The organism is Antrihabitans stalagmiti (genome assembly GCF_016482825.1).
GTDB classification, from domain to species: Bacteria; Actinomycetota; Actinomycetes; order Mycobacteriales; family Mycobacteriaceae; genus Antrihabitans; species Antrihabitans stalagmiti.
On record NZ_JAEMNV010000008.1, the window covers coordinates 230,686 to 288,356 of the forward strand.

Consider the following 57,671-nt stretch of genomic DNA (forward strand, 5'->3'; position numbering starts at 1 on the left):
GGCGTCGCCATCAAGGCGACCGCTGGTATCGCACTGCCGTTCCTGGTGTGGATCTGGATGGTGCACGAACGCGAGCGCCGCGCCGAACTCGCTGCACGCAACGGTACGACCGAGCCCGAACGGCACAGCGAGATCGGGTTGTTCCTGCGAACGGCCAGTGCGGGGGTCGGCGTCTTCGCAGCCGTCTTCGTGGCAGCGTCGGCGATCGCGGGCGTCGGGATCGGCTGGCTCACAGCGTTGTCCGGCTCCGCCAAGATCATCAACTGGTTGTCGCTGCCGACGATCATGGCGCACCTGGTGACGGTCGGAACGTCGTGGTTCGCCGATGTGCGGCTCGCACCCGTTCTCGAGGTGACGCGGTTGATGTGCGCGATCGCGCTGCTGGTGATTCTCGTGTGGACCTGGTGGCGCTTCCGGCGCAGCGAACGCGAAGCGGTCATGGGCATCTTGATCGCGTTCGTCGCGATCGTCATCCTCTCCCCCGCCGCGCTGCCGTGGTACTACTCGTGGCCACTTGCGCTCGCGGCCGGATTCGCGCTCTCGACAACGACATTGATGATCCTGGTCGGGCTCTCGACCTGGCTCATGCTGGTGTTCCAGCCGGACGGTTCGATCGGGCTCTACACGTTCCCGCACGTCGCCGCCGCAACCTTCGCAGCCATCGTCGCCGCGTTGTCGTTGCGTACGGTCGATCCCCTACGGCTGCGCGCAACACCCGACGAGGTTGTCGGTCCCGCGTCGAAACCGGTTGTCCGAACCGACGACGTGCCACAGCAGCCCGCACCTGCGGACCGAGTACAACCATCGACGGATCGAGCCGGCAGATGACCACCCCAACTCCGCAGCTCAGCGTCGAACTGGAAGCCGCCTACGACCTGTGCCGGGAAGTAGCGGTCGGCCACGGCCGCACGTACTACCTTGCGACGCGGCTGCTACCTGCCGACCGTCGGCCCGGATTTCATTCGCTCTACGCGTTTGCACGCACGATCGACGATCTGGTCGACGTCGAGGCGGGTTCGAGCCGTACCTGGGAGGAATGCGCCCGAGAGCTCGACCGGATCGAGGCACAGCTGCACGAGCTGATCACCGCGGACGATCAGCGCACGGTCGAGCTCGATCCCAACTGGCGACCGACTCTGCTCGCGTTTGCCGACACCATGGCTCGCTACGAGGTCGATCCCGACCACGTCTGGGCGTTTCTCGGCGCGATGCGAATGGATCTGCCTGGCACGGAACGCTTCCGAACGAGATACACGACGATGGCCGAGCTTCGCGAATACATGGAAGCGTCCGCCGCGACGATCGGTATGCAACTGCTCGCGGTGCTCGGCGCCGTCGTGCCGCTCGAGGTGGCGCGACCCTGTGCTGCTGCACTCGGCCAGGCATTCCAGCTCACCAACTTCATCCGCGATGTCGGTGAAGATCTGCAGCGCGGGCGACTGTACCTGCCCGCGGACGAACTCGCGGTGTTCGGCGTCGACCACGACCTGTTGCTGCACTGCCAGCGAACCGCGACCACCGATCGTCGTGTTCGCAATGCGCTTGCGCACTTCGCCGCCGTCAACCGATCGATCTACCGCACTGCCCGGCCCGGTATCGACATGCTGGACCCGCAGGTCAGGCCTGCGATGCGCGCCGCATACACCCTCTACGCCGACATCCTCGACGAGATCGAGAAGGCCGACTTCCGCGTGCTCGACCGCAGAGCCGTCGTTCCGAGATCTCGCCGGTTCGCTGTCGCCGCGCCGGAGTTCGCGCGTGCGCTTGCTGCGCGACGCCTCGGCTGAGCCATATCACAGCGCTCGAAACCCGTTGCGCTAGAACGCCATCGCTTGCGCTCGGCGGATGATTTCGCGCGCTTGGTGCCCACGAAGAGCCTGCGCGGGTGTCCCGGACAGGCTGTCGTCCTCGGTGAACAGCCAGCGCAGCGTCTCAGCCTCGGAGTAGCCGCCGTCGCGAAGTACGGCGAGCAGACCGGGCAGGAACTTGACGATGGTGCCGTCGTCGTTGAAGAACGCATCGGGCACGCCGATGTAGCCGTCGCGCTTCACCGCGAGCAGTTGCCTGTCCCGGAGTAGCTGGTGGACCCGCGTCACCACGACGCCGAGATGTTTTGCCACGTCAGGAAGTTGCAGCAGCGAAACCGAGGCTGGCAGCACGTCGTCGCTGTATGGAATTGCACTCACGACGCATACGTTATCTGTTCACCCACCGTTCGTGGGAGTCCGATCCGCGGCAGGTCTTCCTCAGCGCCCCCGCCACACCGGATTGCGCTTCTCTGCGAATGCGCGCACCCCTTCGGTAGCGTCGTCGGAAAACAGTGCGGTGGCGGCGATCTCGGTTTGTTTGTCGAAGCCCTCGTCGTGGGTCCAGTCGGCTGACTCGTCGACGATCCGCTTGCTCGCGGCGAGGCTCAGCGGCGCGTTGACAGCAATCTGTTCGGCGAGTTCGAGCGCGACGTCGAGTGCCTTGCCTGGTTCGGCGAGCCGGTTGACCAACCCGAGATCGGCGAGCCTGGTTGCCTGCATCGGATCGCCGGTCAGAGCCAGTTCCATCGCGATGTTGCGCGGCAGTCGTTCTCGCAGCCGCATGACGCCGCCGCCCGCGGCTACGAGGCCGCGTTTCGGCTCGGGGATGCCGAACTGCGAGTTGTTCGCAGCCACGATCAGGTCGGCGGACAGAGCGAGTTCGCAACCGCCGGCGAGAGCAGGTCCCTCGACGGCGGCGATGAGGGGTTTGCTCGGCGGCTTGGCCGAGATACCGAGCGGCCCACGCTTCTCGGTGAGTGGATATTCCCCGCGCGCAGCGGCTTTGAGGTCCATACCCGAGCAGAACGACCCTCCCGTGCCGGTGAGGATCGCGACACGCGCGTCGGAATCGGCCTCGAACGCATCGATCGCGCGTTCCAACGCCGTCGCTGTCGCGAGGTCGACGGCATTGCGAACATGCGGCCTGTTCAGCGTTATCACGGTGACGGCACCGCGACGTTCGACCAGCACGGGTGCGGGCGGTGGCTCAGGCAGATCGGTCGCGACCTTGGAATCGATCGTCAGTTCGTCCGAGGCAAGAACGGTCACGGGCAGACCGAGTGCATCACCGTCGACGAGTTCGGCAACGATCTCGGACTGCGTCGTGCGTACGAGCACACGTTCGCCGCCGGGGGTGAGCACGCTGAGGACGCCGGCTTCGGGTCCGCCGTCCCTGTCGAACGGGACCGTGTACGCCTCGACGACCGCCGGACCCCGATAATCGGACCGCGCGGGGCGAGACGGTGGGTTGTCCACGATCGGCTGCAGATACCGATAGTCCTCAGCAGGCGGAGTCGCGGAGTAGATGCCGATCGCGTGTTTGGTGACGTACCAGCCGAGCGAGGTCGACAACCCGAACGACGACGGATCGTCACGTAGGCGCCCGACGAGCGTTGCAACGGCATGCGAACCGTAGTTGTTTCCAGGACCGCCGCCGAAGGTGAGGCCGCCGGTCACCGTCAGCGGGCGCGTCGGATCGTCGGCGTCGAGGCCGAGTTCGCGTGCTGCGATCTGCACGGCCGACGGGAAGCACGCGTAGAGGTCGACGTGCTTGACGTCGTCGATGCCGATTCCGCTGTGCCGCAACGCCGAAGCACCGATCGCGTTGATGGCCGGTGACGCAGCGAGCTCCGCGCGTTCGGAGACGAACCACTCGTCGTACGCCGATGCTCCCGCGTGCAGGAAGACCCATTTGTCCTGCGGCACACCGGCTGCCTCCGCGGCCGCGACGCTGCACAGGATGATGCCGCTTGCCATGTCGACCTGGAGGTTCGCGCACAGCAGCTTGGTGTACGGGGCAGAGATCAACCGATTCGACTCGGCAGGGTTCGCGATGGCATCAGCATCGAATTCTTCCGGCTGCCAAGCATTTTCGTTTGCCGCAGCCACACTCGAGTACCGCGACCACAATTCGGAGATTGCCTCGGTGTGTTCCTTCGGCGCCCGGCCGAGTACCCGCCTGTTCGCAGATTCGAGCAGGGCGTACATGTAGATCGGGGCGCCGAGCCCGACCCGGGCCTCGGACTCGTTGTTGGCCGCCCTGTCCGTTCCGATGGTCGGCGCGGGAGTGACGTCGACTCCCTGTTCGGGCCAATGCAACTCGACGCCGGTCTTCGCTGCCGCAGCGAGCGTTGCGCCTGCTTCCGCTCCGGCGAGCAGAACGACGTCGAGTTGACCGTCCATCACTGCCTGCGCCGCACTGTTGATCATCACCTGTGCACCGTCACCGCCGAACGGACTCGACTGCACAGAGGTGGCGCGGCGCGCGTCGAGTGCATCGGCAACCAGCGCACCCATGTCGCGGTACTGCCACGACGCGCTCGCGACGGAGTAGACCGCATCGGCCGACCGTAGTAGTGACTCCCCCGCGCCACTGTCCTTTCCTGCTCGTCGGAGCGCTTGAACAGCAAGGGCGGCAGGATCTTTCGAGAATGCGGGAGCACGCTGGGTAACTTGGCCGACGCCGACGATCACCGGAGTGTTCGGCGGGAGCGTTCGACCCGATGCGTGATGGAACACCGGTGCGCGACGTGCCCCTGGCGCCGAGATCGGACCTGCGGCAGCGATCGCAGCAGGTAGTTTGCCGAGCGACTCGGCCATCGCCTCGCCGAGGCTACGAACGACCGACGCACCCATCGGCCCCTCGATCGGCTGCCCGGACAGTCCGGCGTCGAAGTAGACGGTCGTCGTGGCTCCTGCGGAACGAGTCGTGAGCCAGAACCCGACCGTCAGACCCATCGGCCCGACTCCCTGTAGTTCGACGACCGAGCCGTCGTTGCCTGCAACGGTCCACCGAATGTCGGCGGGCATGCCCATGAACTTGCCCTGCTGGACGAACGTCGCACCTGGGTCGAGGGCGGTCGGCGGGTCGCCACGCCACCCGACGTGAGTCGTGAGCCATTCGCCGAACCGGTTGGGGTCGGCGAGATAGGCAGCGACCGAGTCGGCCGCAGCTGGGACTTCGACGCTAGCGTGCGTCTGCCGGACGAAGTCGGCGACACCTGCGGGCGGCACGTAGTCACCGAGGTCGGCTGCGGGCGTCTCGCCCGTGCCGAACACACCGCCGACCAGGTCGGCGAGGATTCGTGGATCTTTTCGAACCGTCGCCGCAAGCTGCCCGACGGCACGCACGCTCGCCCGAAGCTGCCGAACCGACCTGTCGATCCCACTCATACGTCTCACCCATCTTTTGTCGTCGCCCCGTCATCGAACCAACGATTCTGCGACTATTAGACGGATATTAGTCTCACGTGTCAAAATCATCGAGTGACACGACCCGGCGCGCCGCTCCCCAGCCTGATGGGACGTGCCGTTGCGAGGGCACTCCTGACCGGCCCCCAGGCAACAGAGGCCGACGCGCGAATCTTCGAAGCCACCATCGCCGTCCTGGCACGACGCGGCACCCGCGAAGCGACGATGGACGATGTGGCGGCCGAATCGGGAGTGAGCCGGGCGACACTGTTCCGCCGCTTCTCCGGAAAGGACGAACTGTTCGAGCGTGCGTTGACGAGAGAGATCGGGTTGCTGCTCGCCGGGCTCGCGCAACGCTTCGAGGTGATCACCGACCCGACCGAGCAGGTGATCGAAGGTTTTCTCGACTGCATGCGCCTCAACGACCACATCCTGTTCAAGACAACCGATCCCGAGCGACGCACCGACCTCGTAGACGCCCTCTGCCAAGGCGATCCGTCCCCGATTGCCCTGGTGCACTACGCCGTTCGAAGCAATATCGCCAAGAATCAAGCCGCGGGAAAAATTCCGCCCGGACTTCCCGACCTCCAGGCCGATGCCTTGATCCACATCTGCATCGGCTACCTGGCCGCACCGTCGGTCGCGATCGATCTGACCGACCCGGACGCCGTTCGAACTCTCGCGAGAGTCGCCATCGCGCCGATCCTCACCGGGGCGACCGTCGCGCAGTGACCGCGGGCCGACCGACAGTGTGGCCGACATCCTCTCGACCTCACCTGCCACGATGGCGGAGTCGAAGTAGATTCTCGCTACCATCGAGTACTGAGCCTGCGCCGACGGAGTGCAGCGAAAGCCTCCAGTGCAGGCTTGTCGAGATCGGAGGTGGGGCATGAGGATCGACGGTCACTTGGTCGGCACGATGCTCGATCGCCGCTACCGCATCGATGCCCAGATCGCCCGCGGTGGCATGTCCACAGTGTTCCGTGGGCTCGATACTCGGCTCGATCGTCCGGTCGCGATCAAGGTGATGGATCCGAAGTTCGCCGCCGATCCCAAGTTTCTCAGCCGGTTCGAGTTCGAAGCCCGGGCTGTCGCGCGACTGAAGCACGTCGGCCTCGTCGCGGTGTACGACCAGGGCCTCGACGGCGAGCTCGCCTTCCTCGTCATGGAACTAGTCGAAGGCGGCACCCTGCGTGAACTGCTACGCGAACGCGGGCCGATGCCGCCGCATGCCGTCCGCGCGGTCGCCGAGCCGGTCCTCGACGCATTGGGCGTCGCACACGCGGCCGGACTCGTCCATCGCGACATCAAGCCGGAGAACGTACTCATCTCCGACACCGGCGAGGTCAAGCTCGCCGACTTCGGACTGGTCCGTGCCATCGCCGCCTCCAGCACGACGTCGAGCAGCGTGATTCTCGGCACCGCCGCCTACCTGTCCCCCGAGCAGGTCGCGACCGGTGTTGCCGATGCGCGCAGCGACGTCTACTCGATGGGTGTGCTCGTCTTCGAGATGCTCACGGGCGATACGCCGTTCACCGGCGACACCTCGCTGTCGATCGCCTATCAACGACTCCAGAACGACGTACCGAGCCCGAGCGATTTCATCGAAGGCGTCCCCGACGAGTTCGTCGACCTCGTTCTCGACGCGACGGCTCGCGAACCGGGCCATCGCTACGACAACGCCGCGGCGATGGCCTTCGCCCTGCGGGGCATCGCCAGGACCCTGCAACTTCCCGACTACCGCGTGCCTGCGCCGCGGCGCTCGGCCGAGCATGCGAGCGCAGGGTTCGCTTTGCCACGGTCGGTGCACGAGCCGACGAAGCATCACGGTGACGCGCGATCGGCTCCCCCTCAGGTTGCTCCGCCCGCGCCACCCCCGTCCGCGGCACCGCCGGTCCGCCAGCATGCGCCGACAACGGCGATGGTCGATCCACTACGCGGCGCCACGACGGACCACGCGTTCCATCAATCGCACGGCACAACCGCGCAACCACACGTTCACCACACGAAAGTGGTCACGGCGGCCACACAGCGGCCACTCGAATTCCGACCACCCGAAAGCGGCTCGGCCAGTGGGGTCCCCGCACCTGCGGGTGGTTCCGGGTACCGCTTCCCCGAGCACGTCGACAATCGGCGGCGATCGCGCCGCACGATGATCGTGTGGCTGCTGATCGTGCTGTTCCTTGCACTTGCGGTCGGGTTCGGCGGCTGGTGGATGGGATCGGGCAAGTACACGGCCGTTCCAACCATCGACGGCCTCGATCGCGATGCCGCAACGACGGCATTGTCGGAAGCCGGGCTCGATCCGGTGATCCGAAATCAACATTCGGACACCGTGCCTCCTGACGCGATCATCGGCACAGACCCAGCCGCAGGCTCGCGGATCGCGCGCAATTCGACTGTTGCTCTTGTCGTTTCGGCCGGAAAGCCGGTCGTGCCACCGTTGTCGGCCACCGGGGAATCCGTCGAGGCCGTGCAGACGAAGATCCGCGAGGCGTCACTGACACCGATCGACGGCGGCGAGGCGTTCAGCAAAACAGCACCGATCGGCACGGTCGCGGCGCTCGATCCCGCTCCGGGAACGGTCGTCGCCGTCGACTCGCGGGTGAAGATCGTTCGCAGCAAAGGCGCACCGCCGGTGGAACTGCCCGATGTGCGAGGCCAGACTGCCGACGAGGCGCGCCGAAGCCTCGAAGCAGAAGGCATCCTGGTACGCGATACCCAGACGAAATTCGACAACGGCACCGACGGTGGCGACGTGATCGCCACCGAGCCGAAAGCGGGTACCACCGTTCCGGTCGGTACCGAGGTCACCCTGATCGTCTCCGACGCGGTCAAGGTGCCGTCGCTGTCCGGCAAGTCGGTCAGCTCGGCGCGCGACGAACTGACCGGACTCGGACTGGAAATTCAAGTTCGCCAGGTAGCCCCGACCGACCGTTCCGTCGTCCTCACGCAGTTCCCCTCGGGCGGAACCCGAGTACAGCGCGGCAGCAGCGTCACAGTCGTTTCGTTGCCCTGAGGCCGCACGCGGGTCGTGAGTCCTTTCGGAGGGCGGGCCCGCCGAAAAGACGCACGAGCGGCGGAGCCGCCTACTTCTCCCGAAGCATCTCCGCGACGAGGAATGCCAGTTCCAGCGACTGCTGGGTGTTGAGGCGCGGATCGCATGCGGTCTCGTAGCGACCGGACAGGTCCAGATCGGAGATGTCCTGCGCGCCACCGAGGCATTCGGTCACGTTCTCGCCGGTCAACTCGATGTGGATGCCGCCGGGGTGCGTACCGAGTCCGTTGTGGACCTCGAAGAAGCCCTGCACCTCGTCGACGATGCGATCGAAGTGCCGCGTCTTGTATCCGGTCGACGCCTCGTGTGTGTTGCCGTGCATCGGATCGCACTGCCAGATGATCTGATGGCCTGTCGCCTGCACCTTCTCGATGATCGGCGGCAGCAGATCGCGAACCTTCGTGTTGCCCATCCGCGACACCAACGTCAACCGGCCCGGCTTGTTCGTCGGATCGAGGCGCTCGACATATTCGACCGCCATTTCGGGCGTCGTGTTCGGGCCGATCTTGAGGCCGATGGGGTTGGACAACAGTTCCGCGAACGCGATGTGCGCACCGTCGAGCTGCCGGGTGCGGTCGCCGATCCAGAGGAAATGTGCCGAGAGGTCGTAGAGCGTCGGGTTGCCGTCTTCGTCTTCGGACAGCCGCAGCATCGCACGCTCGTAATCGAGCACGAGTGCCTCGTGGCTCGCGAAGATCTGAGCGGACTGCAAGTTGGGGTCGGTCACTCGACAGGCGTTCATAAACGCCAGACCGCGATCGATTTCCGAGGCGAGCTGCTCGTATCGCGCGCCCGCGGGAGACTCGGCGACGAACGCCCTGTTCCAGTCGTGCACCTTGTGCAGATCGGCCATGCCCGCACCGGTCAGCGCGCGGACCAAGTTCATCGCAGCGCTCGCATTTGCGTACGCGCGCACCAGACGGGACGGATCATGATCGCGCACAGCAGCATCCGCCACCAACGAGTTGACCATGTCACCGCGGTAGGACTTGAGACCCAGCGAGTCGATGTCGGACGACCGCGGCTTCGCATACTGACCCGCGATGCGCGCGACCTTCACGACGGGAACGCTCGCACCGTAGGTCAGCACGACCGCCATCTGCAGCAGTGTCCGAATGTTGCCCTTGATATGGGGCTCGGTGTTGTCGGCGAACGTCTCGGCGCAGTCGCCGCCCTGCAGGAGGAACGCCTCACCGCGCGCGACCTCGGCCAACTTGCGTTGCAGCTCCTGCACTTCGGAGGGAACGCAGATCGGGGGCACGCTTTCGAGCACGGTCCGCATCGCCGCGGCCTGATCTTTCGGCCAGCTCGGCTGTTGCGCGGCCGGCTTCGCCAAAGCAGCGTCCAACCTGTCGCGCAGGTCGCTCGGAAGCGGTGGCAACTCGGGCAAGCGGTCGATCGGTACGTCGACAGTCCAGTTCACCAGTACAGGATATTCGCATTACGAGGCGCCGAAGGTGTTGGGTTGTCACACCTTGGGTTCAGCCCCTGGTTCGCTACCGCGACGAACGCACATTCACCGCAACGAACGAGCCCGCTCGATGGCCTCGAATTTCGCCATATTGTGCCGCGCATCGGCGAGCGCATCGTGCGCGTCTGCCGGTACGGGTGGAATCGTGGGGCTGCCGTTCTGCTCCCAGTACTGCTTCAACTCGCGGGTGTAGCGCGGTAGCGAGCGTGGCAACGCCGTCATCGGGCCCCACAGCTGACACAACGCGACGTGATCGTAGGCAGCCACCCATGCCCACAGTTCGGGTTCGATACCCGCGCGTGGCAGAAGAAACGACAGCAGGTCGTCACGGATGCGATCTCGACTGCGCCACGCGGGATGTGCAGGGGGCGGCAGCTTCGGAAGAACGTTCTGGCGGACCCACTTGCCTGCCCGCTTCGGATCGAAATCGGTGGACACTGCGTAGAACTCGCGTCCGTCCTCGCATACGACACCGATCGAGATCAGCTCGATGGTTCGGCCGTCTTCGATGAACTCACTGTCGTAGAAATAGCGCACGGTCGGCCACCCTATGCGACAGCCAGCGCTTACGCGTCGTGTGGGTCAGCCGGCCTGGGTGTCCGGGTACCGATCGGCACGCGGCGCAACCGCGTCCGCGGACTGCTTCTGCTTTTTCAGCGATGCACCGTAGATGTCGACGTACTCCTGGCCGGACAACTGCATCAGCTCGTACATCACTTCGTCGATCACGGCGCGCTCGATGAAGCGGTTGCCGCCCATACCTTCGAACCTCGAGAAGTCGATCGGTGGACCGATCTTGACGGTGACCCGAGCGGGCCGGAACTTGGTGGTCCCCGGTGGCGTCACGAGGTTGGTGCCGATCATCGCGCACGGAATCACCGGCACACCGGTTTCGAGCGCCAGTCTCGCCAACCCCGTCTTGCCCTTGTACAGCCGACCGTCGGGCGAGCGGGTGCCTTCCGGATACAGACCGACGAGCTTGCCCTTGTCGAGGTAGATTCGCGCGGTGTTCATCGCCGATTCGGCGGCGTCGCCACCACTGCGATCGATCGGCACCTGGCCGGTCGCCGTGAAGAAGATTTTCTGCAACCTGCCTTTGATACCGGGAGTCGTGAAGTACTCGCTCTTGGCAAGGAAGGTGATCCGACGAGTCGACATCAGCGGCAGGAACAGCCAGTCGGTGATCGAAAGATGGTTGCTTGCAAGGATCGCGGGACCGTCCGCCGGAATGTGCTCGAGTCCCTCGATGCGAGGGCGATTGACCAGTCGCAGTATCGGGCCCACCAACACGAACTTCAGCAGCCAATACAACATGGGACCCTTCCCGACGGACGTGACAAGACGCTCGACGCGTACTTTACCGAGGTTTCATTTACCGAGCTACCAGACGAGTGACCATGACGTGGCACGTCACGAGCAGCGTTCACGAGTTGCTGTCGGCGACAACCGCTCGCGCAAGTTCCGCAGCGCCGATCATGGCCGCAGCCTCACCGAGCTGGGTCGTCCGAATTCTGGCAAGCGGCCGATGCCCCGCCCCCGTCACCAGGGCCGCGTAGTGCTCGCGCGCCTCGTCGAGGAACAGCGGTGCCGAACTGCTCACCCCACCGGCGATCACGACGAGATCGGGATCGTAGATGTCGCTGACGAACGCGAACCCGATTCCGAGCCAGCGTGCAAAGTCGGCGACGGCCGCTATCGCAATCCGGTCGCCGTCCTGCGCGGCACCGGCGACGCGACGTCCCGTCAGCGAACCCGGATCGCGAGCGACCTCACGGGCCAGAATCGCCGAGTCGCCAGGATTGGCGGCGAGCAGTTCGATCGCCGTGTCCGCCAACGCCGTTCCGCTGCAATACCGTTCCCAGCAGCCACGCTTACCGCACGCACAGGCACGCCCGTCGGGGACGACCTGTACGTGGCCGAGTTCGGGTGCGACACCGTGACTGCCGCGATACAGCTCGCCGTCGATCAGCAGTGCCGCGCCGATGCCAGTGCCGATCGCGACCATGACGACATTGCGCCCACCCGCTGCCGACCCGAACTTGTGCTCCGCCCACACCGCGGCGTTCGCGTCGTGCTCCAGGATGACCGGCAAGCCGAGCCGCTCACCGAGTTGCTTGCCGACCGGTGCGTCGACCCACGGTAGATGCGGCGCGAACCGGACCGTTGTGCGATCACTGGTAATGAAGCCCGCGACCGCCAAACCGACGGCGGCGATCTTGTGCCTGCTCGCGAGTTCGCGGACCGCCCGGTCGAGCCCGTTCTCCAGCGCTTTACGCGACTGCGGAGTCGGTGCCTGGGTCGTGTCCAGTACCTGTCCCTCTGCGTCGACGACCGACGCCCGAATACTCGTACCGCCGACGTCGATTCCGACGGTCAGCGCCTTGCCGCGTTTGCGACTCACACCACCGGTGCCCATGAGGACGAATTGTGCCCACTCGAACGGTCTGCCGTTGCATTCGCGGGTTTTATGGTCACCGGAATGTTCACGAGCTTGTTCGGATCGGCCGTCGAAGCGGCTGCGGGGGCCCGCTGTTTACCGTCCGAGTCCGCTGCAGCACCGTTGGCGGCGTCCGCGAATTCCGGCGGCAGCTTCGGCTCGACCGGGATACCGGCCAAGGCCTCGCGCAGGACTATCACCACAGCCGTGCCGTGATCAGCGAGTGTGCCGAGCAGGTCGTGGTGCTCCCCGCGCACCAGCGCACTCACCGCGCACACGGGACACCAGTCGCAGCTCGACCACTCTTGCTGGTTCGCCCCGACCGCTGCACGACGAAGCGCAGGCTCGACTTTCTCGAGCAAGGCCTCGGCGAGCAGGCGCAGTTCGTCGCCGAAGTTCGCGTGGTCGTCCTTCGAGTGGTCACGGTTGGAGTGGTCGGCTTTCGCCTTCGAGGACTTTTCCGAACTCATTTCGGCCATACCTTCTGATCAGGGCGAAACCGCACGACAAGACTCGTGCCATCGAGTTCCGCCGACTCGACAGCACACCGGCGCAATACCGACGCAAGACGCATTCGACGCCGGATTCCGTCAGCTCCCACTATCAAATCGTCCTCCGCTCGCGCTAGTTGCAGGCTCTTCGGTTCGACGACAGGAAGGTGCATGCGCATCGCGTACACCGAGTCGACTCCCGAACCCGATTCCAACCAGACCGTCACAGTCTGCGCGTCCCCGCCTCGTGCGGGCGGCGCGTCGGCCAGTTCAGCGTTCACCGCGTAGGCGAGCGCACCGAGAGAGGACAATCCTACCGGCTCCGGTCCGGTGTGCTGTGCCGTAAGGATCCGCACATCGGTCATCGATTCTTCGAACGCTGCGACGACGTCGAGCTGCTCCCCGCGCCGGTTCCGGTACCACCGCACGGCCGGCGCAACGTCGTCGGAACCGATCTCGTCGGTGGCGCCAGGCTCGTCGAGCGAGGGCAACACCTTGTTCACGACGACCGCATCGAGGCGCAGCCCGAGCAACGCCAATGCCGATCGGGTGCGCGCTGCTTCGGCGAGGGCCAACCGCTCCGCGACGGTGATCAGCCGGACGCTGGTCCGATTCTGATCGGCGATCACGTCACGCACACCACCGAGTGCGACAGCGATCTTCTCGATGGTCGCCACGACAACGGCCATCCGCAAGTCGGTGCCGATCGCGGCCGCAATTCGCTTGTGCTTCGGCCAGATTCGTTCCAGATAGCCGAGAAACGCGTCCGGTGCCGCGAGCGTGCGCAAGGCGTCGGCAGTGGGTCCGCAGTCGACGACGACGGTGTCCCATTGATCGTCCGAGGCGAACTCGACGATCTCGATGAGACCCAGAATCTCTTGCGCGCCAGGCAAACCGGTCAGCTCGCCGGCGTCCAGCGCGGTCAGTTCGGCACCGTGATCGTGACCGGATCCGACGCTCAACATCTTCGACGTCTCGCGGTAGCGCTCCTCGAGCAGCGCGAGGGTATCGATCTCGATAGCCTCCAGCCCGTCCATCACGGAGTGAATCGCCGCCGTCGTGCCCGGATCGTGGGAGATAGATCTGCCCAGTGCGTCGCCGAGCGACTGCGCTTGATCGATCGACGCGAGCAGGACACGCTCGCCGGAACGGGCACGCGAGATAGCCGTCGCACACGCCAGCGTGGTCTTACCGACACCGCCCTTGCCGACGAAGAACTCGATTTTCGCCTGCTGCGCGGCGCGCCTACCGGTGCTCAGCCTTCGACTCGCTTCTTGAGTTCCTTCAGCGCAGTGTCGGTGATGACCTTTTCGGCCTTCCGCTTGAACATGCCGATCATCGGGATGTTCAGATCGACGGTGAGTTCGTAGGTCACCTCGGTGGTGCCGTCGGGTCGCGGTTCGAGCGAATAAGTCCCGTACTGCGCCTTCTGCAGCTCACCACGCACGAGTTCCCAGCTGACCGATCTACCGTCGGCAGACCAGTCGTAGACCAGGTCGTAGCTGTCGGTGACGATGCCGGCATCGAGTACGAACCGAACCTTGTGTGCGCGCTTGTCGGGACCCTGCTCGAGCACCTCGACCGTCTTCGCGGCCGCTACCCACGCCGGGTATCGATCGAAATCGGCGATGACGTCCATCACCTTGTCTGCGGGGGCCGCAATGAGGATCGACCTGTACGTCTTGTCGGCCATCGGGGCTACCGATTCCTTTCGCCTTGCAAACGTCATCGAGACCGGACTGCGCTGGCCGGAGAAGACGCCTGACTATCACACACGAAGCGCCGGTTACGGACAATCCCACCAGCGTCAGGCCGGCGGCTCCCCCGCGGCTCTACCCGCCTCCAGAAGCGCTTTGACCTCGAAAGACATTCGCTTACCCGCGACTCGGCGGGCACGATTGGAAGGACCGAGATCACTCGGATCGAGTGCACCGACCGGCTCGGCATGCAGGAAGTAGTGCAGGATCACCCCGTCGAGTGCGGGTTCGAGCCACACTTCCATCGTTCCGACGATGGCGCCCTTGACCGTCCAGCGAAAGCCCTGCGGGCCGCGATTCTCGCGAACTTCGACGGTGAGGTCCGGCCACCATTGCCGCCATTTGGACGGCGACGAGATCGCGTCCGCAACCCGCTCTGCGGGTGCCGCGACGAACGTCTGATCGGCGACCTGGATGCTACTCACGCGAGGAGCCTAATCGACCCGATCGGACGCTCCGGCAAGCAACCCGGCCAGCTTGGCCGCGATCACGTCCCAGCGCCAATCGGCGGCGACCCACTCGCGCCCTGCCGCTCCCATCGCCGCCGCGCGGTCACGATCGGAAAGCACGCCGATGACGGCCGCGCTGACCTGCGCAACCGATCGTCCGTCGACGACGTGACCCGTTTCGCCCTCGCGGACCGTTTCGGGCGCGCCGCCCGACCGGCCTGCGATGACGGGAACACCGGTTGCCGAGGCTTCGAGGAACACGATCCCGAGGCCCTCGACGTCCAAGCCCGCACCTCGGGTCCGGCAGGGCATCGCGAAGACGTCGGCGATCGTGTGGTGTGCCGCCAGTTCGGCGGACGGGACACCTCCGGTGAACACGATGTGATCGGCGACGCCGCTCTCGCGCGCCAGCTTGCGCAACGTGTCCTCGTAGGGTCCACCGCCGACGACGACAAGTGTTGCGCCGTCGATCTTTTCGCGAATCGACGGCAGTGCCTTGATCAGGATGTCCTGGCCTTTGCGTGGCACAAGACGCGACAGACACAGAATCGTCGGCTTGTCTCCGAGCGCATATCTTTTCCGCAGTTCGGCCCGCGCTGCGGGGTCCGGCCGGAATTTGTCGCTCTGCACCCCGGGTGGGAGGTGTTCCAGTGCTGCCCGCGCACCGAAGGCCGATGCGAATCTGCCGCGGGTGTAATCGCTGACGTAGGTGACGACGTCGGTGTGGTCGCCGATGACACGCAACGTCTGGCGCGCGGCGGGCAACATCGACCAGCCGACCTCGTGCCCATGGGTGCTCGCAACGATTCGCTGTGCGCCTGCCCGCCGCAGTACGGGAGACAACACCGCGAGAGGCGCCGCCGCACCGAACCACACGCTGTCGCAGCCCCTCGACGCGATCAGCTTCGCCGCGCGCCGGGCAACCAACGGCGTCGGCACCATCAGGGTCGTCGGGTGCCGGACGACCTCGAAAGGCTGGTCGGCGTCGAATCGGGTGTGCGAATCACCACGCCAGCGCGGGGCATAGACGACGAGGTCGTCGGCGGGAAGCCGCGTTGCAAGAGCATGCAGGTACGACTGGATGCCGCCGGGGCGGGGCGGGAAGTCGTTGGTGACCAGCAGGGTACGAGCCATGCGGGAGACCTTACGGTGACGCGCGATCGGCGGGCGGCGGTGCTGTGAGATCTGCGAGATCTCGAGCGGCACCGGCTGTCAGGTCTGCGGTCGCAGCCACTCCGCCCAGCCGCGTACGAGGTCTGCCGTTCCGATGCCGAGTACCTCTTGCAGGACCCGATCGACACCGGGCTCGTCGATCGGTCCACGTGCGAGCGCTCTGTACAGCGCAACGAGCGCGGGCTCACCGAATTCCGCTGCGATGTAGGCACATACGGCCCACCCCTGCTCGTAGGCAAGCCGAGCGGTAGCGCTCGCCGCGAAGTCCGCATCCGAAGGAAGCGCGACGGGGAGGCCGAACGCGTCCACCTCCGCGACGAGTGTCGGTGCGATCCGGCCGAGCGACAGACCGGTCCCCCGATAGCCGGAATAGTCGGCGAAACCTTCGAGCAGCCACATCGGTGAACCGTCGACTGTCACAGCTCTCGTCGCGATATGCGTGAGTTCGTGGCGCAGCACCGCCCTGCGGGTCACGTCGTCGAGACGTTGCGCCGCAGTGGGACTGAAGACGACACGCTGCCCTGTCACGGGCGGCGTCCGAACGACGTCGGACACGCTGACCGCCGCGATCTCACTCCCGCTGTAGCTGCTGCCGACGAGCTCGACGAACTCGTCGCGGCTCGACGTCGCGATCACGAGTGCGGACCTGGCCCAGTCGGTCCCCCAGAGTTCGGTGACGGCAGGAACGGCCGTGCTCACTTCGGCGGCAAGTGCATTCACGTTGTCGGCGTCGTCGAGGTGACCGAGCACCACCGACGTGCGACCGTTTCCGGAGGGGACGGACTTCGCCAGCAGAGGTCCGAAATCCCAAGGGCCACGCCAGGTTACGCGATCTCCAACAGGTGCGTCCGATAACAGCAACCAGGTCTCGCCGCGCCGTGCGAGGGTGAGGGCAACAGGCTTTCGCGTCGGCGCTGCGTCGGGTCCGGTGACGGCGTAGCGAAGGTAGACCGGAGGCATCCAGACATCCGAGGCCTGCAGCGCGTCGACGGTCTCGCGAGGAACCGGCGTTTCCGGTTCGGTGCCGATGTCGAAACCGAAGTCAGCGAGCGGAACGTTGCGCAGATTCTGCGCTCTGCGAACTTCTCGGTCGAGAAACCCCGGGGCGGCGTCACGGTCGAACAGGGCGGCCAGTGCTGCCGTGTCACCGCTGCGTAGCGCGCGGGCCCAACTGTCGAGCAGCGCCTGCACATCGGCTTGTCGAGCGGTCGCGTACGGATCGGGTGGTGCCTCCGCGACGGCGGACTGCTCGGCGGTGTTTTCTCGCGACTCGAAGGCGAACACTGCGCCGACGATCACCAGTGCCACCGCGAGACCGAGGAGCGCGAAAAGCTCCCAGCGTGGTGTCCGCCGACCTAGGTCGGCGTCGAGGGGTGAAATCCGCTGTCCTGCGAATCAGTACCGGCGGGCGCCGTAGTAGGGGTAGGAACCCATGGGCGAGATCGCGACCGGAACACCGAAGGTCGAAGCGTGCAGCACGTTGCCGTTGCCCGCATAGATGCCGACGTGCGAGGCGTCCGAGTAGAACCCGACGACATCGCCTGGCTGCAGGTCGTTCTTGTCGACAGGCGTTCCCGCCGACATCTGGGCCTGGCTGGACCGCGGCAGCGTTTTACCAACCTGCTTGTAGGCCCACACGACGAGTCCGGAGCAGTCGAACGAGTTCGGTCCAGCGGCTCCCCACACGTAGGGGCTACCGATCCGTGTGATCGCAGCCTGCAGTGCGCCCGTTCCCGATCCGGGAATCAGGCCTTGGAGCAGCACACTTGGATCGAAGCCAGGCGGAAACGCGCTCCCGACGAGCATTGCCTGCTCAGCGCCGGACAACGCACCCCACGCCTGGGTGACCCCCGCGATCGCGACCTGGAGTTCGCTCTGCTTCTTCTGCAGATCGGCGCTGACGGCCTTGGCCTGCTCAGATGCGGCCTTTGCCGCCTCGACCGAGAGCTTCGAAGCCTGCTCGGCGGCGGCCGCTGCTGTGATCGCCTTCTGGAATTCGGCGACATCGGATGCAGCTTCGGTCCCGAGGACGTCGAGCGCGGACATCTGGTCGAGCATTTGCTGAGGCGAATCGCTGGTCAGCACGGCGAACAGGCGATTGGGACGCGCGCCCTGATAGGTCGCGACAGCGATGCGGTCGATGACGGGCTGGTACTCGGCGATCTTCGCCTGCTCGACCTTGACGAGGTCCTGATCTGCCGCCAGCTTGGCATCGGCGGCCTTTTGCGCCTCGACCTTCTTGTCGAGGTCTATCTGCGCGTTGTGCAGCGACTCGTTGATCTGTTCGGATTCGCGAGCAAGGGTGGTGAGCTGCTGCATGGCATCGCTCGCGTTACCGGGCGGCAGCGCGACGGGATCGGCGACAGCCGGTCCTGTCGGTGCCGCAGCCAATGCGACGCTGAGCAGACCTACTGCGACTGCGCTGCCTATCGAGCGCTTCACGCGGTGTGACGCCACGGAACAGTTCTCCGTTCATCCGTCTTTCGCCGGACCGAGGTGGTCCGGCGCTTGCTCGGCTGCGACGGACAGCCTTGGAATCAGCCTTTGACCTCGCCGGTTGCACGAAAGTCTCGGTTAGGTTACGGAATGGCATACGGTGCTGTCCAGCCGAGTTCTGGTCTCGCCATCTCGAGGTGGTAATGCGCCGCGGCCGCGTCGTTGCGGTCCGAGCCAGGTGTCGAGCCTGAGGTCGGCCGAAGGATCCGTAACTCCCGACCGACTCTTGGACCGTACACGGCGAAGAGCGGGCTGGATTCCCAGCCCGCTCTTCTTGTCGCGAATGTCCGAATGCCTCGTCGGCGTCGGATCAGGGGTCGATCAGACGCGGCGTGCCGCGTAGACCGCCATCGAGTTCAGGGGCGCGTAGTGGACCGGCGTGCCCGACGTGGAGGCATGGATGATGTTTCCGTCGCCTGCGTAGATCGCTGCGTGACCGCCACCGTTGTAGATGATGACATCGCCGACCTGCAGGTCCGACAGCGAAACGGGGACGCCGACGCCAGCCTGTGCGCCACTGGTACGCGGGAGGCCGATACCGGCCTGCGCGAATGCCCACTGGACGAGACCGGAGCAGTCGAATGCGTTCGGGCCGGCTGCGCCGTAGACGTACGGTGCGCCGAGCTTGGACTGCGCTGCCTCGACTGCACGCTGGCCGGCACTGAAGACCGGTGCGGGCGGTGCGAAAGGCGCGCCGGGGGTACCTGGGAACTGCGGGATCGGAAGGTTCGGAACCGCAGGGACGTCGAAGGTTCCGACGCCCGGGATGTCGAACGGCTCGGCCATTGCCGGTGCGGCCGGAAGAATCATTGCGCCGAGTGCCATTGCCCCGGCGACGGCTGCCCGACGCGCGGGTCGATGAGAATTGGATGACGCCATGAAAAAGTGCTCCGTTTCTTCCACTCATCCACCGGCCGGGTTAGCTGACGGGTTCGGGCTAGGAAGTTCGCCCTACCCTCCGACCGCGACAACGTGCTTCGTTGCGATCGGCTGGGATTCACCCCAGTTGAAACTTGGGTTCCCGGCTCGGCTTCTTGTACAAGCTGCCGATTTGGTGGTGACCAGGCGATGCTGCGTTTGGTTGCAGCAAGACTCCGCTTGGTCTCGAAAAGATTACGAAGCGATATACGTCGTGTCGAATTGCCTCCGCTGAATAACGCTGTTCCGACCGAATGGTCCATTCCTTGGTGCGACCGGCGTCACATTCATTCGGACTATGCATGGTGACGTCCCAACCCGGCCTGCGACAAGCCTCTGACCAGGGCATTGTGCGCCGGCGAATCGCGCGGTCGCGGCCGGGTCGTTACCTCGTCGTTACTGGTCAGCGGCAATTCCGGGCCTGCCTCGACGGGGTTTCCCTTACCCACAGCCGACGATCTCGAAACACCTGGGAAAACGCTGAGAATTACGAGCATCTCGCTATCCGATTCCGCCGTATATTCATTCGATTCGGCAATCACTGTGATCCCCATCTCCAACTGCGAAAAGTCAGGGAATTCGGGGGTGAAAACGCTGTTTCGACGCGTGTGGATATCGCCTCTAGTCCGCAAACGAACACCACCGAATAGCTACGTGAACACCGCTGCGGTGAGTCTGGCGAGCCCTGTCGGTGGGCGGTCCTACTCTGACGCCCGTGAGCTTGCCGATCCCTTGGGACTCCCCCGCACCAGGCGGGCCGATCCCAGCTCCCGGATCGCCACGGCCCTTCGACCGGCACGGCTACCAACCGGTCGGGCGGCAACTCACCTTCGACGAGCTGGACACCCCACTGCACGACACGACCTTCGTCGTCGTCGACCTCGAAACCACAGGTGGCAGCGCCGCCAACGACGCCATCACCGAAATCGGAGCCGTCAAGATTCGCGGTGGTGAAGTGATCGGCGAACTGGCAACACTCGTCGATCCAGGCCGCTCGATACCGCAGATGATCGTCGAGATCACCGGGATCACCTCGGCAATGGTCATCGGCGCTCCCCCGATCGAGCGAGTACTACCCGCCTTCCTCGAATTCGCGGCAGGCGCCGTACTCGTCGCTCACAACGCGCAGTTCGACATCGGGTTCCTTCGCGCTGCCGCGACCCGGTGCGACACCGCGTGGCCCGCGTTCAAGGTCCTCTGCACGGTCAAGCTCGCACGACGTGTTCTCACCAGGGACGAAGCACCGTCGGTGAAGCTGTCAGCCCTGGCTTCGCTGTTCGCAGCATCGACCCAACCGACCCACCGAGCCCTCGACGACGCCCGAGCGACCGTCGATGTTCTGCACGCTCTGCTCGAGCGCATCGGCAATCAGGGCGTGCACAGCTACACCGAGCTCGTCGACTATCTCCCTGCCATATCGGCAGGCCAACGCGCCAAACGGTCCCTCGCCACCGGGTTGCCACGGAAACCTGGCGTGTACCTTTTCCGAGGTCCTTCCGACGAGGCCCTCTATATCGGCACGGCGGTCAACCTGCAGCGCCGCGTGCGCAACTACTTCACCGGATCCGAGACGCGCGGCCGGATGAAAGAGATGGTTGCGCTTGCGCAACGAGTCGACCATGTCGAATGCGCCCACGCACTCGAAGCCAGCGTTCGCGAGCTCAGGCTGCTCGTCGCACACACGCCGCCCTACAACCGCCGGTCGAAGTTTCCCAAACGGGCCTGGTGGGTCGCCCTCACCGACGAGGCCTTTCCTCGTTTCACCCTCACTCGCAAGCCCACTGCCGACGCACTCGGTCCGTTCTCCTCACGTACCGATGCCGCCGACGTCGCAGCAACCATCGGGGACTTCTGCGGAATCCGATCCTGCACGGCACGTATACCGGCCAGTCGGCTGCACGGTGAGAACTGCCCACCCGCCGTCGTCGGAGGTTGCCCGGCATCGTCGAACGCAACACTGGCCAGTGCGCAGGAGTACAGCATCGCCCCAGCTCTTGCGGTTGCGCTGTTCCGCGGCGCAGACGACGAGCCGTTGCGAAGAATGCGGCGGCGTATCGAAGAACTCTCCGATGCCGAGCACTACGAAGGCGCCGCTCGCCTGCGTGATCGCGCCGCCGCAGTGGTCGGCGCGGTCCGCCGTCTGCAGCGATTGACCGCCCTCGCGGCGATCACCGAGTTGATCGCTGCCCGGCCTGCCGTCGACGGCGGGTGGGAATTCGCGGTGATCAGGTCCGGCAGGCTCGCGGCCGCCGGAAATGCCGCGCGGGGCGTGGCACCAATGCCGGTTGTCGAAGCAATAATCGCGACCGCCGAAACCGTCCTCCCCGATCCGTCCCCACTGCGTGGCTCGATGGCCGAAGAGGTCGGCCTGATCGCCCGCTGGCTCGACGGTCCAGGCGTTCGTATCGTTCGGACCACCGAGGGCTATTGCGAACCAGCGCTCGGCGCAGGTAGCTGGATCGGTTGGTCCGAGTTGGCACGTGACGCCGTCAGAGCTGAGTCGGCGGGCGCGACCTACCTGCGCTTGGCGTGACATCAGACGCAACTAGAGTTGGGCGAACCGAGTAGTTTGTCGCACCGACCGAACCGGGGAACCACATGATCACTGCGATCGTCCTGATCGACGCCGACGCCGCCCGAATTCCCGAAACCGCGCAGGCCGTTGCCGACACCGACGGCGTCGCCGAGGTCTACTCCTGTGCCGGTGACGTCGACCTGATCGCGATCGTGAAGGTTCGCGACCACGCACAGATCGCCGAGGTCGTCACCGGTTCCATCAACAAGATTCCCGGCATCACGAAGACGGCAACGCACATCGCGTTCAAGTCCTACGCGAGCGCCGACGTCGACGCCGGCTTCTCCCTCGGCGACTGAACGCGCTTATTCCGGGCCGAGATCGGCGGTGACGGTCGCCCATTTGTCGAGCAGTGCAGCGGCAGAGCCGTTGTCCAACACCGCTTCTGCCCGCGTCATACCGGCCCGCAGTGCACCGATGAGGTCGTCGCCGACGCCGTCGAACGCAGCGATCGCGCCGGCAGCGTTCAGCACCACCGCATCTCGGACCGGACCCTTCGCACCTGCGAACAACTCCCGCGCAACGACGGCGTTCGCCTCCGCATCGCCGCCACGCAAGGCGTCGAGCGGCACGATCGGCAACCCCAGATCTGTCGGGTCCAGTGTGAACGGCGTGATCGAACCGTCGGCGACGACAAGAATCTCGGTCGTCGTCGACGTGGTGATCTCGTCGAGGCCGTCGTTGCCGCGCACGACGAGTGCGCTGGAGCCGCGCTCGGCAAGGACCTCGGCGACAACTCCCTGCAGGTCGGCGAATGCGCAGCCGATCAGTCCCGCGCGCGGCTGAGCCGGATTGGTCAGCGGTCCGAGCACGTTGAACACGGTCGGAATCCCGATCTGCTTACGGGTCGGGCCAGCGAACCGAAGCGCGGGATGAAACACAGCTGCGAAACAGAAGCCGATGCCGACTTCCTCGACGCAGCGAGCAACGCCAAGCGGACCGAGGTTGATCCGCACACCGAGGGCCTCGAGGACGTCGGCGCCGCCACTCTTCGACGACGCAGCACGGTTTCCGTGCTTCACAACTCGTACGCCCGCCGCTGCGACCACGATCGCGGCCATCGTCGAGATGTTCACCGTCCCCGAACGGTCGCCGCCGGTACCGACGACGTCGACGACGTCCGCATCGACGGGGACGATCCGCGAATGCGCCATCATCGACGCCGCGAGACCCGTCAATTCGTCACGGGTCGGTCCCTTCATCTTGATGGCGACACCGAAGGCCGCTATCTGCGCCGATGTCGCATTGTCGGACATGATCTCGTCCATCGCCCATGCGGTGTCGAGTGCGCTGAGGTCCGCACCGCCGGTCAACTTGCCGAGCACCTGCGGCCAGCTGCGCACGGTGCCGTCGCCTGACCCGATCGCCTGCTCTGCCGTCGTCATTTCCTCGAAATTCCTAAGCCCGCTCATGAGTGCCTTCCGAAATCGATGCGTGCAGCCTAGTCAGCCCGGCTGCATCGCGTCCCAGCCCGCAACATGACCGTCGTGGCGCTGCGCCAATCCGGCCATTCGAGAGCGTTCCTGCGAGCAGTGCAATGCGTCGAGGCGCTGCACTCGTTGCAAGACAACGGCTGTGAGCCCGTCTGGGTTCGACAGCACAGGTTCGGCGGGCAGATAACCGTCCTGCGCGGCGATCTCGCTCACCCGTGAGACGGCTCGTTCCGGTACGAAGAGATGGTGCCGAAGTAGTAGCTCGGCGTCCGGATCGAGTCGCGGCTCCGTTTCCACCGCCCGCTGCAGGGCCGCCGAACATGCTTCCGCGTCGTCGAAGCAGGAGGCTACGACAACAAGATCGGAACGCGTCGGGTCGAGCCGACTCCGGGCTCCGCCGCGGGCGAACAATCGCCGAAACCAAGACCCTGCGCGTCGCGACTCATCCATGCCCAAACTCTCGCATGCCGCCCGACCTGCGAAATTACGAACCGGCGAGGCTCGAGGAAAAAACACGACGGACCAATTTCGCACCCCGGCACATCTTTCGTACTACGACGGGTCATACTTCTCCTTGTGACGACCGCAGTAGGCACTCCCGGCTCGGCAATTACCCAGCGCGTGCATTCGCTGAACCGACCCAACATGGTCAGCGTCGGCACCATCGTGTGGCTGTCCAGCGAATTGATGTTCTTCGCTGGGCTGTTCGCCATGTATTTCGTGGCGAGAGCCCAGGCAAACGGCAACTGGCCACCGGAACCGACCGAGCTCAACATGACGCTCGCGATTCCGGTCACGACCGTCCTGATCCTGTCGTCCTTCACCTGCCAGATGGGTGTGTTCGCGGCGGAGAAGGGCGACGTGTTCGGACTACGCCGCTGGTACTTCGTGACTCTGGTGATGGGCGCGATCTTCGTCGCCGGTCAGGGCTACGAGTACTACCACCTGGTCCTCGAGGGCACCTCGATCTCGAGCAGCGTGTACGGATCGGTCTTCTACATCACGACCGGCTTCCACGGCTTGCACGTCATCGGCGGTCTCATCGCGTTCGTTTTCCTGATTGCCCGCACCAAGGTCAGTAAATTCACACCTGCGCAAGCAACCGCGGCGATCGTCGTGTCGTACTACTGGCACTTCGTCGACATCGTCTGGATCGGCTTGTTTGCGACGATCTACTTCGTCCGTTGAGCACGTCAGCCCACACGCTTACAGCCCCGTCGGTCCCCCTCTACCAAAAGGGATACAGATGAGTTCTTCTCCACCACCAGCAGTCGAGCCTGACGGCCCGGATCGCTCCGGCGCACGTACGGCTACCAAGTCGCGCCGCCAGCGCAAGCTCCGGCGACGCGTCGCGGGTGCACTGGTGCTACTGCTCGGTTTGGTCGGTGCCGGTTTTCTCGCTGCTGCGCTCACGCCGACCCCTCAGGTCGCGACAGCACAGGAGGACAAGGCTGCGCTCATTCGCGAGGGGCAGCAGTTGTACGACACGTCGTGCATCACGTGCCACGGTGCGAACCTCCAAGGTGTCGCCGACCGCGGTCCCAGCTTGATCGGCACCGGCGAAGCCGCCGTGTACTTCCAGGTGTCCACCGGTCGAATGCCCGCCGCTCGCGGTGAAGCGCAGGCCGAGCGCAAGGAAGTCAAGTACACGGAGTCGCAGATCGATGCCCTCGGCGCCTACATCGCCGACAACGGCGGCGGCCCCTCGGTCATCAGGGACGGCGACGAAATCGCGACCTCCTCGCTGCGCGGCGACGACATCGCCCGCGGTGGCGAGCTCTTTCGGTTGAACTGCGCCTCGTGCCACAACTTCACCGGCAAGGGTGGCGCGCTTTCCTCCGGCAAATACGCGCCACCACTCGGCAAGGCGAACGAGGCACAGGTCTACACGGCGATGCTCACCGGTCCGCAGAACATGCCCAAGTTCTCGGATCGCCAGATCACCCCTGAAGAAAAAGAAGACATCATCGCTTACGTCATGTCATCGAACGAGACGGCCGCACCCGGCGGATACGGCCTCGGAGGCTTCGGCCCAGCCACCGAAGCACTGGCTCTGTGGGGTATCGGAATCATCGCCGTCGTCGGCGCAGCACTGTGGATCGGAGCAAGGTCATGACTGACGCCGGACACGGCGCTGGGTCCTCGGACGAGCCGAAGAAGTACACGTCCGAAGAGCTCGACAACATGAGCAGGGACGAACTGTTCGAGCTCGGTACCAACATGGACGGCGTCGACGTCGCATACCGTCGTCACCGCTGGTCGGTCGAGGGCACCAAGGCCGAGAAGCGCGCCGAGCGTGCTGTTGCGTTCTGGTTCGCACTTGCGGGCGTCTCCGGTCTCGCATTCGGCGCGATCTACATCTTCTGGCCCTGGAAGTACAAGGGCTACGGCGAGGACGGCTACCAGCTCTACACGCTCGCCACGCCCCTCTACGGCCTGACTCTCGGCCTTGCCGTCACCGCACTCGGCGTCGGCGCTGTGCTATACACGAAGAAGTTCATCCCCGAAGAGGTGTCGATCCAGGACCGCCACGACGGCGGCTCCTCGGAACTCGACAAGAAGACCGCGGTCGCAGTGCTCGGCGATTCCTTGGAGACGTCGACGATCGGCCGTCGCAAGCTGATCATCGGCAGCGGACTCTTCGGCGTCGGCGCAGTCGGACTCACCGCTGTACTTCCGTTTCTCGGCGGCATGATCAAGAACCCGTGGGCGAAGGGCGACAAGTCCGACCTCTGGGTGTCCGGCTGGACCCCCGACTACCCCGGCCAGACGATCTACCTACGTCGCGACACCGGACGCCCACACGACATCGTGCTCGTCCGCCCTGAGGATCTCGACGCAGGCTCGATGGAAACCGTCTTCCCGTTCAAGGAAGCCCACCGCAACGACGAGCATGCGCTGTTCAAGGAACTGCGCGGCATCCGCAACTCGGTGATGTTGATCCGCCTCCGCACAGCCGATGCCGAAAAGGCCATCAAGCGCAAGGGCCAGGAAAGCTTCAACTACGGCGACTACTTCGCGTATTCGAAGATCTGCACGCACCTCGGTTGCCCGACCTCGCTGTACGAACAGCAGACCAACAGGATCCTCTGCCCGTGCCACCAATCGCAGTTCCTGGCGACCGAATTCGGCAAGCCGATCTTCGGTCCCGCAGCTAGGGCATTGCCACAGCTGCCAATTACTGTCATAAAGGAGATGGGCCCCGACGGCAAGGAAGAAGAGTTCCTCGTCGCCGACGGTGACTTCATCGAAGCCCTCGGACCGGCATTTTGGGAGCGTCCAACAACATGACAAGCCGAATCAGCAAACAAGCCGAGGGCGTCGACTCTCGATACCATCTCGCGGCAGGCCTGAAACGCCAGGTCAACAAGGTCTTCCCGACGCACTGGTCCTTCATGCTCGGCGAGATCGCGCTGTATTGCTTCATCGTCCTGCTGTTGTCCGGCGTCTATCTCACCCTGTTCTTCGACCCGTCGATGGCAGAAGTGACCTACGAGGGCGCCTATCAGCCGCTCAACGGCATCGAGATGTCCCGCGCCTACGCGACGACATTGGATATTTCTTTCGAGGTCCGCGGCGGTCTATTCGTCCGGCAGGTCCACCATTGGGCAGCGTTGCTGTTCGCGGCGTCGATCATCATCCACATGTTCCGCATCTTCTTCACCGGCGCGTTCCGTCGCCCGCGTGAAGCGAACTGGGTGATCGGCAGCCTGCTCCTCGTGCTCGCGATGTTCGAAGGCTTCTTCGGATACACCCTCCCGGACGACCTGCTCTCCGGTACCGGTCTCCGCGCTGCTTTCAGCGGTATCACGATCAGTATTCCGGTGGTCGGCACCTGGATGCACTGGCTTATCTTCGACGGTGACTTCCCAGGCACGATCATCATCCCGCGCCTGTACATGGCACACATCCTGCTTCTGCCGGGCATCATCTTGGCTCTGATCGGCGTGCACCTCGCGCTCGTCTGGTACCAGAAGCACACGCAGTTCCCCGGTCCGGGTCGCACCGAGCAGAACGTCGTCGGTGTCCGAATCCTTCCGGTGTTCGCACTCAAGGGTGGCGCGTTCTTCGCGATGGTCGTCGGCGTGATCGCTCTGATGGGTGGTCTCGTCCAGGTCAACCCGGTGTGGAACTTGGGTCCGTACAACCCGTCTCAAGTCTCCGCGGGTTCCCAGCCCGACTTCTACATGATGTGGACGGACGGCATGGCCAGACTCTGGCCTGCATGGGAGATCTATCCGTTCGGGTATACGGTTCCCGCTGTGTTCGCGGTTGCGATACTCATGGGTCTCGTGTTCGGCGTGATGTTCGCCTACCCGTGGATCGAGAAACGGCTGACCAAGGACGATGCGCATCACAACCTGCTGCAGCGTCCGCGTGACGTGCCGGTCCGTACCGGTATCGGTGCGATGGCGATCGGTTTCTACGTGGTGCTCACCCTCTCCTGCGTCAACGACATCATCGCGCTGAAGTTCGACATTTCGTTGAACGCGACGACGTGGATGGGCCGTATCGGCTTGCTGATCGTTCCGCCTATCGCCTACTACGTGACCTACCGGATCTGCCTCGGTCTGCAGCGTGCGGACCGTGCGGTTCTCGAGCACGGCATCGAAACAGGCCACATCAAGCGGATGCCGTCGGGTCAGTACATCGAGGTTCACCAGCCACTCGGACCGGTCGACGAGCATGGCCACCCGATCCCGCTGGAGTACCAGGGTGCTCCTGTCCCGAAGAAGATGAACAAGCTCGGTTCCGCAGGCGCACCCGGCCTCGGCAGCCTCTTCCGGGCAGACCCGTTGGATCAGGCCGAAGCGCTCGCGGCAGAAGAGCACGCCGGCGAGCATCGTCAGCTGACCATCCTCCGGACCTACCAGGACCGTATCCACGGCAACGGTTCGAACGGCAACGGCCATGCCAACGGAAACGGCAGCAATGGCAATGGCAGCAACGGGAACGGCAAGGGCAACGGGCACGGACCCAGCCACTAGCCGTATCTGAGATCGTCCACAACCGAAGGCCCCGAATCGAGTAATCGATTCGGGGCCTTCGCTTTTGCCACTCCCCTCCCCCACCCCGGTTGGCCCTGCGCGCAAGAGCCACGCCACGGCGTCGTGCATCAGGGGTCAGTTGCCGGACGAACGCAGGTGCCGCATCGGTGAATGGGCTCTCAGTGTCAATTTCCGTCGCAGTGTGCGGCACCGATTGCCCGTTCGCAGCCGGGCTCGCCTGAATTCGGCGCCGAGCAGGCGGTTACCAGGAAGGGCACTCGCGTTCAGGCCCAGTAACAGCCTGTTCGACGAGCGAGCTTGCGGTCGGGAGTGTGCGGTCTCGGGCTGAGATGCTCGAACGGGCTCACAGTGCCTATTTCCGGCGCGGTGTGCGGCACCGATTGCCCGTTCGCAGCCGGGCTCGCCTGAATTCGGCGCCGAGCAGGCGGTTACCGGGGAGGCCATTCGCGTTCAGGCCCAGTAACAGCCTGTTCGACGAGCGAGGTTGCGGTCGGCTGAGATGCCCGAACGGGCTCTCAGTGTCGATTTCCGGCGCACTTTGCGGCACTGATTGCCCGTTCGCAGCCGGGCTCGCCTGAATTCGACGAGCGAGGTTGCGATCTGTTCCGTGCGAACAGCTCAGCGCCCCCGTCACCGCACGCGGTAACTGCGCCTACCCCGTGGGCGCACAGATACGACAAAGGCGCCTGAACGTGAGTTCAGGCGCCTTTGCGGGGATGCTCAGTGCTTCTCTGGTCCTGCGTGGTACTCGAACAGCAGCCCGCCGACGGCGAACAGCACGAACAGGACGCCCACGGCGATCAACCACGGCTCGAAGAAGGCGAATCCGGTTGCGGTGACCGCAGCAGCGGCGGCAAGCGTGATCGGCCAGATGCTGCCGGGGCTGAAGAAGCCCAGATCTCCGGCGCCGTCGATGATCTCGGCGTCCTCGTAGTCCTCAGGACGCAAATCGAGTCGACGTGCGACGAAGCGGAAGTAGGTTCCGATGATCAGCGTCAGGCCGCCGGTCAGAACGATGGCTGTAAGTCCCGCCCATTCGACTCCGGTACGGGATATGCCGGTGAACACGCCGTACAAAACTGCGACGAGGAACATAAACCCCGTCAGGAGTTCGAAGAGTTTCGCTTCGACCTTCATATCAGTTCGCGTCCTTACTTGATCGGCTGATGGACCGAGTTATTTGCCGTCGGACTGGGTAGCTTCGCGGACAGTACGCGAGGTCTTGAACGGCACGGTCGTGGTCGCGACCGGGCTCTCACCGATGCTCTGCAGGGCCTCGGCGTTCGTGTTGCCTGCCTGCCGCGCCTTGATGTAGGTCTGGAACTTGTCCGGACTCACGGCTCGCAGCTCGAAGTTCATCATCGAGTGATAGGTACCGCACATCTCGGTGCAGCGCCCGACGAAGGCGCCTTCCTTCTCGATGTCGGTGACCTGGAAGATGTTGTCGGAGTGGTTTTCCTTCGGGTTCGGGTTCACGTCACGCTTGAACAGGAACTCGGGAACCCAGAATCCGTGGATGACATCTGCCGAGGCGATCTGGAATTCGATGATGCTCTCGGTGGGAACCACAAGCACCGGAATCTCTTCGCTGGAGCCGATGGTCTCGATCGTGTCGTAGTGCAGGTACGAGAGGTCGTTCGGATTCTTGCCGTGGATGGCGCCGGGTTGCGGGTGACCCTTCTCGTCCGTCCGCTCCTCGGACTCCGCGACAGCCTCGGCGTTCGCGCCTTCGCGCACCTTGTCGGCAAGGTCAAGACGCGGACCGTTGGGCATGTCGACCGTGCGGTAACCGAACTTCCAGTTCCACTGGAACGCCGTCACGTCGACGACGACAGCAGGGTTGTCGACCTTCTTGTCGACGTAGTTCTGCACGCTGACCGTGAAGTAGAAGAGCACCGCGATGATGACGAACGGCGCTGCGGTGTAGCTCAATTCGAGCGGCACGTTGTACGCGGTCTGGCGTGGGAATTCCGGATCGCCTGCACGACGGCGGTGGAATACGACCGTCCAGAACGTCAGGCCCCACACGATGACACCCATGACGAGCGCGGCGACCACGGACCAGGTCCACAGCTCGCGCATCCGCTGCGCCTGCGGCGTGATGCCCTCTGGCCAGCCGAAGCGGAGCACCTCGTTGTTGATGGAGCAGCCTGACAGCACTAGAGCGGTCAAGCCGACAGATGCAGCTAGCCCGGCTCGCCGAAGAATCCGACTATGCGCCACGTTCACGCCTTCCTGATCGCCGCAAGTTTCGATGGCCTAGCCACCGGGATGGCTCGAATACTACGCAGCGTAGACCAACCTCGAGGGCTTCTCGGCTTCGGGTCTTGACCGACACTCCGAACGAACTACGGCATACTCGGCGAAGAGTTTTCGGCACCTGCCCTGACCTAGCCCGATGACCGATCGATACGAAGCGAGGTTGCCAGCACTGTGTGCGGACTACTCGGGTTCCTGACCTCGAACGGCACGACCCCCGACGGCGTGTCGGCGGTCGACGCGGCAATGCATTGCCTGCGTCACCGCGGCCCGGACGAGCACGGAACGTGGCACGACGACGACCTCATCTTCGGATTCAACCGCTTGGCGATCATCGACATCGCACATTCGCACCAACCGCTGCGCTGGGGACCGCCCGAGAATCCGGGCCGGTACGCACTCACGTTCAACGGCGAGATCTACAACTACCTCGAGCTGCGGGCCGAACTGGCCGACGAGCACGGCGCCCAGTTCCACACCGAAGGCGACAGCGAGGCGATCGTCGCGGCGTTCCACTACTGGGGTCCGAACGCGGTGACCCGCCTGCGCGGCATGTTCGCCTTTGCCATCTGGGACACCGATACCCGCGAGCTGTTCGTCGCAAGGGATCAGTTCGGCATCAAGCCGCTCTTCTTCGCGACCGGGCCGAACGGAACAGCGTTCGGTAGCGAGAAGAAGTCGCTGCTGGAATTGGCTTCGCTCATCGGTATCGGGACCGAGCTGGACCCGCGTGCCATCGAGCACTACACAGTGCTGCAGTACGTCCCGGAACCCGAGACGTTGCACGCCGACATTCGCCGCCTCGAGTCCGGCAGTTACGCGCACCTGAAACCGGGCGATGTGCCGGAGATCACGCGTTACTTCACGCCGAAGTTCCGAGTCCGCCCCTTCACCGACGGCACTGCCGCGGCGCGCTACAAGGAGATCGCCGAGGCGCTGGAAGATTCCGTTGCCAAGCACATGCGCGCTGACGTCACGGTCGGCTCGTTCCTCTCCGGGGGCATCGATTCGACCGCGATCGCTGCTCTGGCGATGCGCCACAATCCGAAACTCATCACGTTCACGACGGGTTTCGAGCGCGAGGGCTACTCGGAGGTCGACGTCGCCGCCGAATCTGCCGCCGCCATCGGCGCGCGGCACATCGTGAAGGTCGTCGGTCCGGAAGAGTTCGCCGCTGCGATACCGGAGATCGTCTGGTACCTCGACGACCCCGTTGCCGACCCCGCGCTCGTCCCCCTGTACTTCGTCGCCAAGGAAGCCCGCAAACACGTCAAGGTGGTGCTGTCGGGCGAGGGCGCAGACGAACTGTTCGGCGGTTACACGATCTACCGCGAACCGCTGTCTTTGCGCCCGTTCGAGCGACTGACCCCCGGTTTGCGTCGTGCTGCGGCTCGCCTGTCGGACCGGATGCCGGAGGGTCGCCGCGGCAAGAGCCTGCTCAACCGTGGCTCGATGTCGCTCGAAGAGCGCTACTACGGCAATGCGCGCAGTTTCAACGACGCGCAGCTGCGCGCGGTACTGCGCGATTTCCGACCGGAGTGGACCCATCAAGATGTGACCGCACCGATCTACGCGCAGTCGGAGGGCTGGGATCCGGTCACGCGGATGCAGCATCTCGATCTGTTCACGTGGCTGCGTGGCGACATTCTTGTGAAGGCCGACAAGATCACCATGGCCAATTCGCTAGAGCTGCGGGTGCCGTTCCTCGATTCGGAAGTCTTCCGCGTAGCTGAGCAGGTGCCGCTCGAGCAGAAGATCACGAAGGACACGACCAAGTACGCGTTGCGTCAGGCGCTGGAAGGCATCGTGCCCGGCCATGTGCTGCATCGAGCGAAGCTCGGGTTCCCTGTGCCGCTGCGGCACTGGCTGCGCGGGCCGGAACTGTTCGACTGGGCGCACCAGCAGATCGCCGACTCGCAGACCGACCACCTGCTGAACAAGGCTGCGATCAAAGACATGCTCGACGACCACAGGACGGGTCGGACCGATCACAGCCGTCGACTGTGGACCGTTCTGGTCTTCATGATCTGGCACGGCATCTTCGTCGAAGAGCGCATCGTGCCGAATATTCAGGAGCCGGCCTACCCGATTTCGCTGTAGGCGGCTACGCCGCTCGTGAGTCTTTTCGGTGGTCAGGACCTCCGAAAAGACTCACGAGGCGCGAAGCGCCCTAGAGCGCTGCGGCGATTTCGTCGGCAGCTTCGGTGCCGTAGGCATCGGCAAGACGCTTGAGCGCGTCGTCACGATCCAGGGACCACTCCTGCGTTCCGACCGTTTCGAGTACGAGAACGGCGACCAACGAACCGAGTTGCGCCGACCGTTCGATGCTCAGACCACCTGTGTGACCGGTGAGGAATCCCGCGCGGAAGCCGTCGCCGACCCCGGTCGGATCGACCTTGCTTGTTTCGGGGACAACGCCGACGCGGATCAAGGCACCGTCGGAGTCGATGATCTCGACGCCCTTCGACCCGAGCGTGGTGACGCGGATGCCGACCTTCTCGGCGATCTGGTCTTCGCTGAGCCCGGTCTTCTGCCGGAGCAGACCCCACTCGTACTCGTTTGTGAACAGGTACTCGGCACCGTCGATGAGCTTGGCGGCATCTTCGCCGTCGAGGCGAGCGAGCTGCTGCGACGGGTCCGCGGCGAACGGAATGCCGAGCGCACGGCATTCTTCGGTATGACCGACCATCGCAGCGGGATCGTTCGCACCGATGAGCACGAGGTCGGGCGCCGGGTCGAGCGCTGCGATCGAGATTTCCCTCGCTTCGCTCATCGCGCCCGGGTAGAACGATGCAATCTGAGCCATGGCCTCGTCGGTCGTGCAGACGAAGCGTGCCGTTTGGGCTTTCGTCGAGACGCGCACACCACTGCAGTCGACGTTCGAGGCTTCCAGCCAGGCCTGGTAGTCGGCGAAGTCGGGGCCGACGGCGCCGATGAGCAGCGGTGAGCCGCCGAGCTGACCGATCGCGTAGGCGATGTTGCCGCCCACTCCCCCGCGCCGGACGACAAGATCGTCGACGAGGAAACTCAACGACACATGCTCGAGCTGATCTGCCAGCAGGAGCTCGGAGAATTTTCCGGGGAACGTCATCAGATGATCGGTTGCGATCGATCCGGATACGGCAATGGTCACGAGCTGGTGCCTTTCAGCTGAACATGGCTATGCGAGGCCGTCCACGAAAGACGGCCCCGCATCAGGGAGTTTCACCGGTTGTAGCGACGAGATCAGTTGAAGCTGTCGCCGCAGGCGCACGAGCCCGAGGCATTCGGGTTGTCGATCGTGAATCCCTGCTTCTCGATCGTGTCGACGAAGTCGACGATTGCGCCCTCGACGTAAGGCGCGCTCATCCGGTCGACAGCAAGGCTGACGCCACCGAAGTCGACGATCAGGTCGCCGTCGAGGCTGCGGTCGTCGAAGAAGAGCTGGTAACGCAGGCCGGCGCAGCCGCCGGGCTGAACAGCGATCCGAAGTGCGAGGTCGTCGCGACCCTCCTGGTCCAGAAGCGCCTTCGCCTTGGCCGCTGCGGCGTCGCTCAACTTCACGCCGTGAGTGGTGGTGGTCTCGTTCTGTACAGTCATTGACTCTCCCTATCGCAAGCTGTTCGTCCCCGTGAACGCTTCCAACGGTACTCCGGCCGAACCTATTCCTCGAAACGGAGAATTCTCCGCACTCGAGTCCGGTTTCTCCATTTCGCCGACAATCCAATAGCCTGGAGGAGTGAAGCTGTTACGCCGTGGCAACTCCGATGATTCGGACGCAAGTACCAAGCCATCGACTCCGGTCGAAGACGCCGGGTCGAAGGTAAGCCTCGGCAAGGGCAAGCCGACCCCGAAGCGACGTGACGCAGAAGCTCGCAGACGCGGTCCGGTCGCCCCTGCACCGATGACCTCCAAGGAAGCCCGCGCTCGCAAGAAGGCGACCAAAGGCACCAAGGAGGACCGTAAGGCCCAGTCGGCCGAGCGTCGTGCAGCTGCAACCCTGCGCCGTGAGCGGATGGCTGCCGGTGACGACAAGTACCTGCTGCCTCGCGACAAGGGCCCGGTCCGTGCGTATGTTCGCGATCTGATCGATTCACGACGCAACCTCGTCGGCATGTTCATGCCCGCCGCCCTGATCCTGATCGTGACGATGTTCGTCAGTCCGGCAGTGCAGTTCATCGTCACGTTCGCGATGCTCATCATGATGATCTTTATGGTCGGCGAGGGCGTCTACCTGGGCAAGATGGTCAACAAGCGCGTTCGTGAGAGGTTCCCGGATTCGACCGACGGTGGTTTCAAGCTCGGTTGGTACGGCTTCACGCGCGCGTCGCAGATCAAGAAGATGCGGCTGCCGAAGCCTCGCGTGAAGCCCGGCGACGCGGTCTGAGCCGACTCGGCCCCGACCTCCGCCGCTCAGTTGTGCGGCGCCCTGCGACTCATCGCGATGATGTCGGCGAACTCTCGTGCCGAGTCACGGTCCATGGGATTCGACGAACCCATGTAGCCGCTCGGTCGGAGGTAGTCGCGCACGGAGCGCGCGACGTCGCGCCAACTCCGCCGCGCTGTGCGTGGCGCCACGACGCCATAGTCGAGTGTTTGGAACCTGGCTGCATCGAATGTGGTCATGGCAGTAAGTTTGCGTCCAGAAACTTACCGCCGAAAGTGGCAGCACTGACATAGTTCGACAAGATTCCGCCATATACTCGATTTATGTTGTCCAAGGTCGCGACCGTGCTGGTGGAGCCTGCAACCATGTTCGAACTCGGCGTGGTCTGCGAGGTGTTCGGACTCGACCGCACCGATGTCGGTCTGCCTGCGTTCGACTTCCGCGTCTGCGGCCAGTACCCCGGCGTCCCGCTGAACATGTCGACTCCCGGCATCAAGGTCACGCCGGAATTCGGGCTGGACGGGCTGCGCGGCGCCGACCTGGTCGCGATCCCCGCATCGCACACCACCAGGGACTACGCCCCCGAAGTCGTCGAAGCGATCCGCGACGCCTACGACGCAGGCGCAACAGTTCTCACGGTCTGCTCGGGCACTTTCCTCGCAGGCGCCGCGGGCTTGCTGGACAACCGCAAATGCACAACGCACTGGCGGTACGTCGACGCGCTCGCGGCGCAATTCCCTCTAGCGACGATCGACCCCGACGTCCTGTTCGTCGACGAGGGCAACCTCATCACCAGCGCGGGAACCGCGGCCGGCATCGACGCCTGCCTGCACCTGGTTCGACGCGAGCTCGGCAGTTCCGTTGCCAACGCCATCGCACGACGGATGGTCGTCCCGCCCCAGCGCGACGGCGGCCAGCGCCAGTTCATCGAACGTCCTGTTGTCGAATGTCGTTCCGACAGTTTGAGTTCCATTCTCGACTGGCTGACAGATAATCTTGCCGAAGCACATACGATCGAGGACCTTTCGGCACGAGCGGCGATGTCGACACGGACCTTTGCACGCAAGTTTGCGGCGGAGACCGGTACGACGCCGGTCAAATGGCTGACCAATCAACGGGTGCTGCTCGCGAAGCAACTTCTGGAGGAAACCGACCTCGGACTCGAATCGATCTCCAGCCGTTGCGGTTTCGGATCGAGTGCGCTGTTGCGTCACCACTTCAATCGCGTCGTCGGCCTCGCGCCCGTCGACTATCGTCGCCGCTTCGGCTGCATGACCACCCAGGTTGGTAGCGTCTAGCCTCGTGCCGTCCGACTCCCTCCCCCGCCGAACGCTCGTTCTCGGTGGCGCACGGTCGGGAAAGTCGGCTGTCGCGGAGGCCATGTTCGGCGACGATGCCGTCCGCTACGTCGCTACGGCGCGACGCGACACATCCGATGCCGACTTCGAGCACCGCATCGCCGCACACCGAATCCGACGACCGCAGTCGTGGACGGTCGTCGAAAACCAGGATCTGGTCGACACATTGGCAACCGGCGCCGGACCCACACTGGTCGACGACATCGGCACCTGGCTGACCGACCGAATCGACGCCGAGCAGGCATGGGAAAGCCCGCGCGGGACCGTCGACACCGACCCCCTCGTCAGCGCCGTTGCCGACTATCCGGGTCGTCTTGTCGTCGTCAGTCCCGAGGTCGGGCTCGGCGTGGTTCCCGCGACGCGGTCCGGGCGACTGTTTCGCGACGAGATCGGAGTGCTCAATCAGCGCCTCGCGCAGGCATGCGACGAAGTGTTGTTCGTAATCGCAGGCCTCACAACGAGGCTGAAGTGAAAGGGTTCCGTTGAGCACAGCACTGTCGAAGGGTGGCGCATTCGGCGTCGTCGAAGCACCCGATGCCGCGGTCCGCGAACAGGCGCAAGCTCGTCAGCTGCAACTGACGAAACCAGCGGGGTCCCTCGGCCGCCTCGAACAGGTCGGCAACTGGCTGGCCGCCTGCCAAGGTGTCTGTCCGCCAAAGGCTTTTGCGCGCCCGCGAGTTGTGATCTTCGCTGGTGACCACGGTGTGACCACCAACGGCGTCTCCGCGTTTCCCAGTGAAGTGACGATGCAGATGGTCGGCAATTTCCTCGCCGGTGGCGCTGCGGTCAACGCGCTTGCTGCCGTTGCCGGGGCGAGCGTCCGCGTCGTCGACATCGCCGTCGACGGCGACACCGACCCAGCCATCTCGGTGCACAAGGTGCGTCGCTCGTCGGGATCGATCGCAACCGAGGACGCTTTGACGGCAGAGGAGGTCGACCAGGCGATTGCAGCTGGCCGCGCGATCGCCGACGAAGAGGTCGACGCAGGCGCTGACCTACTGATCGCAGGCGACATGGGGATCGGAAATACAACTCCGGCAACAGTTCTCGTCGCTGCGCTGACCGACACCGAACCTGTCGCGGCAGTCGGACGCGGCACCGGCGTCGACGACGCAGGCTGGATGCGCAAGACGGCAGCGATACGTGACGCGCTGCGGCGAGCCCGGCCGGTCGTCAAGAATCCCGTCGACCTGCTGCGTGTTGCTTCCGGCGCCGATATCGCTGCGATGGCAGGCTTTCTGTCGCAGGCGGCGATCAGGAAGACACCGGTGATCCTCGACGGTGTCGTCGTCACCGCCGCCGCACTTGTCGCCGAAGACTTAGCGCCGGGCGCGAGCGCGTGGTGGGTCGCCGGACACCGTTCGACCGAACCCGCACATACGTTGGCACTGAAACAACTTCGGCTCGAGCCGCTGATCGAGATGGAAATGCGACTCGGCGAAGGCTCCGGCGCGTTGACGGCGTTGCCGATCCTGCACGCTGCTGTCGCAACGCTCGCCGAGATGGCGACCTTCGGCGATGCCGGAGTGACCGACCGATCGTGAACGGACTCCGGCTCGCGTTCTCCTGGCTGACGGTCCTGCCGATCAGCGGACCGGCGTCCGTCGACCGCGACACCTCCGGACGGGCGATCCGCCTCGTTCCGCTGACCGGCGTCGCACTCGGCACTGCTGCGGCAGGGCTGTTGTGGCTGCTCGTGAGCGCAGGCATCACGCCCCTGCTTGGGGGTCTGCTCACGGTTGCGGCACTCGCGCTTGCGAGCCGCGGCATGCACATCGACGGCCTGGCAGACACGTTCGACGGGCTGGGTTGCTATGGGCCGCCCGAGCGCGCCCGCGACGTGATGCGATCGGGTGGTGCCGGACCTTTCGGCGTAGCTGCGATAGCCGTTTCGATTGGTGTGCAAGCTGTTTCGTTCGGCGTCCTGGCATCGGCCGGAGCGTGGCTCGCCGTTGCAGTAGCCGTCACGGCGGGACGTGTTGCGGTCGTCATCGCCTGTCGGCGCGGTACCCCGGCAGCGACGGACACCGGCTTCGGCGCGCTGGTCGCCGACACGCAACCCGTGTGGGTCGCCATCGCGTGGACCGTGCCGCTGCTTGTCGTCGCAACCTGGAGTACGGACCGCAGCTGGCTTGGACCGGTCGCCGTCGCGCTCGCACTCGCGGGATCGGTTCTGCTCGTCCGCCACTGTGTGCGCCGCTTCGGCGGCCTCAGCGGCGACGTCCTCGGCGCGACCATCGAGGTGAGTGTCGCCGTCACCGCGTGTGTGCTCTCGGCGTCCTAGAACGCCTGGACGATCACGCGATCTCGCCGACCAGATATCGCTGCAGCGTCGGCGCGATGGCCGCGACCAGGGTGTCGACATCGGCAGAGGCGATCGGCTCTGTTCTCGCCGCGTAGCGCATCATCCCGAGACCGACCAGTTGCGACGCGCAGAGCGACGCGCGCAGCGGAATATCGTCGGCCCCGATCGCGACGAGCAGCTTCTCGAAAATCGGACCGATGAACAGGGCCTGCAGTGTTTCGACCGCCTTCGTCGCGCTGACCGCGCCGACCGTCGTCGCCGCGAACGGTCCGCCGCCTGCGGCGTCCCACGTGACGATCAGCTGCCGCAGCGTTCGCGTACCGAGTTCTTCGGCGGTCCCCGTGATCAATCGATCGATGAAGTCCGGGGTACGTATCGGTAGCCGCAGTTTGGCCGCGACCGCGTCGAGATGTTTGCCGGCAAAGCCTGCTGCGCCTGATTCATTGGACATCACAGTGCTCAGATTGACCCGCGGGCGGGCCGAATGCAACGGCCCACGCTGACACAGTCGGTGAATAGTTGCCGGGCCGGTGCCGCCGCGTCGTACGGCAGCGGAGACAATCGAGGTATGTCCGCAGACCGTCTGTACTTTCGCCAGTTGCTGTCCGGCCGCGATTGGGCCGTTGGAGATCCGATCGCGACGCAGATGCGCAACTTCGCGTACCTCATCGGCGACCGCGAGACGGGCGACTGCCTTGTCGTCGATCCCGCCTACGCGGCAACCGATCTCGTCGATGCCGCCGAGGCCGACGGTATGCGGGTGGCCGGCGTGCTTGTCACCCACCACCATCCCGACCACGTCGGCGGCGAGATGATGGGCTTCTCCCTGCCGGGTCTGGCAGATCTGCTCGAGCGCGTTGCCGTACCCGTTCACGTGAACGAACATGAGGTGCAGTGGGTTTCGCGCGTCACCGGGATTTCGGCAGGCGACCTCACCGGGCACGCCCACCGCGACAAGGTCAGTGTCGGCGCGATCGACATCGAGTTGCTGCACACACCAGGACACACGCCCGGCAGTCAGTGTTTTCTGCTCGACGGTCGCCTGGTCGCCGGTGACACGCTGTTCCTCGACGGATGTGGACGGACCGACTTTCCCGGCGGCGACGTCGACGAGATGTTCCGCAGCCTGCAGAACCTCGCCAAGCTCGACGGCGACCCGACAGTCTTTCCGGGCCACTGGTATTCGACGGATTCGAGCGCGTCGCTGTCGACGGTCCGCAGCACGAACTACGTCTTCCGGCCACGCAATCTCGAGGAATGGCGGTCGATGTTCGGCGGCTGAGCAGGTCCGAAGGTCGACCCCGAACCTCAGCGCAGCTTCGTCATCCAGCCGTGGATGTCGGCGAAGGTACCGCGCTGGATTCCGGTGAGCGTGTCGCGCAGCGCCATCGTCACTTCACCGGGTTCGCCGTCGGCGATCGTGAAGTCGCCTGCCGCCGATTTCACCGAGCCGACCGGCGTGATGACGGCGGCCGTTCCACAGGCGAACACCTCGGTGATCTCCCCGGACTTGGCCTTCTTCTGCCACTCCTCGGTCGAGATCTTGCGCTCCTCGACGGCGAACCCGGCGTCGGCAGCAAGGGTCAACAAGGATTCGCGCGTGATGCCCGGCAGCAGCGAACCCGACAGCGACGGCGTCACCAGCCGCGCATCGGGTCCGGAGCCGAAGACGAAGAACAGGTTCATGCCACCCATCTCTTCGACGTACTTACGCTCGATCGCGTCGAGCCACACGACCTGGTCGCAACCTTTCTCTGCCGCCTGCGCCTGCGCGACAAGAGAGGCGGCGTAGTTGCCAGCGAACTTGGCCGCACCGGTGCCGCCGGGTGCCGCACGGACGTATTCCGTTGACAGCCAGACGCTTACGGGCTTCACACCGCGAGGGAAGTAAGCACCTGCGGGCGACGCGATCACCAGGTAGCGATAACTGTTCGCTGGCCGCACGCCGAGACCGGGCTCGGTCGCGAACATAAACGGCCGGACGTACAGTGCGTCCTCACCGCCGGCTTTGGGAACCCACTCGTTGTCGGCGTCGACCAATTCGACGATCGACTGGATGAACAGTTCGACCGGCAGTTCCGGCATGGCGAGCCGGCGCGCCGAATTCTGCAGCCGCCGTGCGTTGGCATCGATCCGGAACGACGCTATGCCGCCGCCCGGCTGCCGGTACGCCTTGAGGCCTTCGAAGATCGATTGTCCGTAGTGCAGCACCATCGCGGACGGGTCGAGCGCGATCGAGCCGTAGGGCGCAACAGTCGCGTCGGTCCAGCCACCGTCGACGGTGTAGTCGATGGAAACCATGTGGTCGGTCATGTACTTGCCGAAACCGGGCGCCGCCAAGATATCCGCACGCGCCTGCTCGGTTGCCGGAGCAGGGTGTGGAATACGAGTGAACTGGGTGGCGACTGTCATGGGTCGATCTTATCGAACCGTTTGTCGGTTCAACGGATGGCTCACTTGGTATTGACCTCGACGAACGGCGGATCGACGACCTCGCAGCGCAACCGCCTGCCGCGCACGTCGACCTCGACCTCGTCACCGACGTCGACGCCGGGATCGGTGTCGACGAGCGCAAGCGCGATGCCGACCTTCAACGTCGGCGAGAAGGTGCCCGATGTCGTCTCTCCGACGGCCTCGCCGTCGCGCAGCACCGACTGACCTTGGCGCAGCACGCCTCGGTCGATTGCGCGCAGTCCCCACATCTTTCGACGTGGACCGTCGGCGCGTTCCTGCGCCAACGCGGTCTTGCCCCAGAAGTCCGGCTTCTTCCAGCCGATGGCCCACCCGGTGCGCGCCTGCAGCGGGGAAATCTCCAGCGACAGTTCGTGTCCGTGCAGCGGATAGCCCATCTCGGTACGCAGGGTGTCGCGGGCGCCGAGGCCAGCTGCTTCTCCGCCGACAGCCTTCACCTGTTCGAGGATTGCGCGGAACAGCTTCTCGCCGTCGGCCCAGCTCGGTAGCAGTTCGTAGCCGTGTTCGCCGGTGTAGCCGGTCCGGCAGACTCGCACGGCGACACCGTCCCAGGTGGCGTCCTCGTAGGCCATGTACTCGAGGTCGGTCGGCAGGCCGAGCGCGGTGAGTACGTCGGCCGAGCGTGGCCCCTGCACTGCGAACACCGCGAAGTCGCGATGTTGGTCGGTGACGGTGATCCCCTCCGGCGCATCGGCTTTCAATGCAGCGACCACAGCGGCGGTGTTGGCGGCGTTGGGGACGAGGAAGATTTCGTCGTCGTCGACGTAGTAGGCGATCAGGTCGTCGATTACGCCACCGTCCGACGCGCAGCACAGCGTGTACTGCGCTTTGCCCGGCCTGATCCGACCGAGGTCGTTCGTCAACGTCGCATTCACGTACGCGGCTGCGCCCTGACCGCTGACCGTTGCCTTGCCGAGGTGGCTGACATCGAAAAGACCGACGGTCTCGCGGACCGCAGTGTGCTCGGCGACCGTCCCCGCGTAGGAGACGGGCATCGCCCAGCCGCCGAACGATGCGAAGGTGGCACCGAGTTCGGTGTGCACGGCGTGAATCGGGCCCTGAAGAAGGTCGTCGGTCATGGGAGTCAACGCTAGCTCGAGGCGGTGTCGGGTCGCGTCGCTAGCATTGGTCCCACCAATCATCGCTGTCGCCACGACCTGCGCGCCGCATCGAACGCAAACAAGGAGAGCCTGTGAGTTCCCAGACGCCGCCCCGACCGCTCGGACCCGAGTTGACGCTCGCCGACAACCTCGACGACGCCGCGGACGTGCTGGTGATCGGACTGCACACAGGTGAGGACGGTCCGTCGGCGGTAGTCGGCGACGACATCCTCGACGCGTCCGTCGTCGACGACATCGTGGCCGCTCTGCGCGCTGTCGGCGCGAAAGGCCAAGCCGAGGAGCTGACGCGTATCGCAGCGCCTGCCGCGCTGCCGGTCGACAGTGTGCTCGCCGTCGGGCTCGGTAAGGCCGACGATGTGACGCCGGAGCAGATCCGCAAGAGTGCGGGTGTGGCCGCCCGGTCGCTGGCGGGTGTCGAGGCCGCGGCAACGACACTGTCGACTCTCGATGTCGGCGCAGCCGCCGAGGGTTTCTACCTCGGTGCCTATACCTTTTCGAAGTTGAAGACCAAAGACGTGACGACGCCGCTGCAGCGGGTTGTTCTGCTGTCGACCGACAAGTCGGCAGCCGGGGCGCTCACCCGGTCGGCCGCCATCGCCGAAGCAGTCGCGACCGCGCGTGAGTTCGTCAACACCCCGCCGAGCCATCTCTACCCCGCCGAGTTCGCTTCGCAGGCAGAGGCTCTCGGCACAGCTGCGGGACTGGCGGTCGAGATCCTCGACGACAAGGCACTCGAGCAGGGCGGCTACGGCGGCATCTTCGGTGTCGGCAAGGGGTCCTCGCGGCTACCGCGAATGGTTCGCCTCACCTACTCGAGCGGCAAGGACGACGCGACCAAGGTTGCCCTCGTCGGCAAGGGCATCACGTTCGACACCGGCGGCATCTCGATCAAGCCCGCCGCGAACATGGAGAACATGACCTCCGACATGGCGGGCGCCGCCGCGGTCATCGCGACGATCGTCCTCGCGGCGAAACTGGAACTTCCGCTCGACGTGATCGCCACCGTCCCGATGGCGGAGAACATGCCGTCCGACAACGCGCAGCGGCCTGGCGATGTACTGACCCAGTTCGGTGGCACCACGGTCGAAGTCATCAACACCGACGCCGAAGGCCGGTTGATCCTTGCCGACGCGATCGTGCGCGCCTGCATCGACTCCCCTGCCTATCTGATCGACACCGCGACGCTGACAGGCGCCCAGCAGATCGCGCTCGGCAATCGCACACCCGGCGTGATGGGAACGGAAGACTTCCGCGATCGGGTCGCCAGGATCTCGCAGGAGACCGGTGAAAACGGCTGGCCCATGCCGCTTCCCGCGGAACTGCGCGCCGACCTCAATTCGAAGGTCGCCGATCTCGCGAACGTCACGAACCACCGCTACGGCGGCATGTTGTCTGCTGGTCTGTTCCTGAAGGAGTTCGTCCCCGACGACGTCGCGTGGGCGCACATCGACATCGCGGGTCCGGCGTACAACACCGGCGGACCGTTCGGCTACATCGGCAAAGGTGGTACCGGCGTACCGGTCCGCACCTTGATCGCGGTCCTGGAAGACATCGCTGCCAACGGCTGAGTGCCGTTCGCTGTCAGCTTCCCTCTGTCTGACGACGGCGCTCGATCTTCTTGCGAGCGTCGTAGTCACGCATCCGCTGCGGGTATCCCGTCTTCCGCACGTCGTAGACGGGAATACCGAGGTCTTCGGCAAGTTTCTGCGCCCCACGCTCCCCCACGATGCGGCGCGTCCATTCACCGTCGACGGCGATCAGCACGGCGGTCACGTCCGTGACCGTCGTCTTCGGTTCGACGTATGCCTCGACCCCCGTGTGCGTCTTCGCCCAGTTCGCTAAATATTGCGCGTCCTGCGTGCTCGTCTTGCCAGAGCCACCCGCTTTACGACGCGAGAACCTACTCAACAACCCCACCCTTGGCTCCTCACCCTCGAATCCCTGTTGAGACATCTCCCCGCGCGCAACTTCCGGCGACAAGCTCGCAACCTCGGTGACGATTCTGCCAGCGATGTCGAACATCGTGCCCTGCGCGCAACGCGGTTCGCCGAGGAATGCAAGGATGAAGATCGCCGCAAGTACCCGCGCAAAACGCAATGGCAACGCACAATGGTGGTCGACCAGGAGTCGCCCGCTACCGAGAACCCGAACTCAATCTCGAGGAGTCAAAAGACATGGCCTTCTCCGTCCAGATGCCAGCGCTTGGGGAGAGCGTCACCGAAGGAACGGTGACCCGTTGGCTCAAGCAGGAGGGAGACACGGTCGCAGTCGACGAGCCGTTGCTCGAAGTCTCCACCGACAAAGTCGACACCGAGATCCCTTCCCCCGCAGCAGGTGTGCTCACGAAGATCACCGCGCAGGAAGACGACGTCGTGGAAATCGGCGGCGAGCTCGGTGTGATCGGCGACGCCGACGAATCCGAAGACTCTTCGGGGTCGAGCGATTCCGAAGCGAAAGCTGAGCCGGAACCCGAGCCCGAAGCCGAGCCCGAACCCGCCGCCGAGCCGGAGCCGCAAGCGGAGGAAGAAGCCGCGGACGAGCCCGAACCCGAACCTGCGGCCAAGTCCGAAAAGTCGTCCGGCGGCGGCAACTCCGGCACCTCGATCACGATGCCCGCACTCGGCGAGTCGGTCACCGAAGGCACTGTCACGCGCTGGTTGAAGGCTGTCGGCGACGAGGTAGCAGTCGACGAAGCGCTGCTCGAGGTCTCGACCGACAAGGTGGACACCGAGATTCCGTCCCCGGTCGCCGGAACACTGCTCGAGATCACCGCCGAGGAAGACGACGTCGTCGAGGTCGGCGGTCAGCTTGCGATCGTCGGATCCGGTTCGCCGGCAAAGGCCGAATCGAAGCCCGAGCCAGAGCCGGAACCCAAGCCTGAGCCTGAGCCGGAGAAGAAGCCGGAACCCAAGCCCGAACCGAAAGCCGAGGCCAAGCCCGAACCGAAGGCCGAAGCCAAGCCCGCACCGAAGGCGGAGCCCGCACCCGCGAAAGCCGAGAGCGGCTCGAGCGACTCGTCGCCCTACGTCACGCCGTTGGTTCGCAAGCTCGCCTCGGACAACGACGTAGATCTGTCGTCGGTCAAGGGCACCGGTGTCGGCGGACGCATCCGCAAGCAGGATGTGCTCGCCGCGGCCGAAGCCAAGAAGGCTCCCGAAGCGCCTGCCCCCTCGAAGGCTCCTGCCGAAGCCCCAGCTGCTGCTGCGAAGAAGCCTGCAGCCGGTCGGCCCGAGCTCGAGCACCTTCGCGGAACGACGCAGAAGGCCAATCGAATTCGCCAGATCACGGCGATCAAGACCCGCGAATCGCTACAGACGACGGCTCAGCTGACGCAGGTCCACGAGGCCGACCTCACCAAGATCGCGGCGTTGCGCACCAAAGCGAAGGCAGGCTTCAAGGAACGCGAAGGTGTGAACCTGACGTTCCTGCCGTTCTTCGCGAAGGCAGTCGTCGAGGCTCTCGGTGTGCACCCGAACGTCAACGCCAGCTACGACGAGCCTGCCAAGACGATCACCTACCACCCGGCAGTGCATCTCGGCATCGCTGTCGACACGGACCAGGGTCTGCTGTCGCCGGTGATCCACAACGCGAGTGATCTCTCGATCGCAGGCCTCGCACGGGCCATCGCAGACATTGCCGGTCGCGCACGCAGCGGTGGACTCAAGCCCGACGAGCTGTCGGGTGGCACGTTCACGATCACCAACATCGGCAGTCAGGGTGCCTTGTTCGACACCCCGATTCTGGTGCCGCCGCAAGCGGCGATGCTCGGCACGGGTGCGATCGTCAAGCGTCCGGTCGTTGTCACCGACGAACTCGGCAGCGAGTCGATCGGTGTTCGGTCGATGTGCTACCTCCCGCTGACCTACGACCATCGCCTGGTCGACGGTGCCGATGCGGGCAGGTTCCTCACGACGATCCGGCAACGGCTCGAAGAGGCAGCATTCGAAGCCGAACTCGGGCTTTGAGGACTGAACGAAAACACCTGAATGAAGATCGCGATCGCTGGTTCGTCCGGATTGATCGGGACGGCGCTTGTCGCGTCGTTGCGGCACGACCGTCACGATGTCGTGCGGTTGGTGCGCCGTCCCCCTGCCGGTGCGGACGAGTTCCAGTGGGACCCGGAACAAGCCATCATCGATCCCGGTGCACTTCGTGGTGCCGACGCCGTAGTCAATCTCTGCGGCGTCGGTATCGGCGAAAAGCGCTGGACGGGCGCGTTCAAACAACAGCTGCGTGACAGCCGCATCACGCCGACCGATGTGTTGGCCAACGAGGTCGCGAAGGTCGGGGTTCCGGTTCTCGTCAATGCCAGCGGCATCAACTTCTACGGTGACACCGGCGACCGGATCGTCGACGAGTCCACACCCGTCGGCACCGGTTTCTTCCCGACGCTGTGTCGCGATTGGGAGGATGCGACGCACGCTGCCACGGCTGCGGGTGCGCGAACCGTCCTGCTTCGCGGTGCACCGGTGATGGCACGGCGTGGTGGCGCGCTCGGCAGGCTGCGGTTGCTCTACTCGGTCGGTTTGGGCGGCAGGCTCGGCAGCGGCAGGCAGTACTTTCCGTGGATTTCGATGGTCGACGAGATTCGGGCGATCAAGTTTCTGGTGACCGACTCCAGCCTCTCGGGTCCGGTCAATCTGGTCGGTCCGGCGCCGGTCACCAATGCGCAGTTCAACAAGGCGATGTCGCGGGCGATCCGTCGCCCGGCACCGTGGGTCGTTCCGAAATTTGCTCTGACGGCTCTGCTGGGCGATCTGGCGAACGAGGGGCTGCTTGTCGGACCGAGAGCAATTCCGGCCGCGCTCGAGGGTGCCGGGTACGTGTTCCGCCACAACACGATCAACGAAGCGCTCGAAGCGGCGATCGGTTGACCGTGATCAGGGACGCGCGTCGTGACGACCTGCCCGAGATCCTCGTGATTCACAACAGGGCCATCGTCGACACGACTGCCAACTGGGACGAGAACGAGGTCGATCTCGCCGACCGCGATCGTTGGTTCGATCAACGTGCCGCCGACGGCCATCCCATCCTTGTCGCCGAGATCGACGGGGTCGTAGCGGGTTTCGCGTCCTACGGTCCGTGGCGGGCGAGGTCCGGCTATCGCCACACCGTCGAGAACTCCGTGTACGTCGCCGACTCCTACCACCGGCGTGGGATCGCGACGGCGCTGCTTGCCGAACTGCTCGAGCGCGCCCGCCAGGGTGGCATCCATGCCGTGGTTGCGGGTATCGAAGCGTCGAATCTCACGTCGATCGCACTGCACGAAAAGTTCGGTTTCCGCGTGGTCGGCCGATTGCCCGAGGTGGGAACCAAGTTCGACCGTTGGCTCGACCTCGTCCTGATGCAGCTGACCCTGCCGGTGGACCCGAGCGCTAGCCTTTGACCTATGAGTGTCACCGGATCTGCGCGGCTATCGAGCGACCCCGTAGTTGTCGAGCGGCTCGGCACCATCGACTACCTCGCTGCGTGGGAACGTCAGCGCAGCCTCGCGGCGGACCGCGCCGACGGTATCGGCAGCGATCATCTGTTGCTGCTCGAACATCCCTCCGTGTACACGGCAGGTAGGCGGACCGCTCCCGAGGACCGCCCGACCGATGGAACGCCCGTGATCGATGTCGATCGCGGCGGAAAGATCACGTGGCACGGACCCGGTCAGCTCGTCGGGTATCCGATCGTCAAACTCGCCGAGCCGATCGACGTCGTCAAGTACGTGCGTCGACTCGAAGAAGCGCTGATCACGGTGTGTTTCGGTCTCGGCGTCGAATGCGGTCGGGTCGAGGGCAGGTCCGGCGTGTGGCTCGCCGCTGCGCTCGAAGCCGGCACCTGGCGGCCGGAACGCAAGATCGCGGCGATCGGCGTCCGTGTGCAGCGCGGCGTCGCGATGCACGGGTTCTCGCTAAACTGCAACTCGGCGTTGACAGCGTTCGACACCATCATTCCGTGCGGCATCGCAGACGCCGGGGTGACGTCGCTGTCGCAGGAACTCGGACGTGACGTGACGGTCGACGAGGTCACCCCCGCCGTCACAGAGGCGGTGCTCGACGCTCTCGACGGGACACTCGCCGTTGCCGACCACGATATCGACCGTGTGGCCTTCTCCGATCAGGTTCCCGAGCCGACGTTCACGACCCTGCGATTCGGCTGAGTTTCGCCGGTCGCCGAGGTGTCGGGGCGTCGGCGTAACATCGCACAGGTGACTGTCTCACCAGAGTCCCCATCAGCAGGGTTGCCCACAGCAGGGTTCCCAACAGCCGCCCCACAAGGGCGCAAACTGCTCCGCATCGAAGTCCGCAACTCCGCAACGCCGATCGAACGCAAACCCAACTGGATCAAGACCCGCGCAAAAATGGGACCCGAGTACACAGAACTCAAAAGTCTCGTCAAACGCGAAGGCCTGCATACGGTTTGCGAAGAAGCGGGCTGCCCCAACATCTACGAGTGCTGGGAAGATCGCGAAGCAACCTTCCTGATCGGCGGCGAACAATGCACCCGCCGCTGTGACTTCTGCCAGATCGATACCGGCAAACCCGCCCCCTTGGATCGCGACGAGCCGAATCGTGTGGCAGACAGCGTCCTTGCCATGGGGCTACGCTACTCGACGATCACCGGCGTCGCTCGCGACGATCTCGACGACGGCGGAGCCTGGCTGTACGCCGAAACGGTCCGCCAGATTCACGAGCGCAACCCGGGTACGGGAGTCGAACTTCTGATACCCGACTTCAATGCTGTGCCCGCACAGCTTGCCGAAGTATTCGAATCGCGTCCGCAGGTGCTCGCGCACAACCTCGAGACGGTTCCACGAATCTTCAAACGCATCCGGCCGGCTTTCCGCTACCAGCGCTCGCTCGACGTCATCACCGCTGCCCGCGACTTCGGACTTGTCACCAAGTCCAACCTGATCCTCGGCATGGGCGAGACGCCGGAGGAAGTCACCCAGGCACTGCACGATCTGCACGACGCTGGCTGCGACATCATCACGATCACCCAGTACCTGCGACCGTCACCGCGGCATCATCCGGTCGATCGGTGGGTCAAGCCGGAAGAGTTCGTCTCGCACTCCAAGGATGCCGAGGAGATCGGATTCGCCGGCGTCATGGCCGGACCACTTGTCAGGTCCTCGTACCGGGCTGGGCGCCTCTACGCGCAGGCGATGGCGCACCACGGTCGCGAAATCGCACCCGACCTGGCTCATCTCGCCAAGGAAGGCACGGCATCGCAAGAGGCGACGTCGGTGCTCGCCAGGTTCGCACCCGTTCACGCATAGGAGTCGGTCGATCTCTGCGCCCGGGTGAGATCTGCCGGGTCGCCGAAGGCTTATCCTGTCCTTATGGCGAGAGGCACGAGCAAGCCCGGCAACGAGGCGAAGGCTGCAGCAAAAGCAGCGAAAAAGGCGGCGTCCAAGCAGCGTAGGTCGCAGCTGTGGCAGGCGTTCAACATGCAGCGCAAAGAGGACAAGCTGCTGCTGCCGCTGATGATCGGTGCCGTCGTGGTCTCGACGGTCGCGTTCTTCCTGATCGGTCTGATCTTCGGACTGCAGTGGTTCCTGTTGTCGATCGGCATCCTGGTCGGCATCCTGCTCGCGTTCATCATCTTCGGACGTCGCGTCGAGAAGACGGTCTACGGCAAAGCCGAGGGACAGGCAGGTGCGGCAGCCTGGGTGCTGGACAACCTGAAGGGCTCGTGGCGGGTCAAGAACGGGATCGTCGGCACGACGCACATGGATGCCGTCCACCGTGTGATCGGCCGGCCCGGCGTCATCCTCGTTGCCGAAGGTGCTCCGCAGCGCGTCAAGTCGCTTCTCGCACAAGAGAAGAAGAAGACCGCCCGCCTCGTCGGCGATACTCCGATCTACGACATCATCGTCGGCAACGACGAGGGCCAGGTTCCGCTCAAGCAGCTGCAGAAGTACATGACCAAGCTGCCGAACAATATCGACACGAAGCGGATGGACAACATCGAGTCGCGCCTGTCCGCGCTCGGTACCCGCAGCGGTCCCCCGCTGCCGAAGGGTCCGATGCCTGCCGGGGCGAAGATGAAGGGTGTGCAGCGCACGATGCGCCGCCGCTGAGTCCTTCCAGTCGTTACCGCGACTTCAACACGACCGTCTTGGACAGGCGGTCGTGTAAGCCGCGACCATCGCCGTCGGTGATGAAGGCGGGTACGACCAATGCAAGTAGCAGTGACCGGATGCCGGCGTGCACGATGTCGACGCGCGGCGCACCGTTGGTCATCGCCACCTGTATGCCGGTGATGAGCTGACCGGGTGTGAACGTGAACAGGGTGACCGCAAGGATGCCGAGCACCAACCAGACGAGCAGCGTGATGGTCGACGGCTGAGCGAACGGCGCCGCGCTGTAGATCAAGCCCGCGATGCCGAGCGAGAGCAGCCAGTCGATCAGCAACGCGATCAGACGACGGCCGGTCGGCGCGATCGACCCGATCCCGTCCTGTGGCAAGCCGAGTTTCTCGCCGCGATACGCATTGTCTGTGTTGCCGTTGCCTTCGGGAAGGGCCGCCGAGGGACCCGACAACCACGATCCGGTTATACGTGCCATAGCAGTCAGGATAGGCGTTTGTTTCAACCCCGAGTCGCGGGCTCCGGCCCCGGATGGCAGGATGGGTGCGCTCGCTCACAATGCCTGCGTAACCGGCACATAATGCACGTATAGCCGCTTATGGCACTGTGATCGTCGATTACTGCACGTGTAACACTCGCGAAACACAGCCTTGACCGCGGGGCAACACCGCGTCCATACCGTCGGGTCGCGAAAAAGCTTTGCATTTGTAATGGCTGGGAACCGAACTGAAGGAGCACAAGCGTGGCGTTCACCACGGCCGAAGAGGTCATCAAATTCATAGCCGATGAGAACGTCGAGTACGTCGACGTCCGATTCAGCGACCTTCCCGGCATTCAGCAGCACTTCTCCATCCCTGCGAAGTCCCTCACGACGGACTTGGCAGAAGAGGGTCTCGCATTCGACGGCTCGTCGGTGCGCGGCTTCCAGTCGATTCACGAATCGGACATGCTGCTGCTTCCGGACTTCACCACAGCGCAGCTCGACCCGTTCCGCGCCGCGAAGACGGTCAACATCAACTTCTTCGTGCACGACCCGTTCACCCGTGAGTCCTACAGCCGCGACCCCCGCAACGTCGCGCGTAAGGCCGAGGAGTACTTGGTCAGCACTGGCATCGCCGACACCGCGTTCTTCGGTGCAGAGGCCGAGTTCTACATCTTCGACTCCGTCCGCTACGACTCCGGCATCAACGGTGCGTTCTACGAGGTCGATTCCATCTCGGGTTCGTGGAACACCGGCAACGAGTTCAACGCCGACGGCTCCCCGAACCGTGGCTACAAGGTTCGCCCGAAGGGCGGCTACTTCCCCGTCGCGCCGTACGACCACTACGTGGACCTGCGCGACCAGATCGCCACCAACCTGCAGAACGCGGGCTTCGAGCTCGAGCGTGGCCACCACGAGGTCGGCACTGCCGGTCAGGCCGAGATCAACTACAAGTTCAACACGCTGCTCGCCGCTGCCGACGATCTGCAGCTGTTCAAGTACATCGTCAAGAACACCGCATGGGCAGCAGGCAAGTCGGTCACCTTCATGCCGAAGCCGCTGTTCGGTGACAACGGCTCGGGCATGCACGTCCACCAGTCGCTGTGGAAGGACGGCAAGCCGCTGTTCCACGACGAGGCAGGCTATGCGGGTCTGTCCGACCTGGCCCGCCACTACATCGGCGGCATCCTGCACCACGCGCCGTCGCTGCTGGCCTTCACCAACCCGACGGTGAACTCCTACCACCGCCTGGTTCCGGGCTACGAAGCGCCGATCAACCTGGTGTACTCGCAGCGCAACCGTTCGGCTGCTGTCCGTATCCCGATCACGGGCAACAACCCGAAGGCAAAGCGTCTCGAGTTCCGTGCGCCCGACTCGTCCGGTAACCCGTACCTGTCGTTCGCCGCTCAGATGCTCGCCGGACTCGACGGCATCAAGAAGAAGATCGAGCCGCAGGCACCGGTCGACAAGGACCTCTACGAGCTCCCGCCCGAGGAGGCCAAGAACATTCCTCAGGCTCCGACCAGCCTGGCGTCGGTCATCGACCGCCTCGAGGCCGATCACGAGTACCTGACCGAGGGTGGCGTCTTCACCACCGACCTCATCGAGACGTGGATCAACATCAAGCGTGAGCAGGAGATCGCTCCCGTCAACCTGCGTCCGCACCCGTACGAGTTCGAGCTCTACTACGACGTGTAACCACACGCCGGCTCCACGAAGTCAGACCAAATCCACCCGTTCGGCACCTGCCGGGCGGGTGGATTTGTCTGTCACAGCTCCTCGTAGTCAGCCTGCCGAACGCACAGGCGACCTACGGTCCGTCTTGCCAGGTGTCGCTCGACGGATCACATTGGACCGCAAAGCCCTCGGACGTTTGCGAACCGACTTCAGAGGGGTAGCTGCACGGCGTTCCGATCTCGTTTTCGCCGATGAGCGGGACAGTGCCCACCCATTTCCATCCGCCCCGGTCGCCCATATAGGTGCACACGATTTGTTTACCGGTAGACGTATCTACGCCCACCCGAGCGTGATGCGAACACACGTCGCCGATCGCACCCGGCACCGGCGGCGGCGCCTGCGTCAACGAAGGTGACGCGGTGGCCTGACCAAGTCCACCAGAAACGGTCGCGCCGATAAACAGCGCCGTAGCAGTCGCGGCAACATTGAGTGTGCGCATAGTTCAGCCCTTCGCCCCTTGCCAGTTTGAACCTATTTCGGCCGAAGCGTTGCTGATCGCGGAGTTTGAATTTCTTGACCGAGTGAGGCGTCACCGTCCGCGCCGACCACACGCCGGCTCCACGAAGTCAGCACAATCCACCCGTTCGGCGCACGCGCCGGGCGGGTGGATTGTTTGTGTACACGACCTAGTCGTCCCAGTATTCGTGGGGGTGGAAATAGTGGTTGATTCGCGGCTTTCGGGTCGGATCGATATGTTTCGGCGGAACCCACAGAATCCGGCCAGGATATTTATGGTCGGCGCCGGCGACGATGGCGTGCCAATCTGTGTCCTTCACCCCGGCGAGCGGATGATGGGTATCGCACACCAACGCAAGCTGATCGACATCGGTGAGACCGAGTTGGGCAACCCATTCCCGGCAATGATGGCACTGGCACATATTTGCTGGGCGTGAGCACGTAGGGAAGGTGCAGCCCTTGTCTTTGGCGAAACACACCAACCGTTGATCACCCTGCGCGATCCGCTTGGACCTGCCCAGATAGATCGGACGACCAGCATCATCGAACAACGCCAGGTAATGACGGGCATGGCGAGCCATCCGCAACACATCGCGGATCGGCAACAGTGATCCGCCACCGGTGATCGCGGTCCCGGACGCCTCTTCGAGTTCCTTCACCGTCATCGTCGCCACCACCGTCACCGGCAACCCCCGATGCTGGCCCAACGTTCCGGACGCCAAAGCATCGCGCAGGATCGCTTTGAGTGCGTCGTGCTGCCGTTTCTCCAGACACCGATCATCACGCTTCACCGTCTCGGCCGCCGGATCCTCCTCGACCGTCGACTCCTCGTCCGCCGGGTTGAGAACACCTGGTTTCGCATACTTCGCGAACGCCGCCTCCAAATACGCACGCAGTTCCGGGTCGACGCAGAAACTGCCTTTCGTCATCAGATCCGCACCCTGGGGGCCGAGAGTGAAACTACGTTTGCGGGCGCGTTCGGCTTCCGGTTTCGGACCGTCCGGGTTCAGATACCCGAGTATCCGGTTCGCGGCGGTCCGCAGTTGGTCGGGCCGCAGGACGCGGGCCTGCTCGGCAAGTTTCTGTTCGGCAAGCTCCGCGGTCTCGTTGTCGACGTCGAGCGGGACATGGCGAAAGAATTCGCGGATCACCTTCACATGCTCATCACCGATCGCACCGTCGGCCACTGCTGCAGCGGTGGCGGGATAGGTCGGGTTGCGCCGAGCTCCGCTGAACGTCACCTGCGGGGACAGATCATCAGCGATCCGGATCCGGGTGCGGGCCTCACTGGGGCTGATCCGCAACGCGTCGGCGAGGGTGTTGGCGACGTTGTGGTCGCCGAGTTCACCACAGCGCCATTGACGTTCGATGGTGTTGATCAACGGGTAGACGAAACCGGGGACGGTGCGCCCGATCGTTTCGAGGCGTTGGGTGACGACGACGCGTTGAGGGTTGGTGGAGAGTTCGTCGAATCCGGCGTCGCGCAGTTCACGAAATCCTGCTTCGATCTTCGCCAACGCAGCGTCCACCCGGGTGGTGGGGTGCGGTGTCGGGTTCGAAAGCATGATCGAATTCTATCGCCACCCACCGACAGGTTCCGGCACGGATGTATTGGGCTACAACAGTATTCGCCTCCTGAACAACGTTCAGGAGGACGGGGGTGAGGAGCGCACTGTGCCAGCCCGACCATCTGTTCCCAACACAAGCAAGCCGCTCCAGGCGTCACGCGTCGGCGGCACAGGCGCTGTGATGCCGCCCGCGCGGGACGATCATCGGCGTTCCTGCAACCGGGTCGGGGACCACTTCGCAGTCGAGACCGAACACGTCCTTGATCACCGCTGCCGTCGCGACCTCCGCCGGCGGACCCTCAGCGAAGATCGCGCCGGCCTTCATCGCGACGATGTGGTCGGCGTAGCGGAAGGCGAGGTTCAAGTCGTGCAGGACGAGGACAACCGTGGTGCCAGATTCGCGATTGAGATCGATCATCAGGTCGAGTAGTTCGATCTGGTTACTGATGTCGAGAAACGTGGTCGGCTCGTCGAGCAGCAGTAGGTCGGTCTCCTGGGCGAGGACCATCGCGATCCACACCCGTTGCCGCTGACCACCCGAGAGGTCTGAGATCCTGCGGTCGATCAGGTCACCGGTCCCGGTGGCTTCGAAGGCGCGAACCAGTGCGGCTTCGTCGGCCGAGTTCCATTTCCGGAACCATCCCTGGTGTGGATAGCGGCCGCGACCGACCAGGTCGCCGACTGTGATGCCGTCGGGTGCCACCGGGGATTGCGGCAGCAGGCCGAGCAGTTTGGCGACCTCGATACTGCGCATGTCCTGAACCGACCGCCCGTCGAGCAGGACGGTCCCGTCGCGCGGCGGGAGCAAGCGTGCCAAGCCGCGCAAGAGTGTGGACTTGCCACATGCGTTCGCGCCGACGATGACGGTGATGCGTCCGTCCGGTATCCGGACGTCGAGGTTACAGACGATGTCGGTCGTGCCGTAGCCGAGGGTGAGGTCCTCGGCGCGCAGGTCGTGGCCGTGTGCTCGCGTGCCCGTTTTCATCCGCCACGTCCTTCTCTGTTCGTCGTGGCGATCAACCACAACAGGTACGGCGCTCCGACCGCGCCGGTGATTGCGCCCGTCGGCAATTCGGTGGGTAGCAGGTGGCGGCACACGAGGTCGGTCGCGAGAACGATGATGGCGCCGACCAATGCTGCGCCGATGATCGAACCCCTGGCAGGTCCGAGCAACGCTCTGGCGATCGGTCCCGCGATCAACGCGACGAACGCGAGCGGTCCAGCGACCGCAGTGGCGAACGCGACGAGAACGATCGCGATCAAGAGCAGAGCGAGCCGAGACTTCTCGACGCTTAGGCCGAGAGCTCGTGCTGTGTCGTCGCCGAGTTCGAGTGTGCGCAGTTGCCGATCGAGGACGAGTGCCGCAGGCACCAGAACGAGCAGTGCGATCACCAACCACTGCAGCGATCGGTCGCTCCCCTGCCCGATCGAGCCTGCGAGCCAGTGCATCGACTCCTGCGCGTTCGAGATTCGTGCGCGAGCGACCGTGAAATAGACGATCGCAAGCATAAATTCCGAGACCCCGATACCGATGAGAATGAATCGATAGCCGGTGATGCCGTCGCGCCACGCCAGGATGTAGATCAACAGCGAGCTGACGAGCGCTCCCCCGAAGGCCAGCGCCGAGATTGCCAGTCCACCCAAGTGCAGCAACACAATTCCGAATACCGCGGCCAAGCTTGCGCCCGCAGACACGCCGACGAAATCGGGTGAGGCGAGAGTATTGCCGAGCAGCTGTTGGAACACCGTGCCCGAGACACCGAGCGCCAACCCGACACAGAGGGCGGCAAGTGAATGTGGCAGCCGAATGTCGCGGACGATGAAGTCGATACCGGGTTCGTCGACGAGATGCAGGACCGATCGGATCACGTCAGGCGCAGACAACAGTGAGCTGCCGAGCATTATGGAGGCCACGAAGAGTACGACCGTCAGCGCCGCGAAGCTGCCGAGGACGATGGACTTGCGCCGGGTCCGCGCTCGTCGATCACCGCGGACCGCAGTGACCACGTCGGCCGTCACAGCTCCGCCAGGTTCTTGTAGCGAACGAGCAGAACGAACGCGGGCGCTCCGAGCACGCCGAGCACGATCCCGACCTCCAGCTCCGAGTCGGTCGGCATGACCAGACGGCCGACGATATCGGCGGCAAGGAAGACGAGTGGCGTGAGCACGATGCAATAGGCAAGGATCCAGCGATAGTTCGGTCCGCAGATCATGCGTGCAAGGTGCGGCACGACGAGTCCGATGAACACGATCGGTCCGCAGGCCGCGGTTCCTGCCCCGCACAGCAGGATGACCGCTACGAAAACGACCGCTCGGGTTCGGCCGACGTTCTGGCCGAGCGAGCGAGCGGTGTCGTCACCGAGCGCCAAACCGTTCAATGCATGGGCCGCCCCGACGGCGAGCACGATACCGACCAGGATGAACGGCAGCACCTGCCAGAACACCGGCAGGTACCGACCAGCCAGCGACCCGACCTGCCAGAAGCGCAGCTGATTCAGCGCACGCACGTCGGACATGATCACGGCGGTCGTCACAGAGGTGAGCGCGGCAGTGACCGCGGCGCCCGCGAGAGCGAGCTTGACGGGCGTTGCGCCTTCCCGCCCGAACGAGGCGACCGAGTAGACGACGACGGTCGCGATGCCGGCGCCGACGAAAGCCAGCCAGACGTAGCCGCCGACGGACTCGATCCCGAATGCCGTGATGCCGAGGACGACCGCGGCAGCGGCGCCCGCATTGATCCCCATGATTCCGGGGTCGGCGAGCGGATTGCGCGTCACACCCTGCAGCAACGCACCGCTGAGGCCGAGCGCTGCACCCACGAGCAGACCGAGCAGGGTCCTCGGCACACGCATGTGCCGGACCACCGTTTCCGGCGTCGACGACGGATCAAAGTTCGTGAACGCATCGATCACCGTCGACAGGTCGACCGCGCGTGAACCGAGCACCAGACTTGCAAGCGACATCACGGCAAGCGCAACGATC

56 protein-coding genes and 1 riboswitch (2 of these 57 only partly in view) are annotated in these 57,671 nt (G+C 64.5%); of the genes, 25 read left to right on the plus strand and 31 right to left on the minus strand.

Annotation, left to right across the window (positions count from 1 at the left end; all coding sequences use genetic code 11):
- Together JGU71_RS22940 and JGU71_RS22945 are read left to right on the plus strand one after the other, a co-directional pair.
- Positions 1-828, plus strand: the 3' portion of a protein-coding gene (locus JGU71_RS22940; RefSeq protein WP_199706817.1) for an alpha-(1->6)-mannopyranosyltransferase A. The gene continues 822 nt to the left of window position 1, outside the view; only the last 828 of its 1,650 coding nucleotides appear in the window; its start codon lies beyond the left edge, outside the window; its stop codon occupies positions 826-828.
- Entirely contained in the window at positions 825-1,787 is a 963-nt protein-coding gene (locus tag JGU71_RS22945) for a phytoene/squalene synthase family protein (RefSeq protein ID WP_199706818.1), read from the plus strand. Before JGU71_RS22940 ends, JGU71_RS22945 begins: the two co-directional genes overlap by 4 nt.
- Before the next feature lie 30 nt (positions 1,788-1,817).
- Here the strand turns inward: JGU71_RS22945 and JGU71_RS22950 are convergent, their stop codons facing one another.
- Positions 1,818-2,186 carry an Rv2175c family DNA-binding protein gene (locus JGU71_RS22950; protein WP_199706819.1) on the minus strand — a complete coding sequence of 123 codons (369 nt, stop codon included), beginning with the start codon at positions 2,184-2,186 and terminating at the stop codon, positions 1,818-1,820.
- Between the two features lie 60 nt (positions 2,187-2,246).
- A complete protein-coding gene (locus JGU71_RS22955; protein WP_199706820.1) occupies positions 2,247-5,201 on the minus strand; it encodes a type II toxin-antitoxin system Rv0910 family toxin in 2,955 nt (984 codons plus the stop codon).
- A 93-nt stretch (positions 5,202-5,294) separates the two neighbouring features.
- On the opposite strand from JGU71_RS22955, the gene JGU71_RS22960 reads away from it, so the two are divergent.
- Positions 5,295-5,951 carry a TetR/AcrR family transcriptional regulator gene (locus tag JGU71_RS22960; protein ID WP_199706821.1) on the plus strand — a complete coding sequence of 219 codons (657 nt, stop codon included), beginning with the start codon at positions 5,295-5,297 and terminating at the stop codon, positions 5,949-5,951.
- Between the two features lie 157 nt (positions 5,952-6,108).
- Positions 6,109-8,238: a Stk1 family PASTA domain-containing Ser/Thr kinase gene (locus tag JGU71_RS22965; protein WP_199706822.1), complete on the plus strand. Its 2,130-nt coding sequence runs from the start codon at positions 6,109-6,111 to the stop codon at positions 8,236-8,238.
- Positions 8,239-8,308: 70 nt separating this feature from the next.
- Here JGU71_RS22965 and JGU71_RS22970 read toward each other — a convergent pair whose 3' ends face one another.
- The 12 genes from JGU71_RS22970 to JGU71_RS23025 all read right to left on the minus strand — a co-directional run bounded on the left by JGU71_RS22970 (position 8,309) and on the right by JGU71_RS23025 (position 19,430).
- A complete protein-coding gene (locus JGU71_RS22970; RefSeq protein WP_199706823.1) occupies positions 8,309-9,700 on the minus strand; it encodes a class II 3-deoxy-7-phosphoheptulonate synthase in 1,392 nt (463 codons plus the stop codon).
- A 93-nt stretch (positions 9,701-9,793) separates the two neighbouring features.
- Positions 9,794-10,285, minus strand: a complete 492-nt coding sequence (locus JGU71_RS22975; protein ID WP_199706824.1) for a polyadenylate-specific 3'-exoribonuclease AS — start codon at positions 10,283-10,285, stop codon at positions 9,794-9,796.
- Positions 10,286-10,330: 45 nt separating this feature from the next.
- On the minus strand, positions 10,331-11,062 hold the full coding sequence (locus tag JGU71_RS22980) for a lysophospholipid acyltransferase family protein (RefSeq protein ID WP_199706825.1): 732 nt from the start codon (positions 11,060-11,062) through the stop codon (positions 10,331-10,333).
- A 109-nt stretch (positions 11,063-11,171) separates the two neighbouring features.
- A complete protein-coding gene (locus JGU71_RS22985; protein ID WP_199706826.1) occupies positions 11,172-12,164 on the minus strand; it encodes an ROK family protein in 993 nt (330 codons plus the stop codon).
- Positions 12,146-12,655 carry a hypothetical protein gene (locus JGU71_RS22990; protein WP_199706827.1) on the minus strand — a complete coding sequence of 170 codons (510 nt, stop codon included), beginning with the start codon at positions 12,653-12,655 and terminating at the stop codon, positions 12,146-12,148. Before JGU71_RS22990 ends, JGU71_RS22985 begins: the two co-directional genes overlap by 19 nt.
- On the minus strand, positions 12,652-13,935 hold the full coding sequence (locus JGU71_RS22995) for an ArsA family ATPase (RefSeq protein ID WP_233529999.1): 1,284 nt from the start codon (positions 13,933-13,935) through the stop codon (positions 12,652-12,654). Before JGU71_RS22995 ends, JGU71_RS22990 begins: the two co-directional genes overlap by 4 nt.
- Positions 13,932-14,369, minus strand: a complete 438-nt coding sequence (locus JGU71_RS23000; protein ID WP_199706828.1) for an SRPBCC family protein — start codon at positions 14,367-14,369, stop codon at positions 13,932-13,934. The genes JGU71_RS22995 and JGU71_RS23000 overlap by 4 nt, the downstream gene beginning before the upstream one ends.
- A 114-nt stretch (positions 14,370-14,483) precedes the next feature.
- Entirely contained in the window at positions 14,484-14,858 is a 375-nt protein-coding gene (locus JGU71_RS23005; RefSeq protein WP_199706829.1) for an SRPBCC family protein, read from the minus strand.
- 9 nt (positions 14,859-14,867) lie between these two features.
- On the minus strand, positions 14,868-16,016 hold the full coding sequence (locus JGU71_RS23010; protein ID WP_199706830.1) for a glycosyltransferase family 4 protein: 1,149 nt from the start codon (positions 16,014-16,016) through the stop codon (positions 14,868-14,870).
- Between the two features lie 78 nt (positions 16,017-16,094).
- Positions 16,095-17,363, minus strand: a complete 1,269-nt coding sequence (locus JGU71_RS23015) for a hypothetical protein (RefSeq protein ID WP_307829803.1) — start codon at positions 17,361-17,363, stop codon at positions 16,095-16,097.
- 87 nt (positions 17,364-17,450) lie between these two features.
- Positions 17,451-18,512: a C40 family peptidase gene (locus JGU71_RS23020; RefSeq protein ID WP_199706831.1), complete on the minus strand. Its 1,062-nt coding sequence runs from the start codon at positions 18,510-18,512 to the stop codon at positions 17,451-17,453.
- 360 nt (positions 18,513-18,872) lie between these two features.
- Positions 18,873-19,430 (minus strand): C40 family peptidase, encoded by a 558-nt coding sequence (locus JGU71_RS23025; RefSeq protein ID WP_199706832.1) that lies wholly within the window; start codon positions 19,428-19,430, stop codon positions 18,873-18,875.
- 14 nt (positions 19,431-19,444) lie between these two features.
- A riboswitch (cyclic di-AMP (ydaO/yuaA leader) is annotated at positions 19,445-19,618 on the minus strand.
- Between the two features lie 611 nt (positions 19,619-20,229).
- Between JGU71_RS23025 and JGU71_RS23030 the strand changes: the two genes are divergently transcribed.
- Together JGU71_RS23030 and JGU71_RS23035 are read left to right on the plus strand one after the other, a co-directional pair.
- Positions 20,230-22,002, plus strand: a complete 1,773-nt coding sequence (locus JGU71_RS23030; protein WP_199706951.1) for a DEDD exonuclease domain-containing protein — start codon at positions 20,230-20,232, stop codon at positions 22,000-22,002.
- Between the two features lie 65 nt (positions 22,003-22,067).
- Positions 22,068-22,343, plus strand: coding sequence for an Lrp/AsnC family transcriptional regulator (locus JGU71_RS23035; RefSeq protein ID WP_199706833.1), 276 nt, complete (start codon positions 22,068-22,070; stop codon positions 22,341-22,343).
- A gap of 6 nt (positions 22,344-22,349) precedes the next feature.
- On the opposite strand, the gene trpD is transcribed toward JGU71_RS23035, so the two are convergent.
- Both trpD and JGU71_RS23045 read right to left on the minus strand, forming a co-directional pair.
- Positions 22,350-23,429, minus strand: a complete 1,080-nt coding sequence (trpD, locus tag JGU71_RS23040) for an anthranilate phosphoribosyltransferase (protein ID WP_199706834.1) — start codon at positions 23,427-23,429, stop codon at positions 22,350-22,352.
- 60 nt (positions 23,430-23,489) lie between these two features.
- Positions 23,490-23,927 (minus strand): hypothetical protein, encoded by a 438-nt coding sequence (locus tag JGU71_RS23045; RefSeq protein WP_199706835.1) that lies wholly within the window; start codon positions 23,925-23,927, stop codon positions 23,490-23,492.
- A 126-nt stretch (positions 23,928-24,053) separates the two neighbouring features.
- Here JGU71_RS23045 and ctaE point away from each other — a divergent pair, with 126 nt between their 5' ends.
- Genes ctaE through qcrB form a run of 4 tightly spaced genes read left to right on the plus strand, consistent with a single transcriptional unit; the run spans position 24,054 to position 28,465 of the window.
- Positions 24,054-24,665: an aa3-type cytochrome oxidase subunit III gene (gene ctaE, locus JGU71_RS23050; protein WP_199706836.1), complete on the plus strand. Its 612-nt coding sequence runs from the start codon at positions 24,054-24,056 to the stop codon at positions 24,663-24,665.
- A gap of 58 nt (positions 24,666-24,723) precedes the next feature.
- Complete coding sequence (gene qcrC, locus JGU71_RS23055) at positions 24,724-25,593, plus strand: cytochrome bc1 complex diheme cytochrome c subunit (RefSeq protein WP_199706837.1); 870 nt, start codon at positions 24,724-24,726, stop codon at positions 25,591-25,593.
- Positions 25,590-26,768 carry a cytochrome bc1 complex Rieske iron-sulfur subunit gene (gene qcrA / locus JGU71_RS23060; protein WP_199706838.1) on the plus strand — a complete coding sequence of 393 codons (1,179 nt, stop codon included), beginning with the start codon at positions 25,590-25,592 and terminating at the stop codon, positions 26,766-26,768. Before qcrC ends, qcrA begins: the two co-directional genes overlap by 4 nt.
- A complete protein-coding gene (gene qcrB, locus JGU71_RS23065) occupies positions 26,765-28,465 on the plus strand; it encodes a cytochrome bc1 complex cytochrome b subunit (protein WP_199706839.1) in 1,701 nt (566 codons plus the stop codon). Before qcrA ends, qcrB begins: the two co-directional genes overlap by 4 nt.
- A 741-nt stretch (positions 28,466-29,206) precedes the next feature.
- On the opposite strand, the gene JGU71_RS23070 is transcribed toward qcrB, so the two are convergent.
- Together JGU71_RS23070 and ctaC are read right to left on the minus strand one after the other, a co-directional pair.
- Entirely contained in the window at positions 29,207-29,623 is a 417-nt protein-coding gene (locus JGU71_RS23070) for a cytochrome c oxidase subunit 4 (RefSeq protein ID WP_199706840.1), read from the minus strand.
- Positions 29,624-29,662: 39 nt separating this feature from the next.
- The gene (gene ctaC, locus JGU71_RS23075) at positions 29,663-30,715 is read right to left on the minus strand and encodes an aa3-type cytochrome oxidase subunit II (RefSeq protein ID WP_199706841.1); all 1,053 of its coding nucleotides are present in this window, start codon (positions 30,713-30,715) and stop codon (positions 29,663-29,665) included.
- Positions 30,716-30,919: 204 nt separating this feature from the next.
- Between ctaC and asnB the strand changes: the two genes are divergently transcribed.
- Complete coding sequence (gene asnB / locus JGU71_RS23080; RefSeq protein WP_199706842.1) at positions 30,920-32,845, plus strand: asparagine synthase (glutamine-hydrolyzing); 1,926 nt, start codon at positions 30,920-30,922, stop codon at positions 32,843-32,845.
- Positions 32,846-32,915: 70 nt separating this feature from the next.
- On the opposite strand, the gene JGU71_RS23085 is transcribed toward asnB, so the two are convergent.
- Together JGU71_RS23085 and JGU71_RS23090 are read right to left on the minus strand one after the other, a co-directional pair.
- Positions 32,916-33,878: a carbohydrate kinase family protein gene (locus tag JGU71_RS23085; protein WP_199706843.1), complete on the minus strand. Its 963-nt coding sequence runs from the start codon at positions 33,876-33,878 to the stop codon at positions 32,916-32,918.
- Positions 33,879-33,970: 92 nt separating this feature from the next.
- A complete protein-coding gene (locus JGU71_RS23090) occupies positions 33,971-34,324 on the minus strand; it encodes a HesB/IscA family protein (RefSeq protein WP_199706844.1) in 354 nt (117 codons plus the stop codon).
- A 139-nt stretch (positions 34,325-34,463) separates the two neighbouring features.
- Here JGU71_RS23090 and JGU71_RS23095 point away from each other — a divergent pair, with 139 nt between their 5' ends.
- Complete coding sequence (locus tag JGU71_RS23095; protein ID WP_199706845.1) at positions 34,464-35,111, plus strand: DUF3043 domain-containing protein; 648 nt, start codon at positions 34,464-34,466, stop codon at positions 35,109-35,111.
- A 26-nt stretch (positions 35,112-35,137) separates the two neighbouring features.
- Here JGU71_RS23095 and JGU71_RS23100 read toward each other — a convergent pair whose 3' ends face one another.
- Positions 35,138-35,350 carry a hypothetical protein gene (locus JGU71_RS23100; RefSeq protein ID WP_199706846.1) on the minus strand — a complete coding sequence of 71 codons (213 nt, stop codon included), beginning with the start codon at positions 35,348-35,350 and terminating at the stop codon, positions 35,138-35,140.
- A gap of 84 nt (positions 35,351-35,434) precedes the next feature.
- Between JGU71_RS23100 and JGU71_RS23105 the strand changes: the two genes are divergently transcribed.
- The 4 genes from JGU71_RS23105 to JGU71_RS23120 are packed head-to-tail and all read left to right on the plus strand — an operon-like array spanning position 35,435 to position 38,753.
- Positions 35,435-36,409, plus strand: coding sequence for a helix-turn-helix domain-containing protein (locus JGU71_RS23105; RefSeq protein WP_199706847.1), 975 nt, complete (start codon positions 35,435-35,437; stop codon positions 36,407-36,409).
- 4 nt (positions 36,410-36,413) lie between these two features.
- Positions 36,414-36,941 carry a bifunctional adenosylcobinamide kinase/adenosylcobinamide-phosphate guanylyltransferase gene (locus tag JGU71_RS23110; RefSeq protein ID WP_443624200.1) on the plus strand — a complete coding sequence of 176 codons (528 nt, stop codon included), beginning with the start codon at positions 36,414-36,416 and terminating at the stop codon, positions 36,939-36,941.
- Positions 36,942-36,951: 10 nt separating this feature from the next.
- Positions 36,952-38,013 (plus strand): nicotinate-nucleotide--dimethylbenzimidazole phosphoribosyltransferase, encoded by a 1,062-nt coding sequence (gene cobT / locus JGU71_RS23115; RefSeq protein WP_233529935.1) that lies wholly within the window; start codon positions 36,952-36,954, stop codon positions 38,011-38,013.
- Positions 38,010-38,753 carry an adenosylcobinamide-GDP ribazoletransferase gene (locus tag JGU71_RS23120; protein WP_199706849.1) on the plus strand — a complete coding sequence of 248 codons (744 nt, stop codon included), beginning with the start codon at positions 38,010-38,012 and terminating at the stop codon, positions 38,751-38,753. Before cobT ends, JGU71_RS23120 begins: the two co-directional genes overlap by 4 nt.
- A gap of 13 nt (positions 38,754-38,766) precedes the next feature.
- Here JGU71_RS23120 and JGU71_RS23125 read toward each other — a convergent pair whose 3' ends face one another.
- On the minus strand, positions 38,767-39,225 hold the full coding sequence (locus JGU71_RS23125; protein WP_199706850.1) for a TetR/AcrR family transcriptional regulator: 459 nt from the start codon (positions 39,223-39,225) through the stop codon (positions 38,767-38,769).
- A gap of 117 nt (positions 39,226-39,342) precedes the next feature.
- On the opposite strand from JGU71_RS23125, the gene JGU71_RS23130 reads away from it, so the two are divergent.
- Complete coding sequence (locus tag JGU71_RS23130) at positions 39,343-40,056, plus strand: MBL fold metallo-hydrolase (protein ID WP_199706851.1); 714 nt, start codon at positions 39,343-39,345, stop codon at positions 40,054-40,056.
- A 26-nt stretch (positions 40,057-40,082) separates the two neighbouring features.
- Here JGU71_RS23130 and JGU71_RS23135 read toward each other — a convergent pair whose 3' ends face one another.
- Entirely contained in the window at positions 40,083-41,186 is a 1,104-nt protein-coding gene (locus JGU71_RS23135; RefSeq protein WP_199706852.1) for a branched-chain amino acid aminotransferase, read from the minus strand.
- 41 nt (positions 41,187-41,227) lie between these two features.
- Positions 41,228-42,325 carry a glycine cleavage system aminomethyltransferase GcvT gene (gcvT, locus tag JGU71_RS23140; RefSeq protein ID WP_199706853.1) on the minus strand — a complete coding sequence of 366 codons (1,098 nt, stop codon included), beginning with the start codon at positions 42,323-42,325 and terminating at the stop codon, positions 41,228-41,230.
- A 113-nt stretch (positions 42,326-42,438) separates the two neighbouring features.
- Between gcvT and JGU71_RS23145 the strand changes: the two genes are divergently transcribed.
- Positions 42,439-43,935 carry a leucyl aminopeptidase gene (locus tag JGU71_RS23145; RefSeq protein ID WP_199706854.1) on the plus strand — a complete coding sequence of 499 codons (1,497 nt, stop codon included), beginning with the start codon at positions 42,439-42,441 and terminating at the stop codon, positions 43,933-43,935.
- A gap of 13 nt (positions 43,936-43,948) precedes the next feature.
- Here the strand turns inward: JGU71_RS23145 and JGU71_RS23150 are convergent, their stop codons facing one another.
- Complete coding sequence (locus tag JGU71_RS23150) at positions 43,949-44,284, minus strand: oxidoreductase (protein WP_199706953.1); 336 nt, start codon at positions 44,282-44,284, stop codon at positions 43,949-43,951.
- Positions 44,285-44,541: 257 nt separating this feature from the next.
- Here JGU71_RS23150 and sucB point away from each other — a divergent pair, with 257 nt between their 5' ends.
- From sucB to JGU71_RS23180, 6 genes are all read left to right on the plus strand, one after another.
- Positions 44,542-46,332, plus strand: coding sequence for a 2-oxoglutarate dehydrogenase, E2 component, dihydrolipoamide succinyltransferase (sucB, locus tag JGU71_RS23155; protein WP_199706855.1), 1,791 nt, complete (start codon positions 44,542-44,544; stop codon positions 46,330-46,332).
- A 21-nt stretch (positions 46,333-46,353) separates the two neighbouring features.
- Positions 46,354-47,241: a TIGR01777 family oxidoreductase gene (locus JGU71_RS23160; protein WP_199706856.1), complete on the plus strand. Its 888-nt coding sequence runs from the start codon at positions 46,354-46,356 to the stop codon at positions 47,239-47,241.
- Positions 47,238-47,753 carry a GNAT family N-acetyltransferase gene (locus tag JGU71_RS23165; RefSeq protein WP_199706857.1) on the plus strand — a complete coding sequence of 172 codons (516 nt, stop codon included), beginning with the start codon at positions 47,238-47,240 and terminating at the stop codon, positions 47,751-47,753. The genes JGU71_RS23160 and JGU71_RS23165 overlap by 4 nt, the downstream gene beginning before the upstream one ends.
- A gap of 3 nt (positions 47,754-47,756) precedes the next feature.
- Positions 47,757-48,515, plus strand: a complete 759-nt coding sequence (gene lipB / locus JGU71_RS23170; RefSeq protein WP_199706858.1) for a lipoyl(octanoyl) transferase LipB — start codon at positions 47,757-47,759, stop codon at positions 48,513-48,515.
- Positions 48,516-48,563: 48 nt separating this feature from the next.
- Entirely contained in the window at positions 48,564-49,634 is a 1,071-nt protein-coding gene (gene lipA, locus JGU71_RS23175; protein ID WP_199706859.1) for a lipoyl synthase, read from the plus strand.
- A gap of 63 nt (positions 49,635-49,697) precedes the next feature.
- Positions 49,698-50,438, plus strand: coding sequence for a DUF4191 domain-containing protein (locus JGU71_RS23180; protein WP_199706860.1), 741 nt, complete (start codon positions 49,698-49,700; stop codon positions 50,436-50,438).
- Between the two features lie 13 nt (positions 50,439-50,451).
- Here JGU71_RS23180 and JGU71_RS23185 read toward each other — a convergent pair whose 3' ends face one another.
- Positions 50,452-50,925: an RDD family protein gene (locus JGU71_RS23185; RefSeq protein ID WP_199706861.1), complete on the minus strand. Its 474-nt coding sequence runs from the start codon at positions 50,923-50,925 to the stop codon at positions 50,452-50,454.
- A 264-nt stretch (positions 50,926-51,189) separates the two neighbouring features.
- Here JGU71_RS23185 and glnA point away from each other — a divergent pair, with 264 nt between their 5' ends.
- On the plus strand, positions 51,190-52,626 hold the full coding sequence (gene glnA, locus JGU71_RS23190; protein ID WP_199706862.1) for a type I glutamate--ammonia ligase: 1,437 nt from the start codon (positions 51,190-51,192) through the stop codon (positions 52,624-52,626).
- A gap of 112 nt (positions 52,627-52,738) precedes the next feature.
- Here glnA and JGU71_RS23195 read toward each other — a convergent pair whose 3' ends face one another.
- The 5 genes from JGU71_RS23195 to JGU71_RS23215 all read right to left on the minus strand — a co-directional run.
- Complete coding sequence (locus JGU71_RS23195) at positions 52,739-53,104, minus strand: hypothetical protein (protein ID WP_199706863.1); 366 nt, start codon at positions 53,102-53,104, stop codon at positions 52,739-52,741.
- A gap of 187 nt (positions 53,105-53,291) precedes the next feature.
- Positions 53,292-54,686: a 13E12 repeat family protein gene (locus JGU71_RS23200; RefSeq protein WP_199706864.1), complete on the minus strand. Its 1,395-nt coding sequence runs from the start codon at positions 54,684-54,686 to the stop codon at positions 53,292-53,294.
- Between the two features lie 157 nt (positions 54,687-54,843).
- On the minus strand, positions 54,844-55,674 hold the full coding sequence (locus tag JGU71_RS23205; protein ID WP_199706865.1) for an ABC transporter ATP-binding protein: 831 nt from the start codon (positions 55,672-55,674) through the stop codon (positions 54,844-54,846).
- Positions 55,671-56,708: a FecCD family ABC transporter permease gene (locus JGU71_RS23210; protein ID WP_199706866.1), complete on the minus strand. Its 1,038-nt coding sequence runs from the start codon at positions 56,706-56,708 to the stop codon at positions 55,671-55,673. The genes JGU71_RS23205 and JGU71_RS23210 overlap by 4 nt, the downstream gene beginning before the upstream one ends.
- On the minus strand, positions 56,705-57,671 hold the 3' portion of the coding sequence (locus tag JGU71_RS23215; protein WP_307829805.1) for a FecCD family ABC transporter permease. 89 nt of this gene lie beyond the right edge of the window; only the last 967 of its 1,056 coding nucleotides appear in the window; the start codon falls outside the window, past its right edge; the stop codon is at positions 56,705-56,707. Before JGU71_RS23215 ends, JGU71_RS23210 begins: the two co-directional genes overlap by 4 nt.

Coding starts and splice junctions, on each gene's coding strand:
- qcrA (WP_199706838.1), top strand. CDS start 25,590: ATGACTGACGCCGGACACGGCGCTGGGTCCTCGGACGAGCCGAAGAAG.
- JGU71_RS23105 (WP_199706847.1), top strand. CDS start 35,435: ATGTTGTCCAAGGTCGCGACCGTGCTGGTGGAGCCTGCAACCATGTTC.
- JGU71_RS23125 (WP_199706850.1), bottom strand. CDS start 39,225: ATGTCCAATGAATCAGGCGCAGCAGGCTTTGCCGGCAAACATCTCGAC.
- JGU71_RS23130 (WP_199706851.1), top strand. CDS start 39,343: ATGTCCGCAGACCGTCTGTACTTTCGCCAGTTGCTGTCCGGCCGCGAT.
- JGU71_RS22965 (WP_199706822.1), top strand. CDS start 6,109: ATGAGGATCGACGGTCACTTGGTCGGCACGATGCTCGATCGCCGCTAC.
- JGU71_RS23010 (WP_199706830.1), bottom strand. CDS start 16,016: ATGGCTCGTACCCTGCTGGTCACCAACGACTTCCCGCCCCGCCCCGGC.
- JGU71_RS22945 (WP_199706818.1), top strand. CDS start 825: ATGACCACCCCAACTCCGCAGCTCAGCGTCGAACTGGAAGCCGCCTAC.
- trpD (WP_199706834.1), bottom strand. CDS start 23,429: ATGACGACGGCAGAGCAGGCGATCGGGTCAGGCGACGGCACCGTGCGC.
- JGU71_RS23160 (WP_199706856.1), top strand. CDS start 46,354: ATGAAGATCGCGATCGCTGGTTCGTCCGGATTGATCGGGACGGCGCTT.
- JGU71_RS23200 (WP_199706864.1), bottom strand. CDS start 54,686: ATGCTTTCGAACCCGACACCGCACCCCACCACCCGGGTGGACGCTGCG.
- JGU71_RS22980 (WP_199706825.1), bottom strand. CDS start 11,062: ATGTTGTATTGGCTGCTGAAGTTCGTGTTGGTGGGCCCGATACTGCGA.
- JGU71_RS22990 (WP_199706827.1), bottom strand. CDS start 12,655: ATGAGTTCGGAAAAGTCCTCGAAGGCGAAAGCCGACCACTCCAACCGT.
- qcrC (WP_199706837.1), top strand. CDS start 24,724: ATGAGTTCTTCTCCACCACCAGCAGTCGAGCCTGACGGCCCGGATCGC.
- JGU71_RS22985 (WP_199706826.1), bottom strand. CDS start 12,164: ATGGGCACCGGTGGTGTGAGTCGCAAACGCGGCAAGGCGCTGACCGTC.
- JGU71_RS23000 (WP_199706828.1), bottom strand. CDS start 14,369: ATGGCCGACAAGACGTACAGGTCGATCCTCATTGCGGCCCCCGCAGAC.
- JGU71_RS23180 (WP_199706860.1), top strand. CDS start 49,698: ATGGCGAGAGGCACGAGCAAGCCCGGCAACGAGGCGAAGGCTGCAGCA.
- JGU71_RS23185 (WP_199706861.1), bottom strand. CDS start 50,925: ATGGCACGTATAACCGGATCGTGGTTGTCGGGTCCCTCGGCGGCCCTT.
- JGU71_RS23025 (WP_199706832.1), bottom strand. CDS start 19,430: ATGGCGTCATCCAATTCTCATCGACCCGCGCGTCGGGCAGCCGTCGCC.
- JGU71_RS23205 (WP_199706865.1), bottom strand. CDS start 55,674: ATGAAAACGGGCACGCGAGCACACGGCCACGACCTGCGCGCCGAGGAC.
- JGU71_RS23070 (WP_199706840.1), bottom strand. CDS start 29,623: ATGAAGGTCGAAGCGAAACTCTTCGAACTCCTGACGGGGTTTATGTTC.
- JGU71_RS23195 (WP_199706863.1), bottom strand. CDS start 53,104: ATGCGCACACTCAATGTTGCCGCGACTGCTACGGCGCTGTTTATCGGC.
- lipB (WP_199706858.1), top strand. CDS start 47,757: ATGAGTGTCACCGGATCTGCGCGGCTATCGAGCGACCCCGTAGTTGTC.
- JGU71_RS23035 (WP_199706833.1), top strand. CDS start 22,068: ATGATCACTGCGATCGTCCTGATCGACGCCGACGCCGCCCGAATTCCC.
- sucB (WP_199706855.1), top strand. CDS start 44,542: ATGGCCTTCTCCGTCCAGATGCCAGCGCTTGGGGAGAGCGTCACCGAA.
- JGU71_RS23100 (WP_199706846.1), bottom strand. CDS start 35,350: ATGACCACATTCGATGCAGCCAGGTTCCAAACACTCGACTATGGCGTC.
- JGU71_RS23135 (WP_199706852.1), bottom strand. CDS start 41,186: ATGACAGTCGCCACCCAGTTCACTCGTATTCCACACCCTGCTCCGGCA.
- JGU71_RS23090 (WP_199706844.1), bottom strand. CDS start 34,324: ATGACTGTACAGAACGAGACCACCACCACTCACGGCGTGAAGTTGAGC.
- gcvT (WP_199706853.1), bottom strand. CDS start 42,325: ATGACCGACGACCTTCTTCAGGGCCCGATTCACGCCGTGCACACCGAA.
- JGU71_RS22955 (WP_199706820.1), bottom strand. CDS start 5,201: ATGAGTGGGATCGACAGGTCGGTTCGGCAGCTTCGGGCGAGCGTGCGT.
- qcrB (WP_199706839.1), top strand. CDS start 26,765: ATGACAAGCCGAATCAGCAAACAAGCCGAGGGCGTCGACTCTCGATAC.
- JGU71_RS23045 (WP_199706835.1), bottom strand. CDS start 23,927: ATGGATGAGTCGCGACGCGCAGGGTCTTGGTTTCGGCGATTGTTCGCC.